Annotated in this window: 54 protein-coding genes (1 of these 54 only partly in view); 25 read left to right on the plus strand and 29 right to left on the minus strand. The window is 64.7% G+C overall.

Annotation, left to right across the window (positions count from 1 at the left end; all coding sequences use genetic code 11):
* The 6 genes from AC1DMS_RS19845 to AC1DMS_RS19870 form a co-directional block, all read right to left on the minus strand.
* Positions 1 to 146, minus strand: a 146-nt coding sequence (locus AC1DMS_RS19845) for an acyl-CoA dehydrogenase N-terminal domain-containing protein (protein WP_478080946.1), incomplete at its 3' end; no start/stop codon positions are given.
* Positions 147 to 413: 267 nt separating this feature from the next.
* Entirely contained in the window at positions 414 to 944 is a 531-nt protein-coding gene (locus AC1DMS_RS19850) for a MarR family winged helix-turn-helix transcriptional regulator (protein ID WP_015867056.1), read from the minus strand.
* An 84-nt stretch (positions 945 to 1028) separates the two neighbouring features.
* Positions 1029 to 1835, minus strand: a complete 807-nt coding sequence (locus AC1DMS_RS19855; RefSeq protein ID WP_062365587.1) for an alpha/beta fold hydrolase — start codon at positions 1833 to 1835, stop codon at positions 1029 to 1031.
* 125 nt (positions 1836 to 1960) lie between these two features.
* Positions 1961 to 3154, minus strand: coding sequence for a xanthine dehydrogenase family Fe-S subunit (locus AC1DMS_RS19860; protein ID WP_062365586.1), 1194 nt, complete (start codon positions 3152 to 3154; stop codon positions 1961 to 1963).
* Between the two features lie 6 nt (positions 3155 to 3160).
* Positions 3161 to 4012: an FAD binding domain-containing protein gene (locus tag AC1DMS_RS19865; protein WP_062365585.1), complete on the minus strand. Its 852-nt coding sequence runs from the start codon at positions 4010 to 4012 to the stop codon at positions 3161 to 3163.
* The gene (locus AC1DMS_RS19870; RefSeq protein WP_062365584.1) at positions 4009 to 6390 is read right to left on the minus strand and encodes a xanthine dehydrogenase family protein molybdopterin-binding subunit; all 2382 of its coding nucleotides are present in this window, start codon (positions 6388 to 6390) and stop codon (positions 4009 to 4011) included. The genes AC1DMS_RS19865 and AC1DMS_RS19870 overlap by 4 nt, the downstream gene beginning before the upstream one ends.
* A 466-nt stretch (positions 6391 to 6856) precedes the next feature.
* Between AC1DMS_RS19870 and AC1DMS_RS19875 the strand changes: the two genes are divergently transcribed.
* The 14 genes from AC1DMS_RS19875 to AC1DMS_RS19940 all read left to right on the plus strand — a co-directional run bounded on the left by AC1DMS_RS19875 (position 6857) and on the right by AC1DMS_RS19940 (position 19788).
* Positions 6857 to 7174: a non-heme iron oxygenase ferredoxin subunit gene (locus AC1DMS_RS19875; protein ID WP_015867061.1), complete on the plus strand. Its 318-nt coding sequence runs from the start codon at positions 6857 to 6859 to the stop codon at positions 7172 to 7174.
* Positions 7171 to 8424 carry an NAD(P)/FAD-dependent oxidoreductase gene (locus AC1DMS_RS19880; RefSeq protein WP_062365583.1) on the plus strand — a complete coding sequence of 418 codons (1254 nt, stop codon included), beginning with the start codon at positions 7171 to 7173 and terminating at the stop codon, positions 8422 to 8424. The genes AC1DMS_RS19875 and AC1DMS_RS19880 overlap by 4 nt, the downstream gene beginning before the upstream one ends.
* Positions 8425 to 8452: 28 nt before the next feature.
* The gene (locus AC1DMS_RS19885) at positions 8453 to 9763 is read left to right on the plus strand and encodes an aromatic ring-hydroxylating oxygenase subunit alpha (RefSeq protein ID WP_062365582.1); all 1311 of its coding nucleotides are present in this window, start codon (positions 8453 to 8455) and stop codon (positions 9761 to 9763) included.
* The gene (locus AC1DMS_RS19890; protein ID WP_062365581.1) at positions 9760 to 10275 is read left to right on the plus strand and encodes an aromatic-ring-hydroxylating dioxygenase subunit beta; all 516 of its coding nucleotides are present in this window, start codon (positions 9760 to 9762) and stop codon (positions 10273 to 10275) included. Before AC1DMS_RS19885 ends, AC1DMS_RS19890 begins: the two co-directional genes overlap by 4 nt.
* Positions 10276 to 10292: 17 nt before the next feature.
* Positions 10293 to 11288, plus strand: coding sequence for an amidohydrolase family protein (locus AC1DMS_RS19895; RefSeq protein WP_062365580.1), 996 nt, complete (start codon positions 10293 to 10295; stop codon positions 11286 to 11288).
* Between the two features lie 24 nt (positions 11289 to 11312).
* Complete coding sequence (locus tag AC1DMS_RS19900; RefSeq protein WP_062365579.1) at positions 11313 to 12356, plus strand: 2,5-dihydroxypyridine 5,6-dioxygenase NicX family protein; 1044 nt, start codon at positions 11313 to 11315, stop codon at positions 12354 to 12356.
* Positions 12353 to 12994, plus strand: coding sequence for an isochorismatase family protein (locus AC1DMS_RS19905; RefSeq protein ID WP_062365578.1), 642 nt, complete (start codon positions 12353 to 12355; stop codon positions 12992 to 12994). Before AC1DMS_RS19900 ends, AC1DMS_RS19905 begins: the two co-directional genes overlap by 4 nt.
* Before the next feature lie 80 nt (positions 12995 to 13074).
* Positions 13075 to 14253 carry an ABC transporter substrate-binding protein gene (locus tag AC1DMS_RS19910; protein ID WP_062365577.1) on the plus strand — a complete coding sequence of 393 codons (1179 nt, stop codon included), beginning with the start codon at positions 13075 to 13077 and terminating at the stop codon, positions 14251 to 14253.
* Between the two features lie 15 nt (positions 14254 to 14268).
* Entirely contained in the window at positions 14269 to 15138 is an 870-nt protein-coding gene (locus AC1DMS_RS19915; protein WP_062365576.1) for a branched-chain amino acid ABC transporter permease, read from the plus strand.
* Positions 15135 to 16148, plus strand: coding sequence for a branched-chain amino acid ABC transporter permease (locus AC1DMS_RS19920; protein WP_062365575.1), 1014 nt, complete (start codon positions 15135 to 15137; stop codon positions 16146 to 16148). Before AC1DMS_RS19915 ends, AC1DMS_RS19920 begins: the two co-directional genes overlap by 4 nt.
* Positions 16145 to 16909: an ABC transporter ATP-binding protein gene (locus AC1DMS_RS19925; RefSeq protein ID WP_062365574.1), complete on the plus strand. Its 765-nt coding sequence runs from the start codon at positions 16145 to 16147 to the stop codon at positions 16907 to 16909. The genes AC1DMS_RS19920 and AC1DMS_RS19925 overlap by 4 nt, the downstream gene beginning before the upstream one ends.
* Positions 16890 to 17612 carry an ABC transporter ATP-binding protein gene (locus AC1DMS_RS19930; protein ID WP_062365573.1) on the plus strand — a complete coding sequence of 241 codons (723 nt, stop codon included), beginning with the start codon at positions 16890 to 16892 and terminating at the stop codon, positions 17610 to 17612. Before AC1DMS_RS19925 ends, AC1DMS_RS19930 begins: the two co-directional genes overlap by 20 nt.
* A gap of 36 nt (positions 17613 to 17648) precedes the next feature.
* On the plus strand, positions 17649 to 18890 hold the full coding sequence (locus AC1DMS_RS19935) for an MFS transporter (RefSeq protein ID WP_062366012.1): 1242 nt from the start codon (positions 17649 to 17651) through the stop codon (positions 18888 to 18890).
* A 25-nt stretch (positions 18891 to 18915) separates the two neighbouring features.
* Positions 18916 to 19788, plus strand: coding sequence for a LysR substrate-binding domain-containing protein (locus AC1DMS_RS19940; RefSeq protein WP_478181657.1), 873 nt, complete (start codon positions 18916 to 18918; stop codon positions 19786 to 19788).
* 21 nt (positions 19789 to 19809) lie between these two features.
* On the opposite strand, the gene AC1DMS_RS19945 is transcribed toward AC1DMS_RS19940, so the two are convergent.
* Complete coding sequence (locus AC1DMS_RS19945; RefSeq protein ID WP_062365571.1) at positions 19810 to 20670, minus strand: DMT family transporter; 861 nt, start codon at positions 20668 to 20670, stop codon at positions 19810 to 19812.
* A complete protein-coding gene (locus tag AC1DMS_RS19950; protein WP_062365570.1) occupies positions 20670 to 21548 on the minus strand; it encodes a MurR/RpiR family transcriptional regulator in 879 nt (292 codons plus the stop codon). Before AC1DMS_RS19950 ends, AC1DMS_RS19945 begins: the two co-directional genes overlap by 1 nt.
* Positions 21549 to 21636: 88 nt before the next feature.
* Between AC1DMS_RS19950 and AC1DMS_RS19955 the strand changes: the two genes are divergently transcribed.
* Positions 21637 to 22533 carry an oxidoreductase gene (locus AC1DMS_RS19955; protein ID WP_062365569.1) on the plus strand — a complete coding sequence of 299 codons (897 nt, stop codon included), beginning with the start codon at positions 21637 to 21639 and terminating at the stop codon, positions 22531 to 22533.
* 108 nt (positions 22534 to 22641) lie between these two features.
* Here the strand turns inward: AC1DMS_RS19955 and AC1DMS_RS19960 are convergent, their stop codons facing one another.
* The 6 genes from AC1DMS_RS19960 to AC1DMS_RS19985 all read right to left on the minus strand — a co-directional run bounded on the left by AC1DMS_RS19960 (position 22642) and on the right by AC1DMS_RS19985 (position 28057).
* Complete coding sequence (locus tag AC1DMS_RS19960) at positions 22642 to 23625, minus strand: Bug family tripartite tricarboxylate transporter substrate binding protein (protein ID WP_062365568.1); 984 nt, start codon at positions 23623 to 23625, stop codon at positions 22642 to 22644.
* 119 nt (positions 23626 to 23744) lie between these two features.
* Positions 23745 to 24521, minus strand: a complete 777-nt coding sequence (locus AC1DMS_RS19965; RefSeq protein ID WP_015867079.1) for an enoyl-CoA hydratase/isomerase family protein — start codon at positions 24519 to 24521, stop codon at positions 23745 to 23747.
* A 9-nt stretch (positions 24522 to 24530) separates the two neighbouring features.
* Positions 24531 to 25721 carry a CaiB/BaiF CoA transferase family protein gene (locus AC1DMS_RS19970; RefSeq protein WP_062365567.1) on the minus strand — a complete coding sequence of 397 codons (1191 nt, stop codon included), beginning with the start codon at positions 25719 to 25721 and terminating at the stop codon, positions 24531 to 24533.
* Positions 25722 to 25769: 48 nt separating this feature from the next.
* Positions 25770 to 26549, minus strand: a complete 780-nt coding sequence (locus tag AC1DMS_RS19975; protein ID WP_015867081.1) for an SDR family NAD(P)-dependent oxidoreductase — start codon at positions 26547 to 26549, stop codon at positions 25770 to 25772.
* Between the two features lie 10 nt (positions 26550 to 26559).
* Positions 26560 to 27696, minus strand: coding sequence for a thiolase family protein (locus AC1DMS_RS19980; RefSeq protein WP_026284315.1), 1137 nt, complete (start codon positions 27694 to 27696; stop codon positions 26560 to 26562).
* A gap of 1 nt (position 27697) precedes the next feature.
* Positions 27698 to 28057 (minus strand): Zn-ribbon domain-containing OB-fold protein, encoded by a 360-nt coding sequence (locus tag AC1DMS_RS19985; RefSeq protein WP_062365566.1) that lies wholly within the window; start codon positions 28055 to 28057, stop codon positions 27698 to 27700.
* Positions 28058 to 28244: 187 nt separating this feature from the next.
* On the opposite strand from AC1DMS_RS19985, the gene AC1DMS_RS19990 reads away from it, so the two are divergent.
* Positions 28245 to 29390 carry a PrpF domain-containing protein gene (locus tag AC1DMS_RS19990; RefSeq protein ID WP_062365565.1) on the plus strand — a complete coding sequence of 382 codons (1146 nt, stop codon included), beginning with the start codon at positions 28245 to 28247 and terminating at the stop codon, positions 29388 to 29390.
* 26 nt (positions 29391 to 29416) lie between these two features.
* Entirely contained in the window at positions 29417 to 30196 is a 780-nt protein-coding gene (locus tag AC1DMS_RS19995; RefSeq protein ID WP_062365564.1) for an SDR family oxidoreductase, read from the plus strand.
* Positions 30197 to 30245: 49 nt separating this feature from the next.
* On the opposite strand, the gene AC1DMS_RS20000 is transcribed toward AC1DMS_RS19995, so the two are convergent.
* A complete protein-coding gene (locus AC1DMS_RS20000; RefSeq protein ID WP_244883709.1) occupies positions 30246 to 30983 on the minus strand; it encodes an AraC family transcriptional regulator in 738 nt (245 codons plus the stop codon).
* Positions 30984 to 31552: 569 nt separating this feature from the next.
* Between AC1DMS_RS20000 and AC1DMS_RS20005 the strand changes: the two genes are divergently transcribed.
* From AC1DMS_RS20005 to AC1DMS_RS20030, 6 genes are all read left to right on the plus strand, one after another.
* On the plus strand, positions 31553 to 33571 hold the full coding sequence (locus AC1DMS_RS20005; protein ID WP_062365562.1) for an FUSC family protein: 2019 nt from the start codon (positions 31553 to 31555) through the stop codon (positions 33569 to 33571).
* Positions 33568 to 33780, plus strand: a complete 213-nt coding sequence (locus AC1DMS_RS20010) for a DUF1656 domain-containing protein (protein ID WP_062365561.1) — start codon at positions 33568 to 33570, stop codon at positions 33778 to 33780. Before AC1DMS_RS20005 ends, AC1DMS_RS20010 begins: the two co-directional genes overlap by 4 nt.
* Before the next feature lie 20 nt (positions 33781 to 33800).
* Complete coding sequence (locus AC1DMS_RS20015; RefSeq protein WP_062365560.1) at positions 33801 to 34784, plus strand: efflux RND transporter periplasmic adaptor subunit; 984 nt, start codon at positions 33801 to 33803, stop codon at positions 34782 to 34784.
* Positions 34781 to 36241: an efflux transporter outer membrane subunit gene (locus AC1DMS_RS20020; protein ID WP_062365559.1), complete on the plus strand. Its 1461-nt coding sequence runs from the start codon at positions 34781 to 34783 to the stop codon at positions 36239 to 36241. The genes AC1DMS_RS20015 and AC1DMS_RS20020 overlap by 4 nt, the downstream gene beginning before the upstream one ends.
* A gap of 81 nt (positions 36242 to 36322) precedes the next feature.
* Complete coding sequence (locus tag AC1DMS_RS20025; RefSeq protein WP_062365558.1) at positions 36323 to 37228, plus strand: LysR family transcriptional regulator; 906 nt, start codon at positions 36323 to 36325, stop codon at positions 37226 to 37228.
* A 755-nt stretch (positions 37229 to 37983) separates the two neighbouring features.
* Positions 37984 to 39588, plus strand: coding sequence for a GGDEF domain-containing protein (locus AC1DMS_RS20030; RefSeq protein WP_478079446.1), 1605 nt, complete (start codon positions 37984 to 37986; stop codon positions 39586 to 39588).
* Positions 39589 to 40167: 579 nt separating this feature from the next.
* On the opposite strand, the gene AC1DMS_RS20035 is transcribed toward AC1DMS_RS20030, so the two are convergent.
* Positions 40168 to 40536: a DUF2513 domain-containing protein gene (locus tag AC1DMS_RS20035; RefSeq protein ID WP_478181658.1), complete on the minus strand. Its 369-nt coding sequence runs from the start codon at positions 40534 to 40536 to the stop codon at positions 40168 to 40170.
* A 24-nt stretch (positions 40537 to 40560) separates the two neighbouring features.
* On the opposite strand from AC1DMS_RS20035, the gene AC1DMS_RS20040 reads away from it, so the two are divergent.
* Positions 40561 to 40761, plus strand: coding sequence for a hypothetical protein (locus tag AC1DMS_RS20040; RefSeq protein WP_478181659.1), 201 nt, complete (start codon positions 40561 to 40563; stop codon positions 40759 to 40761).
* 706 nt (positions 40762 to 41467) lie between these two features.
* On the plus strand, positions 41468 to 42052 hold the full coding sequence (locus AC1DMS_RS20045; RefSeq protein WP_478181660.1) for a hypothetical protein: 585 nt from the start codon (positions 41468 to 41470) through the stop codon (positions 42050 to 42052).
* Positions 42053 to 42292: 240 nt separating this feature from the next.
* On the opposite strand, the gene AC1DMS_RS20050 is transcribed toward AC1DMS_RS20045, so the two are convergent.
* The 13 genes in view from AC1DMS_RS20050 to AC1DMS_RS20110 are tightly spaced (at most 24 nt apart) and all read right to left on the minus strand, a layout consistent with a single transcriptional unit that may run on beyond the window.
* Positions 42293 to 42589 carry a hypothetical protein gene (locus AC1DMS_RS20050; protein ID WP_478181661.1) on the minus strand — a complete coding sequence of 99 codons (297 nt, stop codon included), beginning with the start codon at positions 42587 to 42589 and terminating at the stop codon, positions 42293 to 42295.
* Positions 42586 to 42939, minus strand: coding sequence for a hypothetical protein (locus AC1DMS_RS20055; RefSeq protein WP_478181662.1), 354 nt, complete (start codon positions 42937 to 42939; stop codon positions 42586 to 42588). Before AC1DMS_RS20055 ends, AC1DMS_RS20050 begins: the two co-directional genes overlap by 4 nt.
* A complete protein-coding gene (locus AC1DMS_RS20060) occupies positions 42936 to 43520 on the minus strand; it encodes a glycoside hydrolase family 19 protein (protein ID WP_478181663.1) in 585 nt (194 codons plus the stop codon). Before AC1DMS_RS20060 ends, AC1DMS_RS20055 begins: the two co-directional genes overlap by 4 nt.
* Positions 43517 to 43909 (minus strand): hypothetical protein, encoded by a 393-nt coding sequence (locus tag AC1DMS_RS20065; protein WP_478181664.1) that lies wholly within the window; start codon positions 43907 to 43909, stop codon positions 43517 to 43519. Before AC1DMS_RS20065 ends, AC1DMS_RS20060 begins: the two co-directional genes overlap by 4 nt.
* Positions 43899 to 44267 (minus strand): hypothetical protein, encoded by a 369-nt coding sequence (locus tag AC1DMS_RS20070; RefSeq protein ID WP_436298404.1) that lies wholly within the window; start codon positions 44265 to 44267, stop codon positions 43899 to 43901. Before AC1DMS_RS20070 ends, AC1DMS_RS20065 begins: the two co-directional genes overlap by 11 nt.
* An 18-nt stretch (positions 44268 to 44285) precedes the next feature.
* Positions 44286 to 44519: a hypothetical protein gene (locus tag AC1DMS_RS20075; RefSeq protein WP_478181665.1), complete on the minus strand. Its 234-nt coding sequence runs from the start codon at positions 44517 to 44519 to the stop codon at positions 44286 to 44288.
* A gap of 2 nt (positions 44520 to 44521) precedes the next feature.
* Entirely contained in the window at positions 44522 to 46411 is a 1890-nt protein-coding gene (locus AC1DMS_RS20080; protein WP_478181666.1) for a hypothetical protein, read from the minus strand.
* Complete coding sequence (locus AC1DMS_RS20085; protein WP_478181667.1) at positions 46404 to 46814, minus strand: hypothetical protein; 411 nt, start codon at positions 46812 to 46814, stop codon at positions 46404 to 46406. Before AC1DMS_RS20085 ends, AC1DMS_RS20080 begins: the two co-directional genes overlap by 8 nt.
* Positions 46811 to 48301 carry a LamG-like jellyroll fold domain-containing protein gene (locus AC1DMS_RS20090; RefSeq protein ID WP_478181668.1) on the minus strand — a complete coding sequence of 497 codons (1491 nt, stop codon included), beginning with the start codon at positions 48299 to 48301 and terminating at the stop codon, positions 46811 to 46813. Before AC1DMS_RS20090 ends, AC1DMS_RS20085 begins: the two co-directional genes overlap by 4 nt.
* Positions 48302 to 48304: 3 nt before the next feature.
* Positions 48305 to 49519: a hypothetical protein gene (locus AC1DMS_RS20095; RefSeq protein WP_478181669.1), complete on the minus strand. Its 1215-nt coding sequence runs from the start codon at positions 49517 to 49519 to the stop codon at positions 48305 to 48307.
* A gap of 24 nt (positions 49520 to 49543) precedes the next feature.
* Positions 49544 to 53128: a hypothetical protein gene (locus AC1DMS_RS20100; RefSeq protein WP_478181670.1), complete on the minus strand. Its 3585-nt coding sequence runs from the start codon at positions 53126 to 53128 to the stop codon at positions 49544 to 49546.
* A gap of 2 nt (positions 53129 to 53130) precedes the next feature.
* Positions 53131 to 53526, minus strand: coding sequence for a hypothetical protein (locus AC1DMS_RS20105; protein WP_478181671.1), 396 nt, complete (start codon positions 53524 to 53526; stop codon positions 53131 to 53133).
* A gap of 2 nt (positions 53527 to 53528) precedes the next feature.
* On the minus strand, positions 53529 to 55716 hold the 3' portion of the coding sequence (locus AC1DMS_RS20110; protein ID WP_478181672.1) for a phage tail tape measure protein. The gene runs 533 nt beyond the window's last position; only the last 2188 of its 2721 coding nucleotides appear in the window; the start codon falls outside the window, past its right edge — the gene reads right to left on this strand; its stop codon occupies positions 53529 to 53531.

Consider the following 55716-nt stretch of genomic DNA (forward strand, 5'->3'; position numbering starts at 1 on the left):
TGGTTGAAGCGCGCGCATTCCTCGAGCACGGCCTGCGCGGTTTCGAGGCCGGCGTCCTCGAAGCCCGGCAGCCTGGCGATCTCGCCGATGTTGGCCAGGTGCTCGATGTCGAACAGCATGTCCTTGAGGGGGGCGGTGTAGCTCATCTCAATCCTGCTTCCAGAAGCAGTCCCAAATTACTTAGTAAACACAACTTACGTGCGGATCAACCAACGGCCAAGGCCTGATGTTTGCCGGCTTCCCACGACTCTCAAGGCAGCCAGAGAAATTCAGCAGAAGACCGATGCACGGAGATACCGAGTCGCACGAAGACGGCAGCTGCTGCGAACGATCAGCAAGGAATACGGGAACTGAAAGAAATCAGTGCGCCGATATTCATCAGTCTGTGAAAGACGAAAACCCCGTCAGACGACTCAAGCTCCCTTTTCCTTCTTTTCATGCGCATCGACGAGCTGCGCAAGCAACCTCATGAAGACAACGCGATCTTCCGGCGACAGCGGTTCGATCAGCAGTTCTTGAGAGCGGTGAATGCTTTCTTGCAAGTCATTGATCAGGTTGAGCCCATCCGTGGTGATCACCGAAAGCCTGGATCGACGATCGTCCGGGTTGACGCGGGTTTCGACCAACCCCTTGTCACCGAGACGTTTGAGCACTTCCGCCGTCGTTGTCCTGTCCAGCGAAAGCTCTCGACCGATCGCTTTCTGATCCAGCCAAGGGTTCATCGAAAGCGCCGTCAGCATGCCGACCTGAAGCGGAGTGATGCTTTCGGATTTGCATAGATCGAAAAAGATCGCCTGTCCGATCTGGGTCAGCCTGCGGATGAGGAAACCCGGGCGACGCCACATGACCTGGCGCAACGGATTGAAAGGCTCCAGGACCGGTTGCTTTGCCACATCGGCCGAGCCGACTGTCTTTTTTTGAGCGGGAGAACGCTTTGTCATCATCTCAAGATCGCTGAAGGTGTCAGCCGACGAGTTTATCGACTCCCTTGAGGGTGAATGGAAAACCAAACCGCGCGTCAGGCTGCGCTAGCGCAGGTCGACCTTCAGGTAGTCACCCAGCAAGCGATAAAAATCTTCCTCGTCATCCCACGGGATCATGTGCCCCGCGTTCAAAGCCGTGCATTGCGACAATCCAGGCGCGAGAGTCTCGATCTCAGCAAGGTCTTCCGGCAGCATCACCCCTCCTCGGCCCGCCGCCATCAGAAGTCCCGGCGTCTGCAGTTTGGGTAGATCGGCGTGGATGTCGTCCTCATGGAAGCCAGCATGCGCCTGGACAACGGCATCCTGGTCGCAGGTATGGAGCCATTCGGCCCTCAGCCGCAATTGTTCGTCTGTCCACGTGGGTGCATAGGGGCGAAGCTCCTCGGCCGTGATGCCATTGACGGCCATCTGGATCGACTCGACATACCAAGCCAGAGGAACTGGATAAGGTCGGCGGCCCGGGCCGGACATGGGCGGATCGACAAGCAGCAGCTTGGCCATGCGTCCCGGATCGCACGCCGCGGCGCGAATTGCCACGCGGGCGCCCATGGAGTGACCCAGCACCGTCACGGACGACCATTCCAGGACATTCAGCAGGTCCAGCACGTCGGCCGCCATGGCATCAAGGCTCGCGACCATCCCCGGCGCGCTGAAGGACAGACCGCGCCCACGAAAGTCAAGGACATGGACGTCGAAGTGCCGAGCCAATCGCTCGGCGACGAAGCCCCAGGTGATTGCAGGACTCGTGATTCCCGGCAGCAGGAGCAGTCGAGGGCCCTGCCCGCCGTAGCGCAAGAGGTGCAGCCGCACCCCGTCCGCACGCACGTGATAGCCATGAAGAAAGGAACTCATTGAGACTCCAAAAAAGATTCACTCACTCGCCCGCAGGCGAGGATCCAGCGTCCCGTTGGAAGCTGCGGTGAAAGCACCATCCAATCGCTCGCGTGTTTTGCTCATCGCACCTGAAGCGAGTTATGTCAGGGCCGCGGCGATTTTCCAAACCAGCCACGGATGCGACTCCAGAGCACGCTCCACATCATCCCGGCGACGGAAACCGTGGGTTGTGGTTCATTGGACGCAACCGTTTGCCCGCCCAACCGTCGCGTGATCTGTTTTCCGAAGTCCGCGACCATGCGGCGCACGAAATCCTTCACGAGTCCGGAGCGCGAGAATTGGGCCAGTGGACCCTGGAGGGCGTAGATCATGTCCACGTGCACACGAGTGCTTCCGGCCGTCAGTGCTTCCAAGCGATAGGTGATGTCTCCCTGGGTGCGCGACTTGCTCAGGCTGTCCTGGCCCGCACCGCGCAGGACTGCGCGCCTGGCAGCGTCGTCACGCTCCAGCCGCGCTGCACCGGCGAATGCCGCCGACATCGGGCCGAACTTGATCGCGATGGTGCCCTTGACCCTCTCTCCCTCGTGCGAGTCGATGGTCGCACCGGGCAAGCAGGATGCAACCGCAGGCAGGTCGCCCATGAACTCCCACACCTGATCGGCCGGATAGGGCACATCGAAATGCACTTCGATCGCGTTGCCCTTGGCTTTGGCCTTGGCCATCGCGATGGGATCGACCTCGGCCATTTCCGCGGCAACCACCGGATCCGCCGTGGGCGGCTGCGCCGGACTCGGTGTCGTGACCGGGCCCAGTGCCATGGTTCGCGGCAAGCTCAGTGTCTGCCGCAGCTTTTCGACTTCCGCGTCGGGGGTGTCACGCTGCTGTTGCAGCACATCCAGGATGGCGTCCACGATGCCCTGGTATCCGGTGCAACGGCACAGGTTCCCGGACAGCTCGAGGCGCACGAGCGCCTCGTCGGCGTGTGGCAGGCGCAGCACGATGTCGCGCGCCGTGGTGAGCATTCCGGGTGTGCAGAACCCACACTGCAGTGCGTGATGGCGCGTGAACGCCGGACGCAGCTTCTGCATCACCGCATCATCGTCGTAGCCCTCTATGGTGGTGACCTCCTGGCCCTCACATGCCACGGCGAAAGTGATGCACGATCGCGTCGGTTGCCCGTTGACGAGCACCGTGCATGCGCCGCAGACGCCATGCTCGCAGCCAAGGTGGGTTCCTGTCAGGCGCAGTTCGTCCCGCAGGAAGTCACCAAGATGCATCCGCGGTTCCGCCTGCCGGCTGAAGCCGCGGCCGTTGACCTGAATAGAGATGGGGTTCAAGTCTTCTTACTCCGCTAGCTTGTGGTTGGAAAACACACCCGACTGCTCGAGTGCGCGCTCGACGCAGGCCGTGAAGAGCTTCCGGTCGATGCCGTCGCGATCAGGAAGCGCAGGGCCGACGGCCGCGCTCACCTTGTCACGCCCTGCGGCCTGCGCACCCTTGCTGGCAACTTCCGCCGCGAATTCGTTCAACAGGATCGGTGGCCCGTCTGCGGCCCCCAGAACCACGCGTGCACACTTGCGCGAGACATCGAAATAAACCGCTGCACTGGCTTCGGCAAATTCGCCAGGCTTGCGGCAGACCTTGTGATACCCCCAGCGCGTCGTCGGCGTCTCGGATGGCACGTGGATGGCCACGATCAGCTCGTCAGCCTCGAGCACCGTCGTATAGGCGCCGAGCATGAGGCCGTCCGCCTCGATCGTGCGTTCGCCACGCGGCGACCTGAGCACGATGCGGGCACCAAGCGCAGCGAGCGTCACCACCCAGTCTGCAGCTGGATCTGCATGCGCCAGGCTGCCTCCGACAGTGCCGCGGCTTCGGATCGCCCGGTAGGCGATGCCTCCCGCGACCTGACGCATGGGATGCGCCGCCAGCGGCGGGTACACACCATCCTCGATCTCGGCATGCGTGACGGCAGCGCCGATCTCGACCCACTCGCCCTTGCGACTGACGGCGCGCAGCACTGCGATATGAGCGACGTCGACCACTTGCGCCGGTCGCGCCAGTCTCAAGTTGAGCATGGGACCGAGGGACTGGCTTCCGCTCATCGCCTTGGCCGTGCCGCCGCCCTTGGCCAGCACCTCGATCGCCTCATCCACGTCGAAGACCCGCGTGTACGCAAATTTCGCCGCCTTCATTTGACGAGCCCCTGTTCCGGCTTCGCGCTTTCGAGGGCCTTGAGCAAGCGACGCGGCGTCAGGGGCGTCATCAGCACCTCCGCAGCACCCGTGCCTCGCAACGCGTCGTTCACGGCATTGAAGATCACCGCCGGCGGCGCGATCGCGCCCCCCTCCCCCACGCCCTTGGCGCCGAACTCGGTATGAGGCGAAGGCGTCTCGAAGTGCTCGATACGGATGCGCGGCACCTCCGTGGCGCCAGGCAAGATGTAGTCGGCCAGCGTGGAAGCCAGGGGCTGGCCTTGGTCGTCGTATGGGCTTTCTTCATACATCGCGGTGCCGATGCCCTGCGCGATGCCCCCTATGGTCTGACCCTCCACGATCATCGGGTTGACCATGGTGCCGCAATCCTCGACAACGACGTAGTCGAGGATCTCGACCTCGCCTGTCTGCGTGTCGACGGCGACCACCACGGCATGGGTGGCATAGGTAAAGGTACCCGTGTCGACCCTGGGCTTGTATGCACGCGAAACCTCCAGTCCACCGAGATGCACGTTCTCGGGCAGATCCTGTGGCGTGAGATACCACGCGCCGCCCACTTGGGACAGCGGAATCGACTTTTCCCCGGCGACGGCGAACCCCTCGACCAATGCGACGGCCTGCGGGTCCACGCCCATGAGATAGCCGGCGATCGACTGGATGCGAGGCAACAGTTCCTTGCACGCCGTCGAGATGGCGCCTCCTGACATGACGGTGGCCCGAGAGGCGTAGGTCCCCGAGGAGAAGGGCGTGAGCGCGGTGTCGCCATGCACGACCCGGATCCGGGCAACAGGAATGCCAAGTACGTCATTCGCGATCTGCGCGAAGCTGGTCTCCATGCCCTGGCCATGCGAGTGCACGCCGACGCGCACTTCCAGCCCGCCATCCGCGGTCATCCTGACGACCGCCTGATCGAAGCCAGGCACCACCGGCAACCCCCAGTTGGCGAAAACGGTCGTGCCGTGGGCAGACTGCTCCGTGTAGGTTGCCGTCCCGAACCCGATCCGACGTCCGTCCGGCTCTCCCCGGGCTTGCCGCTCACGGACTGTAGCGAGTCCGATCATCTCCACGGCGCGACGCAGGCTCGCGGGAAAGTCGCCGCTGTCGAAGTGCTTGTTGGCTACGTTGACATAAGGCATGGCGGCGGCCGGGACGAGGTTGTCCATGCGGACCTCCCATGGTTCTCGGCCTACTTCACGCGCCACGGCGTCCATGAGGAGTTCGATCGCAAAACAGACGCCGGTGCGCGCCACGCCGCGGTAAGCCATGAAGCCCGGCTTGTTGGTCGCGACACACAGGGTCTCGCAGCGATAGCCACGGAAGGTATAGGGGCCCGGCAGGTTGCCGATCGCCTGCCCAGGCTCCAGACCGACGAAGAAGGGATAGTAGGAATAGGCGCCGCCGTCGATGGTGATGACGGCGTCCAAAGCGAGGAGCTTTCCCGTGCGGTCCGCGTAGGCAGTGAGCTGGTAATGATGCTGCCGCGTGTTGGCGCCGACGATCAGATGCTCACGCCGATCCTCCAGATAGCGGAACGGCGTTCGGTATGTTTTGGCCAGCCAGGCGATGCACAGGTCTTCGGGGTACAGCTGTCCCTTGTAGCCAAAGGCGCCTCCCACGTCGGGGGACACCACGCGCACCGCCTCCTCATTCATCGAGAGGTGCTGGGCGATACCGACGCGCAGCAGGTGCGGGACCTGTGTCGCACTGACGACCACGAGTTGATCGGCCTGGAAGTCCCAGTAGGCCAGTACCGATTTGCCCTCCAGCGGCACGATGCACTGACGCGACAGCTCGACGGTGCGGCTGACCTTCACTTCCGCCTTCGCGGCAAGTTCATCGAAGTCGCGATTGGCCCGCAGCGTGAGAAAGACATTGTCTTTCCACCCAGGATGAAGGAAGTCTCCCGTCGCCGCAAGAGAAGACTCGGCGCCGTGGTAGACGGGCAGCTCGTCATAGGAGACCTGCACCTCTTCGAGCAGGTCTTCCGCCACTGCACGCGTTGGCGCAACAGCCATGGCGACCGCCTCTCCCACGTGCCGGACCTTGCCCGAAGCCAACGGCGGCAAGGCCGAGTACTGGTATGTGGGTAGCGAAGAAGGGGAACCGATGTCCGCTGCATCCAGCATCATCTCGCGCAGGAACACCTTCCCCGCAAGCGCTTCCGGAATCTCGACACCCGTGATGGTGGCGTGCGCCAGAGGGCTGCGCAGGAACGCGACCTCCTGCAGACCCGGCAGCACGAAGTCGCCCACGAAGTTGCCTTTGCCCACCATGTGGCGCGCATCCTCCTTGCGAGGCACCCGGGCTCCGATGCCCTCGCGCTTGAGCACTCTCGCCGGAATGTCTGCTTGGTTCATGCGTTTCCTTTTGCTTGACTGATTTTCTCCAGGCGCCGCACAGGATGTGCGGCACGGCGATCCTGACCAGGCACCTCCCAGGCCACATCGGCGCGTGCTTGCCCACACGATCGGCACCCATCAAGAGATGTTCACCGGCCGCTTCCCACCATTTGCATCGCGGTGTCAGCAGGCCATTCATGCCCCGCTTCCATTTTATGACAGTACACATGCAAAAGTATAGACGTGCGGTGCGCGTGTGTGAAGGTAGCGTTTCTTGATGAAAACCCTGACACGACAAACTCACTGATTCGGTGCGAATCAAGAGCGTAAACGCACCGTTTCCGTCCGGTTTTTGGGTGCATTTCCATCCACTCTGGTGCAGTGCCAACAAGTACAAACCCGCACTTGAAAAGACAGACCGATCCAACTAATATGACAGTTCACTGAGTATTTATTTCGGATCTTTCAACGACTGGATGGAGCCATGGATTGGATCAAGGTCGCCTCGGCGCAAGAGCTGAGCAACGATGAAGCGAAGACGGTCGACGTCGCTGGCTACGGGGTTGCGCTGTACCGGATCGACGACGAGTTTTTCGCCACAGACAGCATGTGCACCCATGCCACCGCTCTGCTGTCGGAGGGTTACGTGGAAGACGGTTGTGTCGAATGCCCCCTGCATCAGGGCCGCTTCGACATTCGTACGGGCAAAGCGATGTGTGCGCCGGTCACCGTGGACCTGCGCACCCATGCCGTGAAGCGGGAAGGCGATCACATCTACGTGTTGTCGCCTGCCGGCAAATGACCTCACGCGGTATCGTCATCGTCGGTGCGGGCCAGTCGGCGGCTGTCGCGGCACACGCCCTGCGCGAGCATGGCTACAGCGGGCGCATCACGATGCTGGGGCGCGAGCGCCACAGACCGTACGAGCGCCCGCCTTTGTCCAAGGCCGTCCTGGTCGCTGCCAACGCCCCCCGGCTCGACGTCCTCACGGACGAATCCTGGGCGCGCAGCAAGATTGACCTGCTCAGCGGCAGCGATGCGGTTGCACTGGATCTTGCGCAGCAGCACGTCCGCCTTGCGGACGGGCAGGTGCTCGAGTACGAGATCTGCCTGCTCGCCACCGGCGGCGAGGCCGTCACGCTCGCATCCGTCCCCGCCGGTCGGCCGGGTGTGCACTACATCCGGACTCTGGATGACGCGCGCAGGCTACGCGCAGCCCTTCAAGGAACGCCGCAAGTCGCAATTCTTGGCGGGGGTTTCCTCGGCCTCGAAATCGCCCACTCGGCACTGTCCGCAGGCGCTTCGGTGACAGTGCTCGAACGCGCCACAGCCCTGCTCGATCGCTTTGTGCCGCCGCAGGCGTCGGCATGGCTGGAATCGCGAACGCGTGCAGCGGGCGCAACGCTCCTGCTCGGTGCTTCCTGCAGCGGCGTCCATTCACTGCCGGCCGGTCGGTCGCGCCTGAGCACCAGCACCGGCGATCTGGAAGTGGATGAGGTGGTCGTCGCCATCGGCCTGTTGCCCAACGACGCGCTGGCGCGCGATGCGGGGCTGCAGATCGCGGCAGGCGGCGGCATTCTGGTCGACACGTCCTGCCGCACCAGCGACGCACACGTGTTTGCATGTGGCGACTGCACCAGCCAGCGCCGCCCCGGCCAGGCGGCACCAACGCGCCTCGAATCCTGGCAGAACGCGAACGAGCAGGGGCGCACTGCCGCTGCCGCCATGCTGGGCCTGCCTCTTCCTGCACCCGCGGTGCCGTGGTTCTGGACCGACCAGGGGAAACACAACATCCAGATGCTGGGCCTGCCGGCCAACGATCTCGAATATGTGCGCCGCGGCGACCCGGCCGACGACAAGGTGCTGTGGATCGGCCATCGGGGTTCTGTCCCCTTGCACGGCGTCGCCATCAATGCGGGCGCCGACCTGCGAGCCGTTCGCCCTCTCTTCGAACGTGGGCGGCCCGTGCAGCTGGAGGACTTTCAACTGGACGCCACCAATCTGCGCACATGGGCCAAGCAGATGCAGGCCGACGTCGCGACCACCGCTTAACCACCTCTCTCAAAGCTAAGGAGCTTTCATGTATCAATCGCAGGCGGTCATCGGCATCACGAATGCCCGAAAGAACCCGCCCTTGGAACATTGCGTCTGGCCAGCGGACGCCATGAACAACATCCCGGACTGGGTCTACACCAGCCAGGCGATCTATGACCAGGAGATCGAGCGCATCTTTCGCGGCGACACCTGGAATTTTGTCGCCCTGGAAGCGGAGATCCCCAACCCGGGCGACTACAAGCGCGGCTATGTCGGCGCCACGGCCGTCGTGATCGTGCGCGCGGAGGACCACACGATCTCCGTCTTTGAGAACCGCTGCGCCCATCGCGGCGCGGAGTTCTGCCGCGCCAGCCAGGGCAATACGAAGGAGTTCGTCTGCCCCTACCACCAGTGGTCGTACGACCTCAAGGGAAACCTGCAGGGCGTTCCGTTCAAGCGCGGCATCAACAAGGTGGGCGGCATGCCAGCGGACTTCAAGAACGCCGACCACGGCACCCGCCAGTTGCGTGTGGCCACACGCAACGGCGTGGTGTTCGCCACCTACTCCGACAAGACCCCTCCTCTGGAAGAGTACATGACCCAGGAGATCGTCGAGGAGTTCGACGTTCCCTTCTCGGGCAAGAAACTCAAGATCCTGGGCTATTGCCGCAACGAGCTTCCCTGCAACTGGAAGATGTACCACGAGAACCTCAAGGATCCGTACCACGCAACGCTACTGCATTCGTTTCTCGTGGTGTTTGGCCTTCTCGTGCCTGGCATCAAGTCGATCGTGTTTGCAGACAAGGCGCATGGTCGCCATGGCTTCATGGCGTCGGCCAAGCCAGACGAGATCTATGCCACTGTCGCCGACGACGACAAGGCGCAGATGCGATCCTTCAGCGACAACCTCCGGTTGCGCGACGAACGGTTCCTGGACTATGTACGGGAGTTCAAGTCGCCCTGGTCCGCCAACATGATGACCATGTGGCCGAACCTCATCGTTCAGCGCCAGATGAACACGATGGGTGTGCGCCAGATCATCCCGAACGGTCCGAACAGCATGGTGATGCAGTGGACGATGTTTGGGTACGAGGACGACACGCCGGAGATGACACGGCACCGCCTGCGTCAGGGCAACCTGATGGGCCCGGCCGGCTTCCTGGGCCTCGAGGACAACGAGGCATTGAAGTTCGTGCAGGAAGGCCTGCGCAACTCTTCCACGGACAACAACGTCGTCAAGCTCGATGCAGGCCACCAGGGCACGGCACGCAATCTCATCTCCGAGTCCTGTATCCGCTCCCTCTACCAGTACTACCGGGACGTGATGGACATCCGTGTCGCGGAGAAAGCAGCATGAAGGATCGCCTCGCCTACGCCAGGACCACCCTCTCGCCGCGACGCGCAGCCGAGCTGCGCGCCGAGATCGAGTCGTTTCACGTCGAGTACTGCGCGGTCCTGGATGCGAACGACGTCGAACGCTGGCCGGACTTCTTCAGCCAGGAAGCGACGTACCGCGTGACCTCGCGCCAGAACGCGCTCTTGAACATGCCCGTGGGACTCATCTACTGCGAAGGCCTGGACATGATCATCGACCGCGCCCTCGCCGTCGCGCACTCGCAGATGTTCGCGCCGCGGCACATGCTGCATGTGCTGGGGATTGCGCGCGTGCTGCAAGAGACGGGAAACACGATCAGTTCCCAGACGCCCTTCATCCTCATGCAGACCCTGGTGGAGGGCCCATCCACGGTGCACCTGGCCGGGGTCTATCACGACCGCTTCGTGCGCGAAGGCGAACGGCTGCTGCTTGCCAGCCGTGAAGTGATCCACGACACGGAAATTCTCGACACCGCCTTGGCGTACCCCGTCTGAGGCCACCTAGGAAGACCATGAATCAAACCCCAAAAATCGCGCTGGAGGAGCACTTCTCCGCTCCCGGCTTCAATGCCTACTCAGCCCCATACACGCGAGCGCTTCCCGCCGAATTCGTCGCCAAGCTCGACGCCAGGCTGGCCGACTTCGACGACCAGCGCCTTGCGGAAATGGACGCAGGGAACATCGAGTACGTCGTGCTGTCGCAAACGATGCCCGGTGTACAGGCTGAGGCGGATCGCGACACCGCCGTGCGCCGAGCACGTGAGAACAATGAGTTCCTTGTCGAGCGCGTGTCGCGCCATCCGCAACGCTTCGGCGCCTTCGCCCACGTGGCCATGCAGGACCCGAGCGCCGCAGCCAAGGAGCTGGAGCGCACCGTCGTCGAACACGGCTTCAAAGGCGCGATGATCAACGGCCATACCCTGGGTCGCTACTACGAAGGTGGCGCGTTCGATGTGTTCTGGGAGCGCGCGCAGGCGCTCGGCGTTCCCATCTATCTGCATCCCAACGCGTTCAGCCAAGCGCCGGCCCTGCTCGAAGGCATGCCGGTGCTCCAGGGCGCTGCATGGGGATGGGGCGTCGAAACGGCGGGCCATGCGTTGCGCCTGCTGTTCGGCGGGGTGTTCGACAGATTCCCGCGCCTGACCCTGGTGTTGGGCCACATGGGGGAGGCCCTTCCGTACCAGCGCTGGCGCATGGACAGCCGCTTCGCCGCGTATCCATCCGGCATCAAGTTGGCGCGCAAACCCAGCGAGTACATCGGCAGCAACATCGTGATCACCACGTCCGGCGTGTGCTCTGCACCGGCCCTCCTGGGCGCCATTGGCGAGCTCGGGGCACAGGCCGTGCTCTTTTCGGTGGACTACCCCTACGAGTCCACGGCCGAGGCCTGCACCTTCATCGAAGACGCACCTCTCGACGACAAGACGCGGGCACAGGTGTGCCATGGCAATGCGCGCCGGCTCTTCAAGCTAGGCAGCCCGGAAGACCTGGCGCTGCTGCAGTTCTGACACTTCACTCCAAAGGACGAAAAAATGGCAGTCAGCGATTATCAGATGATCAAGGCCTGGGACGAGGTCCTGAAGCTCAGCAAAGTGGAGCGCGGACAGACGGTCTCCATTCTGTGCGGCCCCCACACGCACCCGCAGACGCTCCAGACAGCGACGATCGCCGCGCAGGCCGCAGGCGCGATCGTGACGAGGATCGAACTGCAACCCATCAACGCGGAAAAGGCCACCAGCCGCGACCTGATGAGCTACCTGGGCGCAACGCCCCTGACCGACAACCCGGTCGCGCTGGCGGCGATGAAGAACAGCGACCTCGTCCTGGACTTGATGCTGCTGCTGTTCTCGCCCGAGCAGATGGAGATCCTGGAGTCGGGAACGAAGATCCTGCTGGCCGTGGAGCCGCCGGAGGTCCTGGTGCGGGCGGTGCCGACCGAAGCCGATCGCAAGCGCGTGCTGGACGCGTCGAAGCTGCTCAAGAAGGCCAAGACGATGCACGTGACCTCGCCGGCCGGCACGGACGTGACGTTCCAGCTCGGCGAATTTCCGGTCATCACCGAGTACGGCTTCTGCGAGGAACCCGGTCGCTGGGACCACTGGCCGAGCGGCTTTCTCTTCACTTTCGCCAACGAAGGCGGCAGCGACGGCACCATCGTGATCGATCGCGGTGACATCCTGCTGCCGCAGAAGAACTACGTCTCGGACAAGATCACGATGAATCTGAGCGGCGGTTTCGTGCGCAGCATCGAAGGCGACGTCGATGCCGCCCTGCTGCGCGAATTCATGGAAGCCTACAAGGACCCCGAGGCCTACGCCATCGCGCACATCGGCTGGGGGATGCAGCCACGGTGCTACTGGCACACGCTGTCGCTGATGGACCGCGAAGCGACGACCGGCCAGGATGCGCGCTCGTTCGAAGGCAACTTCCTGTTCTCCCTGGGCCCGAACAACGAGGCCGGCGGCTCTCGCACCACGCCTTGTCACCTCGACATTCCGCTGCGCAATTGCACGGTGGCGCTGGATGGCATCGTCGTGGTTCGCGACGGCAAGGTGATCGACGGGGCTTTCCAATGAGCTTCGATCAAGACATCTACCAGAAGCAAGGGTTCGGCAATGCCGTGGCGCCCATGGCGCCCTACGGACTGTTGATCATCGACTTCATCAATGGTTTCGCCGATCCGCTCACGTTCGGCGGCGGCAACATCGGCCCCGCCATCGAATGCACGCGCGGGCTTCTCGCCCAAGCCCGCCAGCGCCAATGGCCGATCGTGCACACGCGGGTCGTGTATCAGGACGATGGCGCCGACGCCAACATCTTCGCGCTCAAGGTGCCCCCCATCCTTGCCCTGCGCGAGGATGCGCCTGAAAGCCAGATCGTTCCGCAACTGCAGCCGGTGGCCGGGGAGTTGGTGCTGCGCAAGACAAGTCCCTCGGCCTTCTTCGGAACTTCGCTGGCCGCCTGGTTGTCCCTGCGCGGCATACGGACCCTCCTGATTGCCGGGTGCACGACCAGCGGCTGTGTCCGCGCCAGTGTGGTCGACGCCATGTGCCACGGGTTCCGCCCCCTCGTCGTGACCGACTGCGTGGGGGACCGGTCGCTGCAGGCCCACGAGGCCAACCTGTTCGACATGAATCAGAAGTACGCGACCTTGATGGCCCGTGATGTCGCCCTTGAGGCGACCACCAGGGCAGAAAACGGCGCCTCGGTCTGACATCCGTTCGAAGGTCCGTCACCTCGTTCGAACCCCTGGCGCTCACCGCGCCAGGCACGCCCCACTATTTGGAGAAAAGAATGACCATCAAATTCGTTGCCGCCTTGGCGGTCTCACTCGCGACGATCGCCTTTCAGGCCCGCGCCGACGTCATCAAGGTTGGCGTCATCGCGCCGATGTCCGGACCGTTTTCGGCCGTGGGGCAAACCTGGGAGGGTGCGACCAAGGCATACCAGAAGCTCAATGGCACGACCGCGGGCGGGCACACGATCGAGGTCATCTATCGCGACCTTCCGGAGATCAATCCCGCGCAAGCCAAGGCCCTGGCACAGGAACTGATTGTCAAGGAAGGCGCCCAGTACATCGCCGGCCTCTATTTCACTCCTGACACCCTGGCTGTGGCTGCGCTCGCGCAGGAGGCCAAGGTACCGGTCGTGATCTTCAACGCGTCGACGTCCTCGCTTCTGGACAAGTCGGACTTCCTGCTGCGCACGTCGTACACCTTGCCGCAGATGGCGGTCCCTGTGGCCAAGTACGCGCTGGAGAAGAATGTCAGGAATGCCGTCACGCTCGTCAGCGACTTCGGTCCCGGCCTGGACGCCGAGAAGGGCTTCACCACGGCATTCGTCAGCGGCGGAGGCAAGCTGCTCGAGGCCATCCGCGCGCCGCTAAAGACAACCGACTTTGGTCCTCTGATGCAGCGCGTGAAGGCGCTCAAGCCCGACGCCCTCTACGTCTTCGCCCCAGGCGGTCCTGCGACCTACGCGATGGTCAAGGCATACAACGAGGCTGGGTTGAGGGCCGCCGGCGTGCGCTTTCTCGGCACGGCCGAGACCGATGAGGACCAGCTGCGAGCGATCGGCCCGGATCTTCTCGGCATCGAGACGGGCATGTTCTATTCGGCGACGCACAACTCTCCTCTGAACAACGCCGTCATCAAGGCCCTCGGCGAGGTTGCCCCCAAGGCCATTCCGACCGTCCAGCTTGCGAACGCGTATGACGGTCTGCATGTGATCTATCACATGGTCAAGGCAACCGACGGGAAGCGGGACGGCGCCAAGGCGCTTGTCAGCGCCAAGGGTCATTCCTGGGAAAGTCCGCGAGGCCCCGTGAAGATCGACCCGGCTTCGCGCGAGTTCGTGCAGAACGTCTACATGCGCGTGGTCGAAAAGGACCCGTCCGGACGCTACGTCAACCGGGAATTCCGGACGTTCGAGATGCAGCCCGACTACGGCCGCACGCAGAACGCTTCCAAGTAACGCAGAGTCTGCAGCATGTCTCTCGCGCTTCTTAGCAGCATTCTGATCGACGGGGTCGCGTACGCGATGATCCTGTTCATGATCACAGTGGGCCTGTCGATGACGATGGGCCTGATGCGGGTGGTGAATCTGGCCCATGGCGCCTTCGCGATGCTCGGTGGCTTCCTCGCAGCCACGATCCCGCAGCGCCTGGGCGTGCCGATCTGGCTGGGCTTCGTGCTGGCCATCGTTCTGGTCGGACTGGTTGCGCTGCTGTTCGAGCGCATCCTGCTTCGGCGCTTCTATCGACGTGACGACCTCGATCAGATGCTGATGACGATCGGGCTGATGTTCGTGGCAACAGCCGCGGTGAATCTGCTGTTCGGATCCACTGTGACATCGGTGGCGCTGCCGGAGCTGTTCAACGGCACGGTCGATCTGGGCTTTCGGTCCATCCCTCGGCATCGGCTCATCGTTATGGCGTGTGGGCTCGTGGTCGTCTGCATTCTCTGGCTGGCGGTGGACAAATCTTCCTTTGGCATCCGGGTACGCGCTGCAGTCGACAACGCGCCCATCGCACGGGCCATCGGCATCGACACGACGAAGATCTATGCCGCCACTTTCGTGATGGGTGCAGCGCTCGCAGCTCTGGGAGGCATCGCTGGCGCGGAACTGCTGCCCATGGAGCCGACCTACGCCTCCAAATACCTGGTGATCCTCCTGGCCGTCGTCGCCGTGGGAGGCAACGGAAATCTGTTTGGCTCATTCTTTGCAGCGTTGCTGCTCGGCATTGTGGAGACTTCGATGAAATACATGGTTCCGCAGCTCGCATCGGCTGCGTTTTTCCTGACGATGATCATCGTCCTGCTGGTTCGACCGCAGGGGTTGTTCGGGAGACACGCATGAACGCGGTCAGTGCGCCCATGACGGTGACCGCACCGTCTCGCGTCCGCCCGTGGATGCAGCTGCGGGGGGAGCTCGTGCTGATGCTGGTGGGGCTTCTGGCCTTCGTGCTGTTCCCGCAGGACCTCGGTTTGCTCACCAACATGGCGACCATGTCCATCTTCGCGCTGTCACTGAGTCTCGTGCTGGGGCAGGCAGGCATTGCGACCTTGGGCCAGGCCGCGTTGTACGGCAGCGGCGCCTACGTCGCGGGCTGGACGGCGCTGTATCTGACGGCAGATCCGATTGTGGGCTTGCTGCTGGGCGGGCTGGGCGGCGGCGTGATCGCGCTGCTGAGCGGCGCCGTCATGCTGCGGTCGACCAAACTGACGCTGGTCATGCTGACCATCGCGGTCGCCCAGCTGCTGCTTGAACTGGCCAATTGGGCGAGGTGGCTCACGGGCGGCGACGATGGACTTGCCGGCTTCAACATCGGTCCCTTGCTGGGCATCTGGGAATTCAACTTCCTGAGTTACACGGGCTATTTCTATGCCCTGGGCGCACTTGTGCTTGTGTACTTCCTGCTGAGGAACCTTGTGGAGTCGCCGTTCGGCCTCACGGCCCGGGCGATCCGCCAGGATCCCGGACGCGTTCAGGCGCTCGGAGGGCGCGTCTATTTGCACTTGCTGGCCGTCTACACGGTCGGCGGCATCGTGGCCGGGCTGGCTGGCGCATTGACGGCACAGACCAGCAAAGTCGCCAACCTCTTCATGCTGGATTTCACGACATCGGCCGGTGTCGTGGTCATGATCGTTCTGGGTGGAACGCGCCGTCTGTCGGGCGCCGTGCTCGGCACTGTCGCGTACATGACCATCCATCACATCGCATCGACCTTGAACCCCTATCACTGGTTGTTCTTCATTGGGTCGATGCTGATCGTCGTACTCATCGTCCTGCCCGAAGGCTTGATCGGACTTGTGGACCGCACTGTGGCGTACACCAAGCGGCCTGGCCGCAGTGGGGTGGCTCGATGACCCACCGACTCCAAACCCACGGCCTGTGTCACTCCTTTGGCGGCCTGGCGGTCACGCAGAACGTCACGCTGTCCCTCCCCCTAGGAGCCCGCACTGCATTGATCGGTCCGAATGGCGCTGGCAAGACGACTTTGGTCAACCTGCTGAGCGGGGCGATGCGCCCGCAGTCGGGTGACATCCAGCTGGACGGCCGCTCGATCGTCCAGCTGCCGCAGTACGCACGCGTGCGCAACGGCATCGTTCGCACGTTCCAGATCAGCCGCCTCTTCAAGGAACTCACCGTGGCGGACAACGTCAGGGTCGCCGTGTTGCAGCGGCACCGGGCTTCCATGCAGTGGTGGCCCTCGCCGGCGCGTTCCGCACGCGTGCGGGAAGATGTCGACGAGACACTCGGCATGCTGGGACTGCACCCCTATGCGAACCGGGTGGTGGGACAACTGGCACTGGGCGAGCAGCGACTTGCGGAGATCGCCCTGGCACTCGCGATGAAGCCCCAGGTGCTGCTCCTCGATGAACCGGGCGCAGGCGTACCGCAGGGAGAAGGCGGCCGGATCATGGAAGCCATCGGGAGCTTGCCGAAGGATCTATCCGTCCTGCTGATCGAGCACGACATGGACCTGGTGTTCCGGTTCGCGTCGCACATCATCGTCCTGGTCGCCGGTGCGGTGATGGTCGAGGGGACGCCGCAGGAAGTCGCTGCCAACGAGCAGGTCAAGCAAATCTACTTCGGACGAGACGGTCATGCCCAAGCCCACCATTGAACTCCGGTTCGACGACGTCACCGCAGGCTATGGCGGCCTGCCCGTCCTCGAGCATCTCAGCTTCAGCGTACGCGAAGGCGAGCGCCTTGGTCTGATCGGACGCAACGGCGCCGGCAAGACCACGACGCTCGCGACAGCCATGGGCCTGGCCGACCTGATGAAGGGGCGCATTCATTTCGGCGGCGATGACATCGGCAACGCGAGCACCTACGCACGCTCGCGCGCTGGCCTCGGCTACGTACCGCAGAGCCGCGACATCTTCCCCTCGCTGACAGTGGAGGAGAACCTACTGTCGGGCTTGCAGGGACGCTCGGCCAGCGTTGCCCTGCCACCGATCTATGCGCTGTTTCCGCGGCTCAAGGAGCGGCGACGCAACGGAGGCACGCAGCTGTCGGGCGGCGAGCAGCAAATGCTGTCCGTGGCACGGGCACTCGTCGGGCAGCCGCGCATCCTGTTGCTCGACGAACCGCTGGAAGGCCTGGCGCCGATGGTGCGCGAGGAGCTGATGGACGCCATCGTCCGAATGAGTGATCAGCTCGGCGTGGGCTGCATCATCGTGGAGCAGCACGTGGATGTCGTTCTCGAATTTTCCAACAACGTGATCGTGCTGGAACGCGGCCTCGCTGCCTACTCCGGGTCAGCCGCGGTGCTGAGCGGCGAAGAGGCATTGCTGAACCGCACCATCGGCATCCAGAAGTGCTGAAGACGAATTCATCATTTGTTCAACGTGGATCCGCACATGACGCCCTCTCCTCATTCACCTTCGGAACTGCGGCAGCATTGGCGCTACGTCCTGGGTTGCTTCCTCGGCCTGGCCAGTGGCGTCTCATCCCTGTACTTCTACAGTTCAGGTCTGTTCCTGAAGCCGCTCGCCGCCGAGTTCGGATGGACCCGAGGCACCGCGTCCCTGGGCTCGCTGATCAGCAGCGTGCTGCTCGGATGCGCGGCGCCGTTCATCGGACAGGTGATCGACCGGTACGGTGCGCGACGCGTCACCCTGCTCTCCCTGGTGGGCCTGTCGACATCGTTCCTGCTTCTGGGCGTTTGGACACAGGGGTTGGCCAGTTTTCTGGCGTTGGTCACGGTCCTGACGCTACTCGGTGGCGCGACCTCGCCCTTGTCCTTCACAAGGATCCTCGTGGGCAAGTTCTCTCGCCAACGCGGACTGGCCCTGGGCATCGCCATCACCGGGACGGGCGTTGGGGCCATCCTGATTCCGCTGATCGTCACGCCGGCCATTGCCAATTTCGGATGGCGAGCCACCTATCTGGGCCTTGCGGCGGTCGTCCTTGCACTTTTGCCATTGATTGCCTACTTCCTGCGGGGCGCGGATGCGGCCCCTGCAGAGAAGGGCCGCCGTGCCCCAGCCGGAAGTAACCTGAAGGCGCTGGCCGATCCGCGCTTCTTCCGCATTGCCGCTGTCTTCCTGCTGTGCTCGGTCGGCATCTTCGGCACGATCGTGCACGTCGTTCCGATGCTCACCGACCTCGGGCTTTCCCCGAACCGCGCCGCCGGTCTCGCCAGCATCCTTGGCGTGGCGGTCATCGTCGGACGAATCGTCACCGGCTTTCTGCTGGACATGTTCGATGCCGCGCGCTTGTCGGCGACGCTCTTCATGCTGTCTGCCACCGGCATGCTGCTGCTGGCAACGGGCCAACCGGCGCTGGTGCTTCCCGGGTTGCTCATGACTGGCTTCGCGGTCGGCGCGGAGTTCGACCTCGCAGCCTACCTGGTGAGCCGAAAATTCCCGCTGAACCTCTACAGCACCCTCTTCGGGGGTGTCTATGCCACGGTGGCCATTGGCGCCGGCATCGGGCCATTCCTCGCGGGACGGCTCTTTGACATTTCCGGCAGCTATGTCTCGTGGCTCTGTCTGGCAGCGGGACTGCTGCTTGCGGCCGCAATGCTCTGCCTCATGGAACGTCCGGCCGCCAGGCACGCGAGCGGCACGGTCGCAGCGGCGGGTCCGGGCGAGCGCTGAGTTCGCTACGCCTTCACTGGTCACGATGCACAGTCTCCGTGCGCTCCTGGGCCCGCTGCGCGTGTTCGATGCAGTGTGCCGCGCCAAAGGGATCACACGCGCCGCCCAGGTGCTTCATGTGACGCCCGGTGCAGTCAGCCAGCAAGTCAAGCAGTTGGAGGTCGGGCTCGGAGCGCAGCTGTTTCAGAAATCCGGCCGCGAGATCGAGCTCACCGCGGTGGGCAAACGACTGGCCCACCGCGTTTCGGATGCTTTCGATCGCCTGAACGATGCGCTCAATGACGTGGTCGATATCCAGCTGGACAAGCGGCTGCGCCTGAAGGTGACGCCGAGCCTGGCCATCCGATGGTTGGTGCCTCGCCTGCGCGGCTTCTACGCGCAACACCCCGACATTGACCTCGAGATTTCGACCATTGCAATGGCCGACGACATCCGGCTCGAGGGCGCTGACTGCGCGATCCGGCATGGCATGGGAGAGTGGGCCGATGTCGAGCTGGACCACCTCTTCGACGACGAATTTCTTCCTGTCTGCGCACCCCACCTGGCCAGGCATTTGAAGACACCTCAAGACTTGCTGCAAGCCAACCTGCTGCACTCGATGATGCGGCCGGAAGCCTGGTCGCTCTGGTTCAGTTCGGCCGAACTTGTAGATTCCCCGCGTCTGCATGGAATCACCTTGGCGAATGCTGCGCTGTGCTACCAGGCGGCGGCCGATGGATTGGGGATTGCCATCGCCCAGCGCGCCTACGTGGATGACGACCTGCGAAGCGGGCGGCTCGTCATCGCCGTGGATCACGTGGCCAGAACGGAGTCCGGGTACTACCTGGTCTGCGATCCGCTGAAAGCGGCAGAGGCTCCCGTGAAGCTTTTCAGAGATTGGATCCGTTCTGTCCGGTAGCAAGGGGTATCGAAGAAGGCGTCAAAGACTGATCGCCGCGATCCCCGCCAGCACGATCACCGCGCCGGCAATGCGGCGCGCGAGATGACCCTCGCCAAACAGTCTGCACGCGACGAGTGAGCCGATGACGATGGACGACTCGCGCAAGGGCGCGACAAGCGCCACCGGCGCCTTCAGCATGGCGGTGAGAACGAGGATGTAGGCGAGCGGGGAGAACACAGCCACGATGAGGATCGGCACGGCGTCGGCACGGATGGCCGCTCGAATGCGATGGCGCCGACGCAGCAAACTGGGGGTCAGGATCAGGCTCTGCAGCAGCAGCGTGGCGGCGTAGTAGCTCACAGGCGCCAGGTGCAGCGCGACGACCGAATAGCCGTCCCAGACCGTGTAGGCGGCGATGGTCGCCCCCGTCGCGGCGCCCCAGAGCAAGCCCTGAAGCGGCCGGCGGCTTGCGCTTCTGAACGGGTTGCCGGTGACGACGAGAATGCCCGCCACGACAAGCGAAGCGCCGAACATCGCGGCAGCGGTGAGCTGTTCGTCCAGGAGCAGGATCGCGAACAGCATCGCCAGCACCGGCCCGGTGCCGCGGGCGACCGGATAAACCACCCCCAGTTCGGCGCGTTCATAGCCGGCCTGCAAGGTCAGGGAGTAAGCGGTGTGCAACACGGCCGAGACGGCGGCGCCCGCCGCGAGCTGCCAGCCGGGCACCTGCTGCCCATCCGCCATGAAGGCGAGGCTGATCGGTATGCACAGCAGCGCCGAAGCGTAGGTGTAGGCGCAGACGAACAGGACGGCATCACCGCGCTTGTACTTCGAGGCCAGGTTCCATACCGCATGGGCGACCGCCGCGGCGAGGACCATCGCGACGGTGCCGGGCGGCATCAGGCGATATCGGGCAGGTCGATGCCCGCCCGTTCGGCGCGGCGGCTGCGCTGCGGGTCGCGCAGCGCGACAGCCGCGACCAGGGCGTCGATCACCACGAGCTGCGCCAGCCGACTCCCGGCCGCGGCCATCTGGGCCGTCAGTGGTGCCCCGCCGACCACAAGCGCGATGTTCGCGAGTGTCGCCAGCGGTGTGCCGTACTGGTTGGTGATGGCGATGAGCGAGGCTCCGGCAGAAGATGCCGCATCGGCGATGGCGAGCGTCGTCGAGGTGCGCCCAGTCGAACTGATGGCGATGACGACGTCATCGGGGCCCAGGAGCCGCGTCGCGATCATTGCCGATAGATGGTCCGCAATGCCGATGGTCGTCACGCCGACCGCGCGCAGTCGGAAGACCGCATCGGCGGCGACCGTCGCGGAGGGGCCGGCTCCGAATGCGATCACCTGGCGCGCCTGCTCGATGGTGCTGACCGCCCGCTCGAGCGCCGACAGCTCCAGGGCTCCGCCGAGCGCAGTCAGTGCGTCAGTGCCTGCGCGGGTCGAGGCTTCGAGCACCGCTGCAGTCGTCGCACCCGCGGTGAGCACGCCAGGCGGCGCAAAGAACCCGGTGGTACCGCGGGCACGCGCGATCTCGATCTTCAGTTCGGTGAAACCGCTGAACCCGATCGCACGCGCTGCGCGGATCACGCTCGGCGGCGAAACGCCGGCACGGGCAGCCACCTGCGCGGTCGTGCTCGCGCCCACGAACAAGGGATCGGCGAGCAACAGTTCGACGACCTTTGCCTCGCTGGCAGCGAGATCGCCAGTTCGGGCCTGGATGCTTCCGATCCATTGCAACAAGCGCGCATTGCCTGAAACTCTATTACCATCTCTCTTCATATTCAGTAATAGATTACATTGCACCGGTGACGAGCGCAAGCATGGCGCGTACGGAACGCTGAAGGGACGCTCGAAGGAGTCTGTGTTCATGAATACAACAAGGGCTGCATCCATCGCCGTTGTGGGTCCCGGTGCCATCGGCACCGCGGTCGCGGCGGCACTGCACGAAGCCGGTCGCACACCGTTGCTGTGCGGCCGCACACCCCGGGCGTGCCTGACGCTTCAGGATGGCGATCGCCTCATCACCGTGCCCGTTCCGGTGCGGGTGGATCCCATCCAAATCGGTGGGGCGGTGGACCTCGTGTTTCTGGCGGTCAAGGCGACACAGATCGAGGCGACTGCAGACTGGCTCACCGCTTTGGGTGGCCCCAAGACTGTCGTGTGCGTTTTGCAGAACGGCGTCGAGCAGCTGGAGCGGGTCGCCCTGCATGCCTGGGCCGCGCAGGTCGTTCCCGCGGTCGTGTGGTTCCCTGTGCAGGCCCAAGCCGACGGCTCGGTGCGCCTGCGCGCAGACATGCGCCTGAGCCTGCCAGACACGTCGCATGCCCGCGTCGTAGCCGAGGCGCTGCAAGGCACACGGTGCCGCGTCGAGCTGGCCGCGAACTTCCACGCGCTGGCCTGGCGCAAACTGCTGCAGAACGCGGTGGCCGGATTCATGGTGCTCACGCAACGCCGCTCGGGCATGTTCGGGCGGCCCGATATCGCCGCGCTCGCCCTTGCCTATCTGCGGGAATGCCTGGCCGTGGCGCGCGCCGAAGGCGCAGAACTAGACGACGGGGTGCCGCAGGAGATTCTCGACAAATTCCAGGCAGCTCCCGCAGACATGGGCACGTCCATCCTCACGGATCGCGAAGCCGGCCGGCCGCTCGAATGGGATATCCGCAACGGTGTGGTCGCGCGTCGCGGCCGGGCTCGGGGGGTCCCGACGCCGATCAGCGATATGTTGGTGCCGCTGCTCGCGGCCGCGAGCGACGGCCCTGGCTGATCCTGCGGCCGATGAGCGCACTGTCGCGCCTCTTCCTCCTTGCCGCGGGCGCCGCAATCTCAGTCGAGTTGCTGTCCAGCCGGTGCGCGATCACCGGGCGCCACGGCCCTAATCCGCTTTGAACCCCGAAGCTTTGACCACCGGCTCCCAGAAGGCGCGCATTTCGCCGAACCTGGCTCGAGCCTCGGCCGGCGAGCTTGCCGTCTCCACAAAGCCGAGCGTGCGGATCTTGCGCGCGAACTGCTCGGTTGCCACCGCTTTTCGGATCGCAGTGCTCCATTCGGAGACGACGACGGCAGGCGTTCCAGGAGGCAGGCATATGGCCAATACGCCCACCGCGGTGAGCTCCTTTCGACCGAGCTCGCCGAACGTCGGAACGTCAGGCAGAAGCGGCGAGCGCTGCGCAGAGGTGACTGCCAGCACGCGAAGCTTGCCAGCGTTGTGGTGCTGTGCGAAGTCTCCGACCGTGGAACTTCCCGCGGCGACATTGCCACCGACCAGGTTCACGATCATCGGGGCTGCGCCCTGAAACGGCACGTCCTGCAGGGGCGTTCCGATGACCTTGGCGATCTGCAATCCCAAGAAATGGGTCGGACCTCCCGATGCGGCATGGCCGAAGTTGGCATGCTCGGGATGGGCGCGCACCCATTGGGCATATTCAGCAAACGTCTTGATGGGCGAGGTCGCGGGTACAGCCAGCGCCATCGGAAACTCGACCACCGTCGACGCCGGCAGGATATCCCGCTGCGCAGCGTAGTTGAGCTTGTTGAAGACGAACGGATAGATCGATTGCAGGAAGTCAGGACACAGCATGGCCACGCTTCCGTCGGCAGGGGCGGCACGCAGCGCATCGACCGCGATCTTTCCGCCGGCTCCGGGTTTGTTCTCCACCACGACCGTGCGATTGAGCGGCTCATGCAGCTGATCCGCAAGCGCTCGTGTGACGACATCGAGTGTCCCGCCAGGAGAGAAACCCACAAGAATCCTTGCGGGCGGTCGGCTGGCCGACTGCGCGATGGCCGAGGGCGTGCCGAAGGACACGGCAACGATGAGTGCGAGGCTGTAGAGCCAGGCGGTGCTCGGTTTGTTCAAGAGCTGCTCCAGGAAAATTCAGCGAGGTCACGTCGGTTGTTGCCGCGTCGGCACGAGGCCACCAGAGGGATTCGAGCGCGCAGCGACCCACGACGCTGGCGCCACTGCGCGAGGCAAAGTCAGCGACCGCGAAAGACCGGGGCGCGCTTGTCGGCGAAAGCACGACGCCCCTCCAGCCGGTCCTCGCTGTCCCTGAGCACGCCAAAAGCCTGGCGCTCCAGTTCCAGTCCACCTGCAAGCGGCAACTCCCGTCCGGTCATCGCCAAACGCTTGGCCGCGGTCATCGCCAATGGCGCATTGGCGGCCATTGCGCGTGCCAGGTCGATCGCGGTTTCCTGCAGCGCGGGAAGGGGAACGACCTTGCTGACCAGTCCGATCCGCAACGCTTCGTTGGCATCGATGCGTTCGCCCGTCAGCAGCATCCACATCGCGTCCGACTGGCCCACCGCGCGGATCAGGCGTTGCGTGCCACCGGCGCCCGGGATGCTGCCGACGCGCACTTCCGGCAAGCCGAACTGCGCGTTCTCGGAACAGATGCGGATGTCCGCAAGCAAAGCCAGTTCCAGTCCACCGCCAAGGGCATAGCCATTGATCGCGGCGATGACAGGCTTGTCGGTCTGCAGCGTGCCGAAGTTGGAATGCCGGGTACCGGCGCGAAAGACCTGCCGGGCTGCGCTGTCGGCAGGCGGCATCGTTTTCTTGAGATCTGCACCTGTGCAGAACGCCCGCTCGCCCGCGCCCGTCAGCACGAGGACGCGGATGCCCTCGTCGCTGGAGACCTCGTCCCAGATCGCGAGCAACTGCTCGTTGGATTCCGGGTCGATGGAATTCATGGCTTCGGGCCGATTCAGGGTGACGATGGCGACGCCGTCCTGGACTGTCTTGACGATGGGCATGGGTGTGTCTCAGTTCGAAGGAGAGTCGGCGGCGATGACCGCCTCGATGTTTTCCGGTGGCATGCCCAGTTCGACCAACACCTCGCGGGTGTGCTGTCCGAGTGTGGGAGCCGCTCGTCGCGCCTGGGGCCGCTCGCCAACCGCACCCATCACGCTGCGTGGCATCGTCAACGCACCTGCGACCGGGTGCTGCAAGGTCTCTGTGAGCGCTGCTTCGACGAACGGCGCGGACCGCGCGACCTCGGCATAGTTGTTGATCGGCCCGCAGATGATGTCCACGGCCGCGAACTGCTCGAGCCAGAAGGCACGGGAATGCGCGAGCATGCGTGCTTCGAGCAGGCGCAACAGCGCCTCGCGGTGCTGCAACCGATCCTTGTTCTCGGCAAAGCGCGGGTCCGATGCGAGCTCAGGCGCACCGATGGCGGCACACAAGGCCTGCCATCGCGCGGGGTGATAGGCCGCCACCATGATCCACCCGTCGGCGCAACGCAAGGCCTCGTTCGGCGTCGAATACGGCGCGGCGTTTCCCTGCGGGCCGGGCACATGGCCGTCCGCGAAATAAGACGCGAAACTCACATGCTGCAGCGCGATGGCGCTGGCGAACATGCTTGCTTCCACGTGCTGGCCCAACCCGGTGCGTTGGCGCTGCGCGAGGGCAGCCAGGATCGAGATGGTCGCGAACGACCCCGTGACAAGATCGACCACGGGCACCGGCACCTTGCACGGCTCGCCGCCGGGCGCGCCGGTGACACTCATGAGGCCGCTGACGGCTTGCAGCACGCCGTCCACCCCGGGCAGGTCCTTGGCGGCCCCGTGCTGACCGTACGCGGAGACGGAGCAATAGATCAGCCGCGGATTGGCCGCAGCCGCCGTGGCGTAGTCAAGCCCCAGGCGTTCCATCACGCCCGGGCGGAAGCTCTCCACCAGCACGTCCGCCTGCGCGACCAACTGCAGCGCCGCTTGCCGGTGGGTCGGCTGCTTCAGATCGAGCACGATGCTGCGCTTGTTGCGATTGAGCGCCAGGAAAGGAACGCCCTCGCCATGAACCCAGGGCGACAGCGCTCGCGACAGATCTCCTGTGGGGGCTTCCACCTTCACGACGTCGGCCCCGAGGTCGGCCATGCACAGCGTGCACGTGGGGCCCGCCATGACCTGGGTGAAGTCGATCACCTTCAATCCGCTCAATGCATTTGCGAGCATGCGACCTTCGATCTCGTTGGATGTTCTTCTTGGATCCGCATCGGTTCACTACACCGACGGGCTGCTGAGACTGCGTCCGCCGCAAACGTAAAGCAGCTGCCCCGTGACGTAGCTGGAGCCTGGCTCCGCGAAGAATCGAACGGCACGACCGATGTCTTCCGGCTGGCCGATGCGCTCCATCGGCACAGTCTTGTGAAGGCCCTGCCTGACCTCTTCGGTAAGCGTTTCAAACAGCGGCGTCTCGACGATGCCCGGGGCGATGGCATTCACGGTGATGCCCTTGCGCGCATATTCCAGCGCCAGCGAGCGGGTCAGGCTCACCACGGCCCCTTTGGAAGCGGAATAGGCCGCCTGGCCGCGATTGCCCAGCCAGGCACGCGAACCGATGTTGATGATGCGTCCGAACCGGTTTTCCGCCATCTGGGACAAGACCGCCTTGGAGCAAATGAATTGCGAATGGAGGTTGACCTCGATCACGCGGCTCCAGAACGCCAGGTCCATCTTGGAAACAAGCTTGTCTCCACCGATGCCGGCGTTGTTGACCAGGATGTCGATGCGGGCATGGGATGCCAGCAGTTGGGCCACCGTCGACTCCACCTGCTCCACGGAGCTCACGTCGACCTTGAAGGTCTTCACGTCGAACCCCTCGCTCGCAAGGCCGCGCTGGGCCGCTTGCAGGGCTTCGTCGTCGAAGTCCCACAGCGCGATGCGGCAGCCGGCCTGCGCAAGCTCGCGGGCGATGCCAAGGCCGATGCCCTTCGCCCCCCCAGTGACGACGGCGACGAGGCCTTGCAACGAGGCAGGCGCGGTTGGATTTGTCTGGTTCATGTCGACCCGATCAGAGCGAAAGAATATGGATGGCGCAGGCGGCGTGATCCACGCCCCAGATACCGCCGCCAGTCACCTGCGTGAGGCCGATGCGCGCCCCCTGCACTTGCCGTGCTCCCGCGCGGCCTTGCAACTGCTCGCAGACCTCCACGATCTGTGCGACGCCGGTCGCGCCGGGCGGATGTCCCTTGGCGAGAAGGCCGCCGCTTGGATTGACCGGCACCCGCCCGCCCAGGGCGGTCGCACCGCTGTGCAGCAACGCAGCCGCGTCGCCGCGATCGCAAAGCCCCAGCGCTTCGTAGTAGAGCAATTCGGAGATGGTGAAGGCGTCGTGCACTTCCAGCAGACTGAGATCCTGTGGTCCCACACCGGCCTGCTCATAGGCCAGCCTGGCGGCACGCGCCGTGATCTCGGCCTCTGTCATATCGACCGGCGTGGTTTCGAACAAGCCGGACTGCACCACGGACGCCAGCACCTGAACCGGCTTTGCTACGCCTTGGGAGGGCTTGGTGCTGAGCACGAGGGCCGCTGCACCGTCGACCACGGCGGGACAGCACTGCAGCAGCGTGAGCGGCTCGGCCACGGGGCGGGACGCAAGAATCTCCTCGCGGGTCGCCAGCTTTGCAAACTTGGCGATGGGATTGAGAACACCATGCTTTCGGTTCTTCACGGAGATGTCCGCAAGCGTCTCGAGCTTGAGCCCGCGGTCGTGCATGTAGCGCCGAGCGCGCATGGCGTACAAGGCGGGCATGATCATGCCCCGCCTGTTGTTCCAGTCTTGCTGGCTCAGCTGCAGCGGCCCGCCGCCCAGACCGCTCAGATGGTCCATCCCGAACACCAGGACGGTGTCGTACTGACCGACCTTGAGCGCCTGCAATGCGAGATTCAGTGCGGTCGCGCCGCTGGAACAGGCGTTGTCCACGTTGTAGACGGCGCCCCCGTGCGCATGCAGTTCACGCAGTGCCCGCTGCCCTGGCAACATGGCGCCGAGCGCGTTGCCGCAGTAGAACGCCTGTACCTCGGAGAGTCGCGTACCGGCATCTTCCAGGGCATCAAGAATGGCCGACTGGACCATGGCCTCTTCGGTGAGCTCCGGAAAGCGGCCGAAGTCGGTGATGCCCACGCCGGTGATCATTGGTTGCTTCATCTCATTGCTCCTGGAAGGCGTAATCGGGTGTGCCGTCCGGCAATGCGAAGGGCACCACGCGCACGCGGCTTTCGATCGCAGGCGGGCTTCCATCGAACAAGAGCCGACCGAAGGCGCGAACGCCCGGCTCGAAGTCGACCATCGCCAATGCGTAGGCGGGCTTGTCCTTGCCGGGATGGACCACCGTGAAGCTGTAGAGGGACCCGGTCGGGCCGGTCTCGATTTCGTCGATCGGCTGGTCGTGGTGGACGAACTCGATCGGCGGAAACTGGGGTGGCTGACCACCTGCCTGTGTGGCCACAAGCACCATGCCGCCAGGGGTGTCACGGATGTGGGAATCCGTGCGCTTGATGATCTTCAAAGGTGTCTCCTGTTCCGGTGGCGATGGCCACGGCAACAGGAAGTTTGGTGACCCAGGGCCGCCCCGTCATTGGATTTGTGCTGCGCATTCTTTAGCCGCCCTAAAGCGTGCAAAGCGTGTAGTTCTGCTAAAGCCAGAGCAGCCGAACTGCAAGGACGCTCGCCCTGCGCACGCGCATACTGAATGAATGAAAGAACAAATAAGCGTTCCGGTCACCTTGATGCGCGGCGGCACAAGCAAGGCTGTTTTTCTCGCACAGCGTGACGTACCGTCCGATCCGCAAGCGCTGCAGCGATTCCTTCTGGCACTGTTCGGCAGCCCGGACGTGCGCCAGATCGACGGGCTTGGAGGCGCCGACATCCTCACAAGCAAATGCGCAATCATTGGGCCGCCGTCACGACCTGACGCGGACATCGACTACACCTTTGTGCAGATCGGGATCGATCAGCCAAGCGTGAGCTTCGAGATCGTCTGCGGCAACATTTCATCGGCCACCGGCGTCTACGCGCTGCAGGAGCGCCTCATCCCCGTGCAGGAGCCCGCCACCACGGTGCGAGTGCACAACACCAACACCGGCAAGATTCTGCGCATGGTGGTGCAATGTGCGCACGGCGAGCCGCGCGTGGAAGGCGACACCGAAGTGGATGGGGTGCCTGCCAAGGGCGCCGAGGTCGCATTGGACTACTCCGGCACCAGCGGCGCCACCACGGGCAGGTTGCTGCCCACCGGGCAGGCACGTGATTCGGTCTACGTCTCCAAACTCGGTCGCGAGATACCCGTGTCGATCGTCGATGTGGGAACGGCGTGTGTATTCATTCGCGCCGCGGATCTGGGCGTCACCGGCACGGAGCTTCCCGGTCAGCTCGGCTCCGACATCTACGAAATGGCCGAGGAAGTCAGGCGCTGGGCCGCCGATCGTTGCAACCTGCCAGCGTCAGGAACCCTCACGCCCTACCAGATCCTCATCGGCGAAGCGCAAGACTACCGAACCATTGGCGGCGATCGAATCGTCAAGTCGTCGGAGAGCGACTTCGTGGCGCGCATGGTTCTCAATGGCGGCGCGATGCACAAGGCTTTTCCAGGCGGTGGCTCGGTCTGCCTTTCCGTGGCAGCACAGATCGCAGGAACGATCCCGGCTGAGGCGCGAGGCAGTCATGCCGGTCCCACGCGCATCCGCATCGGCCATCCGAGTGGTGTGATCGGAATTTTTGCGAGCGTGGCTCGCACTGCCGACGACGAGTGGACGGTCCGAGAAGTGCACTTCACCCGAACCGCTCGGCGGCTGTTGGATGGAACCGCCTACGTGAGGCGAGCTCTCCTCGAGGTTGGCTGATCTCACCGAACTGCCGAGGCATTGCAATGATGACGCAAGATCTTTTTTCTCTGCGAGGCCGCACGGCTCTCGTCACGGGTGGCTCACGGGGTATTGGTCGCATGATCGCCGAGGGATTCTTGGCGCAAGGCGCACGCGTCTACATCAGCGCGCGCAAGGCCGCGGCATGCGATCTGGCGGCGTCGGAACTGTCAAAGCACGGACACTGCGTCTCGCTGCCTTACGACGTCTCCACCGTCGACGGCTGCCAAGCCCTGGCCGCTGCCTACGCGCAACATGAGACCACCTTGGACATCCTGGTCAACAACGCCGGCGCTGCCTGGGGAGAAGACTTCGATGCTTTCCCCGAAAGCGGCTGGGACAAGGTGGTCGATCTCAACATGAAGACACCCTTCTTCTTGACGAAGGCGCTCTCCGAACCACTGCGCGCCGCGGCCAAGGAGCGTGTGGGGAAGATCATCAACATTGCGTCCACGGATGGCATCGCGCTCAACCCTCAGGAGAATTACTCCTACGTCGCCAGCAAGGCGGGCTTGATCCACCTGACCCGGCGCATGGCGCTGCGCCTGGCGCAGGACAACATCGCGGTCAGCGCCATTGCACCGGGCGCGTTTCCCTCCGAGATGAACCGCAACGCGCGCGACCGCGGCGACGAACTGTCCGAACACATACCCGCCAAACGCATTGGCACTTCAGAGGACATCGCAGGCGCGGCGATCTTCCTGGCGTCGCGTGCAGGTGACTACGTGATGGGCGCTACCCTGGTGGTGGACGGTGGTGTGACCCACGCCCGGGCTTACAGGTGAGTGTGTCGATGGGATGGCCGCTGGTGTGCGGCTGACCTGAAATCACGTGTCATCCATCGACTCGAAAGCGGTCGTTGATGTAGGTGGCGGGCGGCTTTCCAAAAGCCTTCTTGAACATCGTGTTGAAGGCAGAGGGCGATTCATAGCCCAGGTCGTAGGCGACTTGCTGGACGGTCGCGCCACCGGACAGCTCGCGAAGTGCCACGATCATCTGCAGCTGGCGCCGCCAGCGGCCAAAGCTCAGGCCCGTCAGCGAGGTGCACAGTCGATTCAACGTTCGATCGCTCATGCCCAGTTCGCTTGCCCAGTTCGTCTGGGTCCTGCGATCGGAGGGATCGCGCATCATCGCCGTTGAGATCTTTCTGAGCCTTGCGTCCTCAGGCATCGGCAGGAACATTTCCTCCGTGGGCATCGCGCACAGCTGGTCGAGCAGCACCTGCGCCAGTCGATCGGTCGACCCGCCGGCTTCGTACAAGGGCGGCAATCCTGCGAGGTACTGAATCATCTCGCTGAGCATCGGGCTGATGCGCAAGGTGCAGCAACGATCCGGCAAGGGGGCAGCGCCAGGTTCCACGAAGAGGTAGAAGATCTGCGCGTTGGCCGTTCCTCGGTTGCTGTGCGGCGTACCGCCGGGAATCCACACGCCCGCCTGGGGTGGGACCATCCACAGCGCGCCGGGCACTTCGCAGGAGACGGCACCGCGCAGCGCGATCACGAGCTGGCCGGACCGGTGCTCGTGCACAGGGATCTCTCGCTCGCGCGCCGCCACATCGACGCGCAGTGCCATCACAGGTACTGACGGTTCGTAGTCCAGAGCTGGTTCGCCGAATTCTGCGCTTCGCATGTTGAGAAAGTTCGTGTTGCTCCCGCCACCGGGCTCGCTCGTGCCTTGGAATGGGTGCTCTGTTCGTGGCGGTTGAGATCGGCCAAGGCACGCAGACGGACCACTCTTCCCGTTGCTCAACCGAAGGCATCACCGCCGCTGCAGTGCCTGTCGCTCGGACGTGCTGACGGGCAAGGCCCTACTTCAGGCCTCACACCGAGTCACGACATCCGCGTTGACGCAGGCTCCACATCGTTGCCGGGCCACGCCTCCTCCGCGATGACCGAAAAGAGAAGTCATTCGTCCAACTTTGCAATTCTCGGCGCATGTGCTGATCACTAGCATCGTCGCATGAAAATGATTCGCAATAAGAACGAGATGGTTTCGGCGCAGGAAGTGGCGCAGTTGGCCGGCTCCGCTCACCCATGGTTTCGCGATCTAGCCAGCATCACGGTCGGCGGTTTGCGCTCTCGCTTTCGCCCGCACTGCCGTTTCGCGTGCAAGCGTGCGCGTGCGCCTTCTCGGGGCGCCGCATGATCGCGCTGCCGCGTTTCTCTCGGCAGGAGTTGCTCTTTTCCTTCAAGAGCTTCGTCGCCGCCGTGCTTGCGCTTTACCTGTCGAGCCGCTTTGGGCTGCCCCGGCCCTTCTGGGCCATGATGACCGCCTATATCGTGGCCCACCCTCTGGCCAGCCATGTGCGCTCCAAGGCGCTCTACCGCTTTGTGGGCACCTTGCTGGGGTGCGCTGCGACCGTGGTGCTCGTCCCCTCGCTGTCCGGCTCCCCGGAACTCCTGTCGCTGGCCTTGGCGCTGTGGGTGGGACTGTGCCTCTATGTGTCGCTGCTGGACCGCAGCGCGCGTTCCTACGTCTTCATGCTGGCTGGCTACTCAGCCGCTTTGATCGGCTTCCCATTGGTAGAAGCGCCTGCGGCGATGTTCGACACGGCCGTCGCACGGGTCACCGAAATCGGGCTGGGCATCCTGTGTGCCAGCGTGGTCCACGGCATCGCGCTTCCTGCCGGCCTGGCCGCGTCCCTGCTGGGCGTGATGGATCGCGCACTTGGCGATGCGCGGCAATGGCTCATTGACCTGCTGCGCGAGCCGCCGAGCGACGCAAATCACGCTCGAATGTCGGCGGACCGCCAGCGGTTGGCCCTGGACATCACACAACTGCGACTGCTGTCCACGCATGTGCCCTTTGACACCCATCTGCGCTGGAGCGGGGGCGCCATCGACGCACTGCAGGACCGTCTGGCCGCCCTCACCCCGGTGCTGTCGGCGGTGGAAGATCGCCTGCAAGCGCTGTGCACCGCCACAGGCGGTGTGCCGGACGACATCGGCGCGACCTTCGCGCAGCATTCGGTCTGGCTGGCCCCGAGCGCGACGAACGCGGGAGTGAACGAAGCGCACGCGGCCTTTCGCGCCATCGCGGACGGTCCCGCCGCTTCGCCCTGGATCCGCGCGCTGCGGATCGATCTGGCAACCCGCCTGGAGGACCTGGTGGAGCACTGGGATGCCTGCACCACGTTGCGCAATGCTATCGACGCTGGCGTTGCCGGGAACCCGGTGCCGTTGCGGCGCACCGCGGCCCTGGATCGCAGGGTGCTTCACCTGGACAGAGGGCTTGCGCTGCGGTCGGCGATCACTGCGGTGTTGGGCACCTGCCTCTCGTGCGCGCTGTGGATTGCGACGGGCTGGCCCTCGGGATCCGCCATGGCCATGGGCGCTGCCGTCTTTTGCAGCTTCTTCGCCACCATGGACGATCCGGTGCCAGCCATGCACAAGTTCATCACGGCGCTGTTGTGGTCGTTGCCGGTGTCGGCTTTTTATGTCCTGGGGGTCATGCCGCTGGCAGATGACTTTGGCATGCTGGTGCTGTGCATCGCGCCTGTGTTCTTGGTGGTCGGGTGCTACATGGCACGGCCGGCCAGTTCCTTGTCGGCCCTTGGCATGTTCTTCGGTGTCGCCGGAACGCTCGCCCTTCAAGATACGGCCGCCGCCGATTGGGTGAGCTTCATCAGTTCCAACCTGGCCTTGTTCGTGGGTGCGGTGATCGCGGCCCGCGTCACCGCTCTCATGCGCAGCGTGGGGCGTGACTGGACGGCCAGGCGCATACGCCGCGCGACATGGCACGACCTTGCCGATCTGGCTGCCCATCCGCAGGACGCATCCGCCCGAGACGCCTTTGGCTCACGCATGCTCGACAGGATGGCGCTGTTGGCGCCGCGCGTGGCGCCCGACGGTCCCGAAGCGGTCCAGACCGCGGCACACCGCGCGCTTCGCGAACTGCGCCTGGGGGCAGACATCGCTGCGCTGCAGCGGCATCGCGGCCGCCTTGCGGAAGAACCCGTCAGTCACCTCTTCAGGGAATTGGCCCTCGTCTTCCGCGCCCATGTGGCAGGCGCGCCACCGCGTCATGCCTCGCTGCGGCCGCATATCGATCGGCTGTTGCTTGACGCCCTGGCGGCGGGCGCCGAGCGGCCTGCCGTCGCGGCACTCGTGGGCCTTCGACGCAACCTCTTTCCGGCCGCTCCCGCCGCGCTCCAACCATGATCGAAGTCAACTTTTTGGGCGTGCAGTTGCCCGGGCTTTTGCTGCTGGCAGCCGGTGCGCTGCCGTGCTCCTGGGCAACGCGCCGCCTGCTGGCCATCGTCGGTGCCTACCGATGGATCTGGCACCCCGCCCTGTTTGACCTTGCGCTGTACGTCCTGGTGCTCAGTGCCTTGGCTTGTCTCACCGGCGCAACCGCCGCCTCGTTCTGATATCCGGACCGCTTCAACCCATGAAACCTGACGCCCTCCCCTCGCCCGCCTGGACTTCACGTCTTGCCCGTCCCGTCGTTCGTCTGTTGGTCACCGTGCTGATGGTGGCTGCAGCCGGCTGGGCAGGCTGGCGCGTATGGGACCACTATGAACTCGCCCCGTGGACACGCAACGGACGCGTGCGGGCCAATGTCGTGCAAGTCGCTCCTGACGTGTCTGGCATGGTCGCGAATGTGGCGGTGCGTGATAACCAGTTCGTTGCCGCTGGCGCCTTGCTGTTCTCGGTGGACAAGGCCCGTTTCGAGTTGGCGCTGGAACAGGCCCAGGCCGTCGTCGCGACGCAGCGCATCGCGATCAGCAACCAGCGCATCACGCTCGCACAGGCGCAGCGCGAGAGCCAGCGCAATTCCGACTTGGGCGATCTGATCTCACTGGAGGCTCGCGAGCAGTCGCGGCTGAAGGTGGACCAAGCCAAGGGCGCACTTCAAGCGGCCGAAGCGGCGTTGCGACAGGCGCAAGCCGCGTTGAATACCTCGACGTTGAACCTGGAGCGCACCCAGGTGCGCGCACCCACCACAGGGCTCGTAACCAACCTCGACCTGCGCCAGGGCGCCTATGCGAGCGCCGGCCACCCCGTGATGGCGTTGGTTGACGCGGGCTCAATTTATGTCGAAGGCTATTTCGAGGAAAACAAGCTGGCTCGGATCCATCAGGGCGACCGCGTACGAGTCACGCCGATGGGTGGCCCGGCGCTCGATGGCACCGTCGAAAGCATCGCCGCCGGCATCGCTGACCGTGACCGAAGCACCAGTGCCAACCTGCTTCCCAGCGTCAATCCCACCTTCAACTGGGTGCGGCTTGCACAGCGCGTGCCCGTGCGCGTGAAGCTCGATCAGACGTCCTCCAGCACCCGTTTGGTCGCAGGCCAGACGGTCACCGTTGAAATCCTCGAGACTGCTCGAACCACGGCCGCCACGGCCCGGGCTTCGGAAAGCCGGGAATGAAGGCCATGTCCCGATTCCTGGCCACCGCCGCGGCGGCAAGCGCACTGCTCACCGGTTGTGCCCACCCACCCGTGGGACCGGACTACGTGCCTCCCGTCCCTCTGTCTTTCGCGCAATCCGCCTCCGCGGGCACCTTCCGATCTGCCGGCGGCCAAGCAGTGGACGCGACTCTGCCGCCACACTGGTGGAGGCTCTACGACGACCGGCAGCTGGACGCGTTGGTCACACAGGCGCTGGAACACAACACCGATCTGCGGCAGGCCGTGGCCAACCTGGAACGCGACCAGGCGCTGGCAGCCGAAGTGCACGGACATGAGAGGCCGACGGTGGCGGCCAGCGGTGGTCCCGGCTTCGGGCACGTCTCGGGCTTGAGCCTCCTGCAGCGCGACTACGAACCGCCCAGCCGCGGCACATACAGCGCGGGGGTTTCCTTGTCGTATCAACTGGACCTGTTCGGTCAACTGCGTCGCGCCGTCGAAGCGGCCGAGGCCGACACCGGCGCCGCGCAGGCGGCGTTGGACCTTGTACGTGTGAGCGTGGCCGGCGGCGTGGCACATGCCTATGCGCAAGCATGTTCAAGCGGCTATCGCTTGCGCGCAGCGCAGGAGTCGGTTCGTCTGCAGGAAGAGGCGATCCGACTCTCCGAGCGGCTTCAACAAGGGGGCAAGGTCGGGGAGATCGACATTGCACGTGCGCAAGGTCAGTTGGAACAACTACGTGCTGCGCTGCCGCCGCTTCGGGCCCAGCGCCAAGGTGCGTTGTACCGGTTGGCAACACTGACCGGCGCAGCACCTCGCGACTTCCCTGCGGCCGTGGCCACGTGCGAGCAGCCGCCGCGCTTGGCAGGACTGCTTCCGGTAGGAGACGGCGCGGCTCTTTTGCGACGGCGGCCCGACGTTCGCCAAGCGGAACGCAGCTTGGCCGCCGCCACCGCCCGCATCGGCATCGCAACAGCCGACCTCTACCCCAAGGTGTCGCTGGGCCTCTCGGCCAGCTCGGCGGGCTTCTTGGCAAGATTTGGAAACCGGGAAACACTCAGCTACAGCCTGGGCCCGCTGATCAACTGGACGCTACCCAACACCGGCGTTGCCCGCGCTCGCATCGCGCAGGCCGAGGCGGCCACCCGGGTTGCCGCTGCCCGCTTCGATGGGACCGTACTGACGGCACTGCGCGAGGTCGAAACGGCGCTCGATGTCTACGCGCACGAGTTGGAACGTCATGCTGCGCTCTCGGCCGCGCAAGAGCAAAGTGCCATCGTCGCCCGGCAGGCGCGCAAGCTCTATGTCAACGGTAAGACCGGTCAGCTTGAAGCAGTGGATGCAGAGCGCACCCTGGCAGCCAGCGAAGCCGCTCTGGCAACGTCCGCTGCCCTGTTGGCAGAGGATCAAGTCGCCGTATTCATGGCGCTGGGAGGTGGTTGGGAAGCCGATGAGGTCCTCGTGAATGCCGTGCATTAGCGCACGCCTGAGCGTTTCTCAAGCGAAATATGGGGCAAACGAAAATTCCAAAACGTCAGTCCGAGCGGGCCGCGATGCTTGATGGACGGGTTTGATCTTCTGAAGACCTTTTTGGAGGTCGCCAACGTCGGCAGCTTCTCGCGCGCAGCGGGCAAGCTGGGGATCTCCAAGGCCAGCGCGAGCAAGCATGTCGCGACGCTTGAGGCGCGCTTCAACGTACGACTTATGAACCGCTCAACGCGGTCGGTGACATTGACCGATGCTGGAAGGCTGCTCCAGCTTCGCAGCGCGCCGCTGATGGAGATGGTCGAGTCGACGCACAGCGAATTGCAGGCACATGGCTCACGCCCAAGCGGTCGTCTGCGCGTCGCGGGGCTTCATGGGCTCGTGTACACCGACTTCCCGAGCCTGCTGAGCGAGTTCCTCACGCTCTACCCAGATGTGCATATCGACCTGCAGATCGGCAATCGCGTGGTCGATCTCGTGGAGGAGGGTGTCGACATTGCCCTGAGGTTCGGGCGCATCGGCGACGAGAACCTGATCGTGCGTCGCCTCCAACGAGTGGAACTCACCCTCTGCGCCACGCCCAGTTACTGGGCCAGGCGCGGCATCCCTCAAATGCCCGACGACATGCGATGGCACGACGTGCTCACTTACTCGCTATCGGCGGGCGCCCCGCATATTCCGTTCGAAGTCGATGGCGAGCCATACAACCTCCCGATCTACGGACGCATGGATGCAAACGACTCAGGCACTCTCGTCGCCGCGGCACTCGCCGGCATCGGCGCAGTGTGTGTGCCGGCGCTGCTGGCTCAGCCGTACACAGAACGCGGCAGCCTGGTCTCAGTGCTCAAAGAATTCATGCCTCGTGACATCTGGCTCTACGCAGCGTACACGCAGCGCCGGCACAACAGCGCAGCCCTGCGTGCACTGCTGAAATTGCTTGAAACGCGCATGGGAGGCGGCGCACCCGACCATCCGACCTAGAAGCAGAGGGCTGAAATACATCCATTCACAAGCGCCTGCCGCGTATCGCTCAATTTCGCGGAAGCAACCATGCCGTGGAAGCACAACGCTACGGCGCGCTCCGCAAGCTGGGGTGCCATCTGCGCATGCGTCTCAAACCATCGACGCTGTGTTGCGCAGAAGACGCTGCAAGATGCTATTGAACACAGCAGGGCCACTCTACTGCAGCGGCGTCGACCATGCGATCTCTTCGACGTTGTTCGCGTGCAGCGCCAGGCGACTTCGTCGATCGCAAGATCTCGTGAAAGCATCACAGCGCCACGGTTGTGTCCATGTACGGCGCGTAGGCTGCCTCGAAGCCCGACGCCGCGGCCCAACCGTCGATAACCAAAGGCACGTCAATACCCCCTTACCGTTGATTGGCCACGCACCCTCAAGCCATGAGAATCCGTTGGCGCCGTAGCCGAAGCTGCCACTGTGGGCCGCGTCGAAACCAGTGATGCGGCCTGTTGGGCTGTCGCCGATGCTTCAGGTGACATCGGCCGCAGCAATGGTGCTTTGGATGGGGTGTCCTGTCAGCGGACTGAGCAGGCTCTGCGTGAGGCTGCCCACGCGCTCAGCCGTATCGTTGGTGTAGCTGCTGAATTCGGTCTAGGTCAGCCGCGCGGCGCTGTCATAGCTGCTGCTGGGATGAGATGATCAGATCGCGCACGCGTCTCCGGTTGGAGCTCACGCTCGGCTTCTCACTTGGAGTTCTTTATGGATTTTGGCCTTCGATGAAAGAAGCTTCCACTCCCCTCGCGGCCGAGACCATTCCGGACACGTCCATTGGTCCATGGCCGGCGACCGACGCCAGTTCTCTTGCCCGGAAAACAGACGCGCAACGAAGCCGCGTCATCTACGGTACTACTTTGTTTGTAGTCTTTGTGTGCGCGGCGTTGCTGGTCATGAACGCATGGCTGGTCGTTCGTGCGCGCACGGCGGAAAACGAGCAGATCGCGCGGGCGAATACCAACCTGGCACGCGCGGTCAGCCAGCAGATCGATAGTACGGCTGCCCTGGCCGAGCACATCATCTCGGGCCTCGTCTTCGAACTCGAGCGCGCGGACATCACGCCCGACTCCCTGCAGCGTCTTCAACCGGTCCTCGTGAACCATGTCGCCGAAGTTCAAGCCATCAAGGGAATCTTCATCTACGACGAGCAAGGCCGATGGCTGGTCTATTCCGATGCATCCCCGGCGGGTACCCGAAGCAATTCGGATCGCGAATATTTCATTCACCACCGGACCAACCCGAGCGCGCGGACGCTGATCAGCGGCCCCATCGTGAGCCGCTCTTCGGGCGAGTGGGTGATCCCGGTGTCGCGCAGGATCAACGACCCGGACGGCAACTTCGCCGGCGTGGTGCTGGTCACGCTCAGCGTCAAGCATCTGCTGAGTGTCCTGGACCACTTTCAGATCGGCGAGCAAGGAGCAATTGCGCTGTTCGGGACGGACCAACTGCTGCTCCGCCGCCCCTTCAGGGAAGCCGACCTGGGCAGGCGCAGTACAGATACGCCGTTGCAGCAACGTTTCCGGGCCTCGCGCTCGGGCACCGTCGAGGGAAGATCGGCGATCGATGGCGTGACACGGATCATCAGCTTCGAGCATTTGCTGAACTACCCGCTCTTCGTGACCGTTGCCGTCGGCAAGGACGAGGCGCTGCAGGAATGGAAATCCGCGTCGATCTATCAAACGGCTTGGGTGGTTCTTTTGTGCCTGGTCGTCGGAGTGTCAGGCCGCCACTTGATCCGGTCGATGCGCAGGCGACTGGTGGCGGAACTGCAGCTGCGAAGTGCCCGGGACGCGCTGACGGAGGCCAATGAGCGCCTGGAACATCTTGCGCAGGAAGACGGGCTGACAGGCCTGGCCAACCGCCGCTACTTCGACGCCCGCCTGGCCCTCAACTTCCAACAGGCGCTGGCAAGCCAAACGGCGCTGGCGGTCGTCATGGTCGACGTCGACGAGTTCAAGAAGTACAACGATCTGTACGGGCATCTTGAAGGCGACGACTGCTTGCGGCGGGTCTCCCAGGCACTGCGGTCGGCCGTGTGGCGCTCGAGCGACCTTGTCGCGCGCTACGGGGGCGAAGAAATGGTTTTGTTGTTGCCCGCGACGGACGCCGCAGGTGCACTCGAGGTTGCGCAAAGGGCGCGGCTGGCCGTGGCCGATCTGCAGATCCCTCATGCGGCGTCGGCGCTGGGCACCGTCTCCGTCAGCCTTGGCGTGGCGTCCGGGGTTCCGCAGCCCGGCAGCACGCCGTTCGAACTGCTGAGAGCCGCGGACGAAGCACTCTACCTTGCCAAGCAGGAGGGGCGAAACACCGTCAGGGTGCACGCCTGACCAGTTTGCTGTTGTGTTGCCCTCGTGGTGGCCGAAGGCGACGCAAATGCGCTGGCTTGGCGGCCATCAAGGGCTACAGGTGGTGGGCTCCACAGACGGGCAGGGTCTAGCCTGGGTTGCGCCAGGCAGGCCTGGCCCGTGAATAAATTATAGCATAAATGCGACAAGATGTAACATTTTTTGGCCAAGATCTGGCTCAGTCAGGTCCAATTGGCCCGTCGGATTGGGCTCAAAACGGCATTCGGCAGACGGCGGCAAGCGCCGGCCCGCCCCGGCGGGGGTAGTGCCGCAACGGGTTGCGCAGAGCCCGAGCTGAGCCAAAGGCCCCTGGGACACCAGCCCCCTAGAGACCGGTGGTTCGGCGCACCTCGCCCAAGGTGATCCAAAGCAGCCCACCTGAGCGCGAAAAGAAAAGGGGGTAAAAATGGGGGGTAAAGTGCCTGCCCCGCCCGCAAATCCGCATGGATACTGGGTTGCCGGCGGAGAGTGTGAGAGCTAAAAATCTTTATTTTTCAACAACTTAGAAAGTGAATACCACGAGCGGTGCCATGAAAGCATCTCTGCTCGCGTTGCGCCGGATCATCCTTTGATGGTCTCGTCGAGCGCGTACTTCGCAAGAATCTTCACCGCATCAAAGGTTAGCTCGATGCCCTTCGTCTTTGCTGCCGCCTTGACCTTGCTCCAGATAGTGCTCGAACGGATTGTGTCTAACAGATCATGGCCGTCCCAAGTCAGCTCCAGCGCCATCAGCATGGTTCCCGAAAGGTCTTCACTCCAAATGCCTTTGAGGTATCCACCTCGGGCGAGCAAGAAAACATGCTCCACTTTCGCACGATCATCCGGAGACTGATCGGCTTGGATGACATAGACCGCGTTCTCGCGCTCTTCGGCCGTTTGAGCTTCGATATCCTCCAAAACACTTCGAATGATGTCCCAATCCCGCTTCATCAGTAGCTCCTTGGAGAAGGGCCGATGAGCGAACTCACCGGCCCTTACGCGATTGCCGCGGGGTTATCTACCGCTTTTTTTGGGCGGGCTAGGAGCCTTCGCCGGCGGCTGTTTGATGGTTTCGACCACATGCGTGGTTGGTTTAGCACGCGCGGTGCTAACGGGAGTGAAGCGGCCGGTTCCGGCGTTGCGACCAATTTTGCTCATAGGGATCTCCTTTTTTGAGCGCAGACACGCTGTCCGGCCGACCTGTATTCATGGCAAGATTCGCTTGTGGAACGTCTCTTGAGGGACACACCCTGACAGCAATTGTTGGGCTTGAGCGCCGGGTCTGAACCACCCGGCGCCCTCGTATCGGGCGAAACACACTATATCTAGGGCCAGCTCGTCTGTGACACACTAGATATAGCGCCTACATCATTTGCAGCAAGTTTTGGATGAAACTTCGGCGCTTTGTTACAAAGCGGCTTCTTACCTCATAGGGCGCGCGATCTGAACGCCGAAAGTTGTTTCTAACGAAACCAATTGAAACTACACTGTATGTACCATCAGGCATGTGCTGTATTTATTTACAGTAAGTAGAGATTGTTAGCCGCTGGCGGCGATTGGTCGCAGACGAGACTGAGGCTGCGCACCTCCTTGCAACGGCACGACCCAGCTTCTCCGGTGGGACTTCCAGCCGACTCCGTGCCATGATTCGTGTATGACCAAACCCCATGTGACAAACGAACCCAAGAGCGGGGTCTTTGTTTCTTATCGAGCGGTTCGCTCGGCCAATGACGCCCTCAAGGGAGGTCGCTCGGCCGTGGTAAGAGACGCCAAAACGGGTCAGTTCACGCCAACATCCGCTCCGCGAGATCCGGTACGCGTTAAAACCAGCTCAGTTCTCAGCGCGAGCAAGGTTGCAGTTTCTCGTAAGCGATAGTCGGCCGTGACCGATCAGATTCAAATCGAGGCAGCAGAAGCAGAGCAAGCAATCGCCTCTACGCTCGCAGCTGCGGATTCCGTTGAGCCGTATCAGCGTTTTGCGGATATCGCATCGGACGATATTGACCTTATCGACAACGTCGCTTACGCGCTCTACAAGCGCCGCAAGCTTGAATTTGTTCGCGCATTTGTCGCAGCAAAAGGGCAGTCTCCCAACCCAGCCGAGGTCAACAATTTCATCTTGGCGGCGACCCTTCCAACTAGCGTGGATTCCCTTCGAGCAGAGGCGACCGAAACGCTTCGAACCTTTTCTGAGCAAGTTTTAAGAGAAGCAGAGGCCGAAACCGAGGACCGCTATCGGCGTCAACTCATGAGCGAGCTGAAAAAGGCCCGACCATTCCTGAAAACGTTGATGGAAAACATACTCGCTAACATCGGTGCGTTGGCAGTAACGGCACTGATTCTGCTGGTTATCTATGGCTCGCGAATCGGCGCAGTGAACCTGTTCGGGGAGGTCTTCGGCTACGAGATCAAGGACAAAACCTCAGGGGCGCAGCCCGTCGCTCCATCGAGCCAAGTGCGCCCCTAGCTGAAACAGCCGAAGGCACTTCCTCAAACCCGGCAACTACCGCGAATGTGCCGCAAACGCGCCGAGATGCCACCGGCGTTCTGCGAGATGCAGAAGGCATGGCACGGAAGACTTTGGCCTGCCTGTGAATCTGATGCTTGCCTATCCCATCAGGATCGAATCAACAGCGGCCGACGCGACGACGGCGCTCGCCCACATTCTTGGCGCCAGCACGCCCACTCACGGAAGTTAACGCCGCGACTAGTTGCCCGCGCGCAGCCGATCAGCCCGTACCGGCTTGACGCATTCGGCAAGAGCCGCCCGGAGTTCACCCTCGTATCCTTCTCGCAGTTCGATTTCAGCCATCGCCGCGGCGCTGAAACGATCCATGTCCACGCCAGGCGCGAGCGCTTCAGTCGGCATGGCCGGCCGCGCAGGCACCTCCGCGTCGCATTCCACCGGGACTGGCACTCTCACTCTTTGCGCCGGCGTGACCCCGCACGCGGCGAGCGACCAGACAAGGGCCAGGACGGGCACCAAGAGCGCATAACGCTTCATGGCTGCGCCCTTCCCCTCAGCCACGCATCAACGCGGATCTGCGCGCTCGCGCAAGCGTCGCCCGGCACCGCCGGCGGCGTGCTCAGAATCGCATTGGCCGCCTGCTGCCGCCCGTTCGCCGCAGCGCGCGCTACAGCCTGCGCCTTCTTCGCCTCCGCAGCCCGCCTGTCGGCCAAGTCGCGAAGGTTCTCGGTTGCATCACTGCAGGCCAAAGCCGCAGCCCGTGCGTTGTCGCGCTCGACGACCGTCGTCGCGGACTTCTCGCGCGCCCCTACCCACGCCCAGCCGAGCGCGGCATTGCCCGCAACACTCAGCCCGAGCGCAATCAACAAGGTTTGCATCAGACTCATTTGCTCAGCACCTTGTACGCCCGTGCCGTGATCGCCTTGCGCTCCGCGAGCTTCAGGCGCGCCGGACCGTTGACGCGGCCGGTCACGTCGTAGACATCGCCACGCTCGGCCGCCGGCAGGCAGTCCTTGAACACGGCAAAGAACCAGCACGCCGATTGCGCCGCGTACTGCGGCTGCAGTAGCAGCTCGGGATGGCGTCGGAAGTCCACGCCGAGCGCATGGCCCGCCGCGATGTAGGCGTCTTCCCAGGTGAGCTGGATGAGGCCGCGGCCATGGAAGCCCTTGTAGCGAAGCATGCTCAGCCCCCGCGGGTTGCGCACGTACTCTTCCGCCCGGTAGCCACCCTTGACGAACAGGCTCGGGAAGATCTCGCGCAGCCGCGCCGGCGTCGTGTAGTTGAGGTTTTCTTCGACCTTCTGCAGCGCATCGGACTCGACGGCGAGCTGTCCGAGGAAGGCCGCCATCGCATTGACGGAGTGAATGCCGAAGCGGTTCATGCCGTCCGCGAGGTGCAGGGTATAGCGCTCGGCGTCGGCGCGCGCGGCGCCGGTGCAGTCGATGAGGGTTTGGGTGTCGATCATGGTTTCTTGAGTTCCTTCGCCGCGGTCTTCGCGGCCTGGTTGGCGGCTTGTGCGGCGGTCTGCGCAGTGCTCGCGGCCTCGCCCGCGGTCTGCGCGGCGCTCGCCGCGGTGTCGGCCGCGCGGTTGACGCGGCCAGTGAGAGAAGAAAGGCGGTCGCCGAAGGCTTCGCGCAGCCGGGCAATCTCGGCCAGGTGGTCTTCGCGTTGCCGCGCGATCTGCGCCTCGGCATTGCGCGCAGCCCAGAAGTAGCCCGAGCCGAAGCCGCCGAGAAACAGGCTTCCGACCACGCCCACGGTTTCGAAGAACCGGCGCCACTGGCGCGGCGGGCGCACGCGCGGCAAGTCGTCGAGCGCCGCACGATCCGAATCGATGTGCGAATCACTGTGCATGCAGTTGCTCCTTCAATTGGCGGACCTGGTCGCGCAGCGAACTCAGCTCGGCGGTCTGCGCGGCGAGGGTTTCGTTCATGGCCTTGAGCTGGCCTTTCATTTCCCACAGCTCTTTCAAGGCTTCGTTGCGCTCGGCCGCGAACTTGTCGGCCCGCTCTTCGGCCTTCAGGCGCGCGGCGCGCTCGCCTTCGAGCAGTTCCTTCCACGTCCCGAGCGCGGCGATCTGCCCCTCGCTGTCGGCGCGCTCCTTCGCATCGGTCGGCTGCTGCTTGCGCCACACCTGATAGCCGCCGGCGGCCGAGAGAATGAGGAACGCCAACTGCGCAATCGGATTGCCGGCGATGTCGCCCATGTCCATGAGGTGCCTCTTCTCTCTTCAAATTTCGAACTGCACGAGCGGCATGTCGGCGGGCGCGTCGCCCTCGATCACGCCGTCGCGCACAAACACCTCGGCGCCGATGGCGCGGTCGCCCACGCCGCGCGCCGTGAGCACGCCGCCGCCAGGCAGCACCAGCCGCGCGATGTCGCCATCGATGGCCGTCACGGTCGCGATCTGCAGCGGCGTCGCCGGCAGAAGGTCAAGGAAGACGCTGTAGGGATTGCGGCTCATGCTCAGACCTCCACGTGCGTTTCGACGGTCAGCGTTTGGCGCAAGGTCGGCCAGGCCTCATCGAGCGCGATGCTGCGCACGAGGCCCAGGCGCAGCGCGTCGCCGCCGTCGTAGCGCACCAGAGAGCCCGGCAGGATCAAACCCGTTTCCTGCAGTACCGGCATGCGCAGGCTCACATGCGCCTGCCGACCGGTGTTGCTCAGCTCCGCGAGGCCGCGCTGCATGGCGGCATCGCCGTGCGTCATCAAGGGATGCGTGACCATGGGCGCCGCGTAGTCGCCGGCCGTGCCGCTGCGCGTGAGGTCGCCGCGCACGCCGTCGCTCGTGGTGCCGTAGACGAAGGCGCGGTTGTAGGCCGGCCGCCGGACCCACTCGATGCCCTCCACCGAGACGACATCGGCGGGCAGCACGTAGTCAGGGGTGAGCGTGTGCCACATCCACGGCGCGGCCGGATAGCGCGGCAGGATGCGCAGCGTCGGCTCGGTGTTGTGCGGCTGCACGATGGCGCCGGCGGCCGTGGCGATGTCGAGCACCGCGGCAATCGGCGTCCCCTGAAAAGCCCACGTCCCGCCCGGCACAAACCAATCGCCGATGCGGTAGTCGATGGCCCAGCCGTTATTAACGCCGTTAATTGTCATGGCGAGCGCCATGAGCTGAGCCGCCGTGCGCCCCGAGGCGGAGGCAAAGTTCTGCTCTGGCGCATAGGGCTTGTCGAGCAGCGCGGCGCGGCCCTTGCCGCGCACACACACATCCGCGCGTGCAAAGCGCCGGTCGCGCGCAGGAAGATCCGCCACAAGCCGGTACGGCACGCCGTTGACCATCGCCAGCAGCTCGGCCGGATCGCCGTTGCTGTCCTCTTGCACCAGCGGCAGCGCCGAGCCTGGCAGCGTGGCGCTCCATTGCCAGGTCCACGAATCGGCATCGAGCGACATCGAGAAGCCGCGGGCTTCGATGACTTCCCCGCCCTCCACGCGCGTGAGCGCAATGCTGTTCTCCACGGAATAGACCTCCAAGACGGGCACCACGACGGTTTGCCCGGTGCCAAGCGGCGGCGCGTGCCGCTCGCAAAAGAAAATGAGCGTGGTGGCGTGCTTCTGCAGCTCACGAAACACGAGTTCGGTCGAGGGCACGTAACAGGGATCGCTCGCGGGCGGCACGATGTCCGAGCGTCCCGGCCGCGGCGCCATGGCCGCCTGCCAGCGCACGCGCCATCCGCGCACGATGAGCTGCGCCACGCCGAAGCCTTCGCCATGCCGATGTGCGAGGTTTGCGGCCTCTTGCCAGCCCGAGCGCACGCTTCGCCGCAGCCGCCCGGCGTCCTGATAGCGCACCGCCAGCGCGGCCGGTGCGAGCTGCTGGGCCGCCTGCCACTGCACGCGCGCCGCGCTGCGGGCGCGGCCTGCCTCTTGCCAGCGCAGCGCCGCTACCACCGCCACCGCGCCGGCCGCCTGGTGCCGCGCAGCCACCTGGTTGCGCGCCCTGCCCGCCTCTTGCCACACCGGTGCCGTGACGCCGGCCCGCAGCTCGGCGCGCTGCCAGCGCGAAACGCGGCCCGCATTCGCGCGTGCGGCGCCCTGGTGCCGCGCCACGGTGCCGGCGCTCGCCGTTGCCGCCACTTGCCATCCCGACGACACCTTGCCCACGAGCGGGCGCTGCGTGGCGCTGTCGTAGCGCGCCACGCCGGCGAGCATGAAGACCGGCAGAGGAATGCCGCCCGAGGCGGTCGCGCGCGGCGGGCGCGTGGCCGAAACGGCGCCGGCCACCATGAATGCCGGCAACGGGATGCGGCCGAGCGCATAGGCTGCGCTGGCGATCTCGTCCGGCTCGCCGAACAGCAGAACGTTCGGCGGCCCGTCGAGCGGCGGCTTGCGGAAGATGAGGTCTTCAGCCACCGATGACCACCTCGCCGAGGAAAAAGGTGCCGCCCTGGTAGAGCTTGGCCTCGGGATCGCCTTCGGGCGGGTTCTGCACCACGAGCTTCACCTGCCCCGCGCCCGAAGGCCCGCTCATGCTGAAGTCGGCCACCCAGGTGCCGTCCGCCAGTGCCACGCGGCCCCATGTCGCAATCCCGGTCGCGAGCGCCAGGTCGCCTGCGCTGTCGGCCTGCACGAGCACAAGCCGGCCGTTGTCCACGGTGCCGGCGGGCAGCGCGAGTTCGGCTGCGGCGAGCAGCGCCTCAATGGCGCCGCCCTCCGCCGGCTGCACGCCGCCGCAGGCCAGGAATCGCGCCCCGGTGCCGAGGTAGGCCAGCAGGCCAGGCCCGCCCAACATCGCGTTGATCGCGAGCACGTTCATGGCATCAGCTCCACCTTGCCATTGGCAAGCGTCAGGCCATCGGTGATGACGGCGCGTTTGCCGTGGGCCAGGTAGTAGGCGACCACCGTGTAGCTCTGCAGCTCGTCGATGTACTGGAAGTCGTAGCTGCCATCAGCGCCGCTCCACAGCTCACGAATCACCAAACCATCGGCTTCGCGCACCAACCGAACGCGGCACGGATACGGCTTGTTGAGCGGGTTCACATAGTCGAGCGTGAAGCCCCGGACGCGTCCGATGCCCCGACCGAGCACACCGGTGAGGTAGTCCGGCCGCGCGCGTTGGAGGGGCTGTGTCTTTGCCGCGCCGTAGGGGAGTGCGATGCTCATGGCCGACCCGACGCTGAGCGGGCGCTGCGCCGCGGTGCGTCCGCGAACGAAATTGCGAACGATCTTGTTGGGATTGGCAATCGCGCGAATCTGCGCCGCCGTGAGCGCCGTGTTCCACCACGCCAACTCATCCACTTGCGTACCCACCGTTGCGGTGCCGTTGCCCATGGCAATGGTCAAGCCAATGGTGCTGTCCCGCAGTGCGGCGCCACCGGGAATTGTTGCGGTCCCTGCAAGCTCACCATTGACGAAGAGGCGAAGACCGACGCCAGGCACGAACTGACCCACCATCTCCACGACCGTCCCGTAGGCGTAAGTGCCAGCCGGACTGAGCGCCGAATAGCCGGCGCCCGCGAACACCGCCGAAATGCCCAGGACGCCTGTGTTTGCCACCGCGCCCAAACTGATGGACCAACCCGCACCGAACCCGTCCCGGCCGCGCTGGGCCAGCGAGAAGCCGGCAGATGGCCCCTTGCCGATGGCACGCACAGTCCACGCACCCGTGTAGTTCGAGCCGAACGGATCGGCCGTCAACACCTGCGCATTGGTCGAGTCGAAACTCAGCGAACCCGTGCTGCCGGCGATCAAACCCGCCTGCGGCGTGATCGTGCCGCTGCCCACGCCGGTGCGGCCATTGCCCGAAGCATCCGCGTAGGTCGTGCCGCTCGTTTCGTCGAGCTTGTAATAGATCAGCGGCGCGGAAGCCAACACCTGCGCGGACTGCGCGCCATCGCTCAAGCTCTTCGTGCGCACGCCCGGCCATGAAATTCCAGCGAACGTGTAGGAGTCGGTCCACGCGATCGCGTCGTCGGACCACTGGAGCAAGACATTGAGCAGGAACTTCTTGGGGTCGGTGCCCGACCCGATTCGAACGTCGGACACGTCTTTGTCGCCACCGAGGCCGAAGTCCCACGACAGCACCAGCGTTTTGAGGGCTCCCGCGCTCCACGTTGCACCGGTGCCCGTGTCGTCATCCTTGAGATATGCCAGCGCCCCTGCTTCGGGCGCGATGTTGCTGGTCAACGCGGCCGGCGCATCCACACGGCCGACGCCTGCAAGAAGCTGGAATTCGGTGATGTCGAGACCGTCAAGGCCATATGCCTCGAAGCCGACCGCTCGCCAGTAGCGATGTGCTGCCATCGCTTACCGCCACGGCCCCGTGATGTCGATGAATGCAATTCCGCAGTTGCCCGACGATGTCGCATTGGAGGGCGATGTAGAGACATCGAGGCAAGAAACAGCCTGCAGGACGCGGCCCGCCAGCAAGTCTGTGCCAGGCACCCTGTCGAGCTGCTTGAAGGAGTCGAACACGAGCGACTGGGGAACATGGTAGGCACCGGGCATATCACCGCGAGGCTCCGGAAACCCAGCGCCGTTGACGTACTTCTTCGATAGCTGCAGCGATCCATTGATACGGCTCGGAAAGGAACCGAGAAGCGGATCTCTGCCGGACGCAATCGCGCTACCCGCTTGATTCCCCGTATACGGATAGATGATCTGAATCACCGAAGAGCCCAGGCCCGTGTGCATGCGGGGGAACGCCGTGCCTGCGGTGTTACCCGCACCGAAGACTGAGCCATCTGGCGCGGAGTTGGGGGTGTTGTTGATCGAGTAGCTCAGCCCACAAGCGAAAGCATCACCCCCGGGCTTGTTCGGCACGATGTCGCCGAAAAAGCGCGTAATGCCACCCAGATTCGCGATCGAGGTGGAATAGCCGGACAGGGGCGTGAAATAGAAGAGACGGGCATCCGCATGAATCGCCCATGGCACGGCCGCGGCGCTCGCGACCATGCTCTTTCCCCAACACCCTCCACCTGCGATCTGCGCGGCGCTTGGAAACGGGCCGGCGCCGTTGTCTACGTCGGTCATCGACTCGTAGCCGACCAGCCGGGCAACCGTGGTGCCGGTGTCGTCCACACGCAGCAGCATCTTGGTGCTCGCCGGATCGAGGCTGCGGTACACCGCCTTGTTGGCGGCGGCGTAGACCTTCTCCCACCCGGCCGGAGCTATCTTGAAACTGATCGCCCCTGCGGCCACGCCATCGGCCGCGCTGGTCGCGAACTTGACAACACCAGCACCCAACGTCGTGACCTTCTGCTCGCCGTTGAGCGCCGCATAGGTGCCCGTGATGCCGGCCAGTTGAATCACGCTGTCGGCTTGGGCGCTGTGCGCACCCGTGAAGGCCAACGTCGCCACGCCGCCTGCAATGGTCAGGCTGGTGGCGTTCTTCAGGTCGAAGCCGTTCACGAGCACTGCATCGAGCAGCGCGATGAGCGAGCCGGCCGTGCCCGAGAGCGCGGGTGCGCCGGCCATGGTGCTGTTGAAATTCTTGACGCTGGTATCGACTACAGAAGCCATTTCAGTTCCTCTCGTTCTCTTGAATCAGGGGCGGTCCACGCCGATGCGCACCAGCAGCTCGAAGGAGTCGTCGCTGACGGTTTCGGCGCCCATCTGCACGGTGCGGATGACCACGAAGGGGAACGTGGCCGCCACGGTGTTGAAGCGGATGACCGAGCCGGCCGGCCAGCCGCCCGAGCCGAAGCCGGCCGCCGGAATGCGCATGTACGGCACGCCCGAGGGGCCGACCGGCTCGCAATCGGCCGTCAGGCTCTGGCCCGTCACGATCTGGCCGACGTGCTCGCCGACGAGGTTGTAGGCTGTGCCGCTGCCGTTGATCTGGATCCGCCAGCGCTCGGTCACGGCGCCCTTGTTCGTGACGGTGATCGGGTAATCGATGTCGTTGAAGGTCGGATCGGCCGCATTACCGATGAGGCTGTCGGACCATTGGCCCGACCAGCTCTGCTGGTCGAACAGCAGCGACACCCGGGCCTTCACGTCGCCCATGCGCACCGCGCTGCTCACGTAGGTGTCGCCGGCGGTGTAGTCGTGCGACAGGCGGCTCGCGAAGGACAGGCGCCCATCGATCGACACATCGGTGAGCGTCAACATGTCTTCGATGGTGTGCTCGTAGACGATGGGCTGCGCGAACGCCGAGGCGTCGGTGATGGTGAGCTCGCCGGCGTCGAGGTTGCGCGTGTACCCGGTTTCGATGGCGAGGCCATCGGCGCCGATGAGGCGTGTGCGCGAGAGCCGTTCGCGGCCGGCGCTGAGCGTCTGTCCGTTGGACACCACGGCCGGCGGGAGGCGCTTGGTGTTGCCGATGACCACAAGGCCGCCCTTCCAGAAGATCGGCACGCGGCAATCCGCCGGGAAGCGCACCGGATCGAGGCCCAGCAGCGTGGCATCCACGGGCAGCGAGGTGGTCGCGACCGCGTTGTAGCGGATCGTGCTGGCGAACACCGGAACCGGCTTCCAGATCTTGCCGTCGCTGCCCACCGCATCGGCACGGAACCACGGTTCCGACTCGTTGCCGGCGGCCGTGACCCAGTCACCGAAGCGCACCTTCACGACGCCCGTCGAGGCATCGACGGTGCCGCGCACGTTGGCGCCATTGATGAGGCCCGTGAGGTCGGCCGTGACATTGATCGTGCCGCCGTTGAGCTTGGTCGCGAGCAATTGCAGCGTGCCCGGGCTGATCGGCGCCACGGGCGTGCGGAACACCACATACTCCACCGGTTGGCCGCTGAGCGCCGTCAGCAGGCTGTTCACCGTGACCGTGCTCGACGCCGAGGCCGGCCAGGCATCGAGGCTCGCCGTGTTGGTGGCGTAGTCGTAGCTGCCGGCCTGCGTGGCGGCGCCGGTGGCAGGGTCGAGGTCGGTGTACAGCGCACCCGCCCGGTCGAAGTAGGTCTTCCCGCCCACCGTGAAATTCACGCTGCCCGGCACGCCGACTTCGCTCGCGTTCGGCAGCAGCTGGATCGAGAGCTTCGGCTGATTGAACACCTGGCTCTTCGCGGTGCCGGCGCCCGCCACCCGGAAATCGGCCGTCACCAGCGCCGAGGCATCCGCCGGCAGCGTGGCATTGAGCGGCACATAGGTGTAGCCCGTCAGCGTGTTGCGGAACGCGCCAGGCAGCGCCGGCGACAGCACCGTGCCCAGGATGCCCAGCTGATTGACGGCCCACTGCGGCACCGGCACGGTCACGACCGCTTCCGGGTAGAGGTTGGCGACGCCCGTCGCGTAGGTGATGGTGCCGAACTCGACGCCCAGGCCGTCCACGAGCTTGCCGCTGCCGTCGTCGGTGATGGTCTTCGTGGAAGCGAAGTTCTGCGGCACCCACATGTCGGCCGGCACGCCGCCGGTGGACATCAGCACGAGATTCCAGCTCAGCGCCAGCGAGCGCGGCGCAATGTTGGTCTTGCCGAGGTTCAGCGTGATGGCGCCATCGACATCCCGCGCCGGCGCCGGGAAGGCCTTGGTTTCCGGCGATCCATGGCTGTAGGCCACAGTAAAGGCCACCGACGACGCCGGCAGCGTGTTGGGCCTGAGGTCGATGGTGCTGGTCGCGTAGTTCACCGGGCCGGTGGCGTCGCCCGTGAGCACGCCGCTGCCGTTGTCGCTCGCGTGGCGGGCCGCGCCGTCGTTCCAGTCCACCGCGATGGTGCTCGCCTGCGCGGCCTGGTTATCGAGCGCGAGGCGGATCAACACGGCCGCGGGCAAGACGCCGCTGCGGTCGCGGTAGTTGGCCTTCGCGCCCCAGAAGTACAGCACCTCGCTGCCCACGTCCGGCAGCACGCCGAGCGTGGGCGCCACGGTGCCGGTGGTGTAGTCCACGGTGCCCGAGCCGATGCTCGAATCAGCGCCGCGCAGTCGGCCGGCGCCGTCATCGGCCAGCTCGTACCAGTTGGCGCCGGCGCGGTAGGCCACGCGCAAGGTGCCGGGCGCGGGCGGCGGCAAGATGGTCAGCGGGTAGTTGACGCGGCGGTTTTCCGCATTGACCGCGATGGACGCCGAGTCGGCCAGTTCAATCGGCGCCGCGGCCGGGCCGAAGGTGATCGCCTTGGTGCCGCCGATCTGCGGCGCGTCGCTCGCGAAGGTCAGCGTGCCGCCCACATAGGAGGCGGTGCCGACCGTGAGCGCGCCGAGCTTGAGCCGGCCGCCGTCGTCGGTGATGGTGCCCGCATTGGTCGCAATCGACAGCGTGCCGGCATAGAAGGGATTGCCGAGCGTGAGCGTGGCGTTCGGGCCGAACGGCGCGCCGGTGTTCAAGGTGACGACACCGGCGCCCGAACGCACGAGCGCGATGGAAGAGCCGGCCGCCGAGGTGTCGGTGATCGAGATCTCGGTGGTCGAGGTCGGCGCGATCTGGGTGTCGATGCGGTCCACCTTCACCGACAGGTCGCCGGTGCTGGCGTTCACCACCAGCCGCGAGACGCCGTAGAAGCGCGCCGCGTCGGCCACGAGCATGCGATGGATCGCCGCCGCGGTCTGCGTGCGCTCGAAGAGGCGGTTGGCCGGCGTGCCGGCATAGTCGTGCTTGAGGCCGTTCTGCAGCTCGCAGACGCACACCTGCGCTTCATAGTCCACGAAGCCGCCGCTGATGGAATAGCTGTAGGTGCGGCTTTCCACCTTGACTTCGGTCAGGCGCACGGCCTCGGTGTTGCCGCCGCCGCTGATCTGCAAGGTGCTGTTCACGGTCGGCGGCGTGGCGCCCGGCCGCTGGAAGATCAGCATCGAGCGCTGGCCCTGCACATGGTTCGCGAGCAGATAGCCGGTGAATTCCTCGCCCGGGGTCGTGTAGGCCTCCAGCCGGTTCTGGATCGCGGCGCGGCGGTCGAAGAAGTCGTTCGTGACGAACAGAGCCGCCGACACGTTCGGGTCGAGCGGCGGCCGGGCGATGATGACGGTGCCGCCGAGCGCGGTATCGGTGTTGAGGGTCTGGACCGTCGCGGCCACCTTCATGATGGACACGTCGCCTTGCGCGCGGTCCACCTCGCTGATGTCCTTGAAGATGGCATTGCTCTTGCCATCAGGGATGACGGTCGAGGTCGGCGCGCCGCCGCCCTCGGGCACGTCGTCCATGACTTGGGTCGCCACGAGCTTGATGTCGGATTCGAAGATGGGCATGGTCAGACGGTGATGAGTCGCACGGTGGCGATGTAGGGGTAGTCCTCGACGGGCAGCTCGGGGCGCGCGAGCGGCTTGCCCTCGACGGCCAAGCCGGGCGCGAACTGCACGGTGAAGCTGCGGCCATCGGCCAGCACGAGCGCATGCGTGCCGATGGCGTTGGCCTCGGCCAGGGCCTGCAATGCCCTGAGCGCGCCGCGCTGAATCCAGCCGGCCTCGACCTCGCCCTGCAAGGTGATCGGCCGGCCGGCCAGGCGCACGCCGGCATCGATCAAGGCCGCGCCCGTGAGCGAATACTCGAGACTCTTCTCGACGCGGCTCCAGCCGAACTCGTCGGACCAGACCATGCCGCGCGGGATCTGCAGGCCGGCGAGCGTGTGAAACTTCGAAGTCGCCATGTCTATCGGCCCGGACGGTTGGACGACGTGCCGGCCGCGGCGCCGAGCTGCGCGAGCAAGTCCTCGATGGCGTCCGCACCGGCGGCATTGGTTTGGACCGTGCCGTAGTCGCGGCCGTTGAGGTTCAGGTGCAGGTTCACCGTTCGGTTGGATTCGGGGACGGGGATCGCGGTGGGCGTGTTGCCCTTGCCGAAGAAGGTTTCTTTTTCTGCGGCCTTGAGCAGCGCCATGCTCAGCGTGCCGCCGTCCGCGTACTTCTTCTGGCCGGGGTTGTTGAAGAAGGGGATGTCGCCCTTGGAATCGGCGAACTCCATCGCAATGGCGCGCGCCCTCTTCTCGTCGCTGACGCCAGCGGCTTTGAGGAACGCGGCAATGCCCGTCAAGGTGCCCAGGTCACTGCCGGCATTGACGGTCTTGCCGTCCTTGTCGGTCGAGAAGCCTCTCGCGTCGCGGCCAAGGCGCTTGTTCTCCAGCGCGGTTTCGCGTTCCTTGAGGGCATTGGCCTTCTCGCGTAACTCGATGTCGCGCTCGCGTGCGTTCGTGACCTCGCGCAGCGCGCCGGCCAGGCCATGCGCCGCCTGCATGGCATCGCTTTGCGCATCGCGCAGCTTGAGCGTGGAGCGGCCAGCGCTGTCGAGCACCACCTCGAAGCCGCGCATCGCGGCCTGCGCCTGCACCCACCCGGGCGCCACGCCATTGCCGGCGGCGATGGCCGCCTCGGCAGCGCGCTTCCACGCCTCGCCCAGGCCAATGGCCGTTGCCTGCCCGCTGTCGCGAATCAGCTCGAAGTCGCGCAGTGCGGTTTTGGCGGCAACCTCAAGTTGCTCTTTGGTTTCCACGCCGGCGCGCTGAAAGGCCGCCGCAATCTCGGCCGCCGCTTCCGTCTGCGCCCTTTTGTTGGCGCCCGCCGCGTCAGCCGCGGCGAGGTTCGCTTTCTTCAGCTCGCCGAGCTTCTGCGCCGCAAGCTCCAGATTGCCGGTGGCGATGGCCTGGTCGTATTCGCCGCGCAGCCGCGCGACCGCAGCCCGGGCTTCCTCTGCCTTTGCCCGCTGCTCTTCGGCCGCGCTGGCGGCCTTCTGGCCGGCTTCCTGCGCGGTGCCGCCGGCGGCCTTCATCTCCGCGGCCATGTCCGCGAACACGGCTGCACCGCTGGTGGCCGCAGCCGTGGTGGTTTCGGCGCTGCCGGTCAGGCCCGCCCATCCGGCGCGCGCCTGCTCGGCGCCCTCGGCTGCGCGGTCGAAAGCTTGGCCGGCCTTCTCGCCGAACGCATCGGCCACGGCGCCGGTGGCCTCGGCCGAGAGGCGCACCTCTTCGGCCGCGGCCTTGAACGCCGCCGACAAGCCGCCGAAGGTGATCTTCGCCAGGCCGCCAATGATGGTGGCGATGCCGGTCTGCACGGCGCTGACCACCATGGCCATGCCCTCGGCCTGCTTGTAGATGGCCGCCAGCACCACGTTGGCGCCGGCCACCATCACGCCCCACACCGTTTGCACGATGTTGCCGGTGGTCTGCGCCTTCTGGCCGAAGCTGTCGAGCAGCGCCCCCGCACGGTCGGCCATCGCCTGCGCCTTCGCCACGAGGGCAGGCACATCGACACTCGCCACAAAGGCCTGCACCCACTTGATACCGTTCTGGAACGCCAGCGCCAGCGCGGCGCCGAACTTGCCTACGGTGCCATCGGCGACTGCGGCACGCAGGGCGCCGGACAGTTGCTCGACGCCTTGCTTCAGCACCGGGAGGATGGGCGTCGTGAGCGCGTTGAGCGTCGAGTCCCATGCGGTGCGCAAGGCATTCAGCGCGCCATTGAGATTCGACTGCATGATGGCGGCCGTCTCGGCCGCGCTGCCTTTGGCGTTCTCCAGCTTCTTGGTCAGCGCATCGAGCGAAACCACGCCCTGATTCAGCAGCGCGCGCAATGCCGGGCCGGCTTCCTGTCCCACCGCCGCAATGGCGCGCTGCCCCGCCGGACCGGCCGCGGCCAGCTCGTGAAGCGCCTTCTCGAAATTGGTTGACGTGATGCCGGCAGCAGCCAGCTCCGTGCGGAACTTGCTGGCCGGGTCGGAGAACTGCGCAAAGATGCTGTTCAGGGCTGTACCGGCACGGCTCGCGTCGATGCCGGCATCGGCGAACTTGCCCACGATGGCGACCGTGGATTCGAGGCTCAGGCCGAGCGTGTTCGCCAGCGGCGCC

This window comes from Variovorax sp. 05T418, from assembly GCF_056396385.1.

Excerpts from the sequence above, each read along its gene's own strand:
- AC1DMS_RS19940 (WP_478181657.1), top strand. The coding sequence starts at position 18,916 with ATGCACAGTCTCCGTGCGCTCCTGGGCCCGCTGCGCGTGTTCGATGCA.
- AC1DMS_RS20015 (WP_062365560.1), top strand. The coding sequence starts at position 33,801 with ATGAAACCTGACGCCCTCCCCTCGCCCGCCTGGACTTCACGTCTTGCC.
- AC1DMS_RS19875 (WP_015867061.1), top strand. The coding sequence starts at position 6,857 with ATGGATTGGATCAAGGTCGCCTCGGCGCAAGAGCTGAGCAACGATGAA.
- AC1DMS_RS19965 (WP_015867079.1), bottom strand. The coding sequence starts at position 24,521 with ATGCCCATCGTCAAGACAGTCCAGGACGGCGTCGCCATCGTCACCCTG.
- AC1DMS_RS19890 (WP_062365581.1), top strand. The coding sequence starts at position 9,760 with ATGAAGGATCGCCTCGCCTACGCCAGGACCACCCTCTCGCCGCGACGC.
- AC1DMS_RS19855 (WP_062365587.1), bottom strand. The coding sequence starts at position 1,835 with ATGAGTTCCTTTCTTCATGGCTATCACGTGCGTGCGGACGGGGTGCGG.
- AC1DMS_RS19920 (WP_062365575.1), top strand. The coding sequence starts at position 15,135 with ATGAACGCGGTCAGTGCGCCCATGACGGTGACCGCACCGTCTCGCGTC.
- AC1DMS_RS20030 (WP_478079446.1), top strand. The coding sequence starts at position 37,984 with ATGAAAGAAGCTTCCACTCCCCTCGCGGCCGAGACCATTCCGGACACG.
- AC1DMS_RS20025 (WP_062365558.1), top strand. The coding sequence starts at position 36,323 with ATGGACGGGTTTGATCTTCTGAAGACCTTTTTGGAGGTCGCCAACGTC.
- AC1DMS_RS19980 (WP_026284315.1), bottom strand. The coding sequence starts at position 27,696 with ATGAAGCAACCAATGATCACCGGCGTGGGCATCACCGACTTCGGCCGC.
- AC1DMS_RS20095 (WP_478181669.1), bottom strand. The coding sequence starts at position 49,519 with ATGGCTTCTGTAGTCGATACCAGCGTCAAGAATTTCAACAGCACCATG.
- AC1DMS_RS20100 (WP_478181670.1), bottom strand. The coding sequence starts at position 53,128 with ATGCCCATCTTCGAATCCGACATCAAGCTCGTGGCGACCCAAGTCATG.
- AC1DMS_RS19995 (WP_062365564.1), top strand. The coding sequence starts at position 29,417 with ATGATGACGCAAGATCTTTTTTCTCTGCGAGGCCGCACGGCTCTCGTC.
- AC1DMS_RS20065 (WP_478181664.1), bottom strand. The coding sequence starts at position 43,909 with ATGCACAGTGATTCGCACATCGATTCGGATCGTGCGGCGCTCGACGAC.
- AC1DMS_RS20070 (WP_436298404.1), bottom strand. The coding sequence starts at position 44,267 with ATGGACATGGGCGACATCGCCGGCAATCCGATTGCGCAGTTGGCGTTC.
- AC1DMS_RS19900 (WP_062365579.1), top strand. The coding sequence starts at position 11,313 with ATGGCAGTCAGCGATTATCAGATGATCAAGGCCTGGGACGAGGTCCTG.
- AC1DMS_RS20005 (WP_062365562.1), top strand. The coding sequence starts at position 31,553 with ATGATCGCGCTGCCGCGTTTCTCTCGGCAGGAGTTGCTCTTTTCCTTC.
- AC1DMS_RS19930 (WP_062365573.1), top strand. The coding sequence starts at position 16,890 with ATGCCCAAGCCCACCATTGAACTCCGGTTCGACGACGTCACCGCAGGC.
- AC1DMS_RS19935 (WP_062366012.1), top strand. The coding sequence starts at position 17,649 with ATGACGCCCTCTCCTCATTCACCTTCGGAACTGCGGCAGCATTGGCGC.
- AC1DMS_RS20075 (WP_478181665.1), bottom strand. The coding sequence starts at position 44,519 with ATGAGCCGCAATCCCTACAGCGTCTTCCTTGACCTTCTGCCGGCGACG.
- AC1DMS_RS20020 (WP_062365559.1), top strand. The coding sequence starts at position 34,781 with ATGAAGGCCATGTCCCGATTCCTGGCCACCGCCGCGGCGGCAAGCGCA.
- AC1DMS_RS20040 (WP_478181659.1), top strand. The coding sequence starts at position 40,561 with ATGAGCGAACTCACCGGCCCTTACGCGATTGCCGCGGGGTTATCTACC.
- AC1DMS_RS20090 (WP_478181668.1), bottom strand. The coding sequence starts at position 48,301 with ATGGCAGCACATCGCTACTGGCGAGCGGTCGGCTTCGAGGCATATGGC.
- AC1DMS_RS19925 (WP_062365574.1), top strand. The coding sequence starts at position 16,145 with ATGACCCACCGACTCCAAACCCACGGCCTGTGTCACTCCTTTGGCGGC.
- AC1DMS_RS19990 (WP_062365565.1), top strand. The coding sequence starts at position 28,245 with ATGAAAGAACAAATAAGCGTTCCGGTCACCTTGATGCGCGGCGGCACA.
- AC1DMS_RS20000 (WP_244883709.1), bottom strand. The coding sequence starts at position 30,983 with ATGGCACTGCGCGTCGATGTGGCGGCGCGCGAGCGAGAGATCCCTGTG.
- AC1DMS_RS20060 (WP_478181663.1), bottom strand. The coding sequence starts at position 43,520 with ATGATCGACACCCAAACCCTCATCGACTGCACCGGCGCCGCGCGCGCC.
- AC1DMS_RS20085 (WP_478181667.1), bottom strand. The coding sequence starts at position 46,814 with ATGAACGTGCTCGCGATCAACGCGATGTTGGGCGGGCCTGGCCTGCTG.
- AC1DMS_RS19945 (WP_062365571.1), bottom strand. The coding sequence starts at position 20,670 with ATGCCGCCCGGCACCGTCGCGATGGTCCTCGCCGCGGCGGTCGCCCAT.
- AC1DMS_RS20105 (WP_478181671.1), bottom strand. The coding sequence starts at position 53,526 with ATGGCGACTTCGAAGTTTCACACGCTCGCCGGCCTGCAGATCCCGCGC.
- AC1DMS_RS19970 (WP_062365567.1), bottom strand. The coding sequence starts at position 25,721 with ATGCTCGCAAATGCATTGAGCGGATTGAAGGTGATCGACTTCACCCAG.
- AC1DMS_RS20055 (WP_478181662.1), bottom strand. The coding sequence starts at position 42,939 with ATGAGTCTGATGCAAACCTTGTTGATTGCGCTCGGGCTGAGTGTTGCG.
- AC1DMS_RS19955 (WP_062365569.1), top strand. The coding sequence starts at position 21,637 with ATGAATACAACAAGGGCTGCATCCATCGCCGTTGTGGGTCCCGGTGCC.
- AC1DMS_RS20035 (WP_478181658.1), bottom strand. The coding sequence starts at position 40,536 with ATGAAGCGGGATTGGGACATCATTCGAAGTGTTTTGGAGGATATCGAA.
- AC1DMS_RS19865 (WP_062365585.1), bottom strand. The coding sequence starts at position 4,012 with ATGAAGGCGGCGAAATTTGCGTACACGCGGGTCTTCGACGTGGATGAG.
- AC1DMS_RS19895 (WP_062365580.1), top strand. The coding sequence starts at position 10,293 with ATGAATCAAACCCCAAAAATCGCGCTGGAGGAGCACTTCTCCGCTCCC.
- AC1DMS_RS19850 (WP_015867056.1), bottom strand. The coding sequence starts at position 944 with ATGATGACAAAGCGTTCTCCCGCTCAAAAAAAGACAGTCGGCTCGGCC.
- AC1DMS_RS19950 (WP_062365570.1), bottom strand. The coding sequence starts at position 21,548 with ATGAAGAGAGATGGTAATAGAGTTTCAGGCAATGCGCGCTTGTTGCAA.
- AC1DMS_RS20010 (WP_062365561.1), top strand. The coding sequence starts at position 33,568 with ATGATCGAAGTCAACTTTTTGGGCGTGCAGTTGCCCGGGCTTTTGCTG.
- AC1DMS_RS20050 (WP_478181661.1), bottom strand. The coding sequence starts at position 42,589 with ATGAAGCGTTATGCGCTCTTGGTGCCCGTCCTGGCCCTTGTCTGGTCG.
- AC1DMS_RS19880 (WP_062365583.1), top strand. The coding sequence starts at position 7,171 with ATGACCTCACGCGGTATCGTCATCGTCGGTGCGGGCCAGTCGGCGGCT.
- AC1DMS_RS19975 (WP_015867081.1), bottom strand. The coding sequence starts at position 26,549 with ATGAACCAGACAAATCCAACCGCGCCTGCCTCGTTGCAAGGCCTCGTC.
- AC1DMS_RS19870 (WP_062365584.1), bottom strand. The coding sequence starts at position 6,390 with ATGAACCAAGCAGACATTCCGGCGAGAGTGCTCAAGCGCGAGGGCATC.
- AC1DMS_RS19915 (WP_062365576.1), top strand. The coding sequence starts at position 14,269 with ATGTCTCTCGCGCTTCTTAGCAGCATTCTGATCGACGGGGTCGCGTAC.
- AC1DMS_RS19885 (WP_062365582.1), top strand. The coding sequence starts at position 8,453 with ATGTATCAATCGCAGGCGGTCATCGGCATCACGAATGCCCGAAAGAAC.
- AC1DMS_RS19905 (WP_062365578.1), top strand. The coding sequence starts at position 12,353 with ATGAGCTTCGATCAAGACATCTACCAGAAGCAAGGGTTCGGCAATGCC.
- AC1DMS_RS19910 (WP_062365577.1), top strand. The coding sequence starts at position 13,075 with ATGACCATCAAATTCGTTGCCGCCTTGGCGGTCTCACTCGCGACGATC.